Below are 57,671 nucleotides of genomic sequence, written 5' to 3' on the forward strand. Positions count from 1 at the left end.
TCCTTTAAAATCCCCTCTATTAGGCTCTCTTTGCGCTACGGCAAAAGAACCGTATAAACTATTATTCTTATCCATTTTATATGTTAAACCACCCTTGGGGTTAAAAAACGTATAATATTCATCTAAAACTAATGGTTTTCTTTTAGACGTTATTCCAGTTGTCTTATAATTTACAAATCGAGCTTGAATATCGCCATACGCGATTAATTTTGGGCTTATTTTATATGTTGCTTTTGTAAAGAAACTTGCATCTGTTTTCTTTCCTGTACCATCATAATAATGATCTCCTATAGAAGACCCTCCAGCATTCTGAGCCCAAATTACTTCTCCAAAATGATTTGAATCATATAGACTATATGACCCTCCAAAAATTAAATTTATCTTTTCTTCCTTAAAATTAGCATTCGCGTTTACAACATAAAAATCAGGAGTTAGCCAACGCCTTCTAACCAAATCTGTTGTTTTTATAGTATCCGTAGCAACAATGATTGGTTGAAAATCATAATCTTCAAAATCTTCTTCTTCTTTAAATTCCTCAAAATACCCTCTTCCCTTAGTGTAATTTAATCCTAAATTAGAAGACCATTTGGTATTATACTTTTGATTCCAATGAAATTGAAAATGGTCTTGTTTAAAATTATCAACCTGGTTTTCATAGGTATAAACATTTGCTGTTCTATCCGTTTTTAATGTTTCGGCATCTACACCATACCAAGATTGATATGTTATTTCATGGCCTCCAAAAGACAATGCCTTTATACGCGTATTTTCATCCACATAAGCCGCTTGTAAAAAATAAGATTTTAAATCAGAAGATGCCCTGTCGACATAACCATCCGAGGTTATTTTTGATAATCTACCAGATATTTCTATATGGTTATTTAACAATCCAGTGCTAAATTTAATACTATTTTTAAAAGTATTAAAGCTACCTACAGAAGACGAAATTTGCCCATAGGTATCTTCTGAAACAGCATCTGTTAAAATATTTAAACTAGCACCAAAAGCACCAGACCCATTCGTAGATGTACCCACTCCTCGCTGTAATTGTAAACTCTCGACTGATGATGCAAAATCTGGCATGTTTACCCAAAAAGTACCTTGAGATTCCGCATCATTATAGGGTATACCGTTTATAGTAACATTTACCCTAGTAGCATCACTACCCCTTACCCTAATCCCAGTATAACCAACACCAGCACCAGCATCTGATGTGGTTACTACAGATGGCAAAAAGTTCATTAAAATAGGAATATCTTGCCCTAAATTTCTAGACTTAAGGTCTTCTTTAGTTAAATTAGAAAAAGTTACAGGAGACTCTTTGGTTACCCTTACTGCGGATACAAAAACCTCATCGAGAATCACCTTTTTTCCTTCTAAAGAATCTGTTTGTTGTTCTTGGGCAGATATGCCCATAATTAGGCAAAAAACTGCCAATGTTGTGAAAATAGTTTTCATTCGTAATACATTAGTTACGAATAAAAGGGGCTATTATTCTAATTTTTAATTGATTTATTGGTACACTATGCACCTCTTGGATAAGTCCAAATAATATTCAACGCATCCCTTGGCAGCATTATCTGCCCAGGTTCATTGGGTATAATCTCAGCCTACTATTGTAAGCACCCCTTTGAGATGCCGCAAATGTAATACTGCAATTTAATTTATCATAGAAAAAATAGAAAAAATAACTTTTTCAAAAAACACATAAAAAAAGGCTGCCGAAGCAGCCCTTAACAACCAACCAAAAAAATAAATATCATACTCAATAACTAACTCAAACTCTATATGAAAGCTCTTTTGGTAAAAAATTAATAGTAGTAAAAAAAAAGGGGGAACTACCTCATTGTAACTTTATTAATTGGTTGTATCCTTATAGTCAATGGTTAGTGTTTCTAAAAAGGATTTTCTATTTTTTTATCGTTTTCTATAACCTTAAAATCTTTCTCTATATGTTTTGAAGTATTTAGTTCTATACTGGCTAGAATCCAAACCAATATTGTTAATACTCCCAAAACGACAGATTTACCAAACTCTTTCATTACTTATTTGTTTGTTCTTTATACAAATCTTCATCTCTCTCCCAATAAATTGCGGCTATTACGCAAAGGGAGGTAACAAACGTTACGGTTCCGACTATTGCAAATACTGTTGTAATCATTTTAGTTTGGCTTAAAAAAGTCTTGAATAACTTGCTCTACATATATTAAGACACTACCTTTTTTAAAAGGTCACTTTTTAAGCAAAAAAAAAGCTGCAAATGCAGCTTTTTCTTTTTTCTTATTTAATAATTTATACTTGATGTGATGGTTTAAGCAAATCATTTACCGTTTTCACAGGGTTAAAAGTTAGCAAAGGAACCTCAACGAATATAGTATTCCAATACGCCATCGCTCCATTCCATAGGCCTGGCAACTCTAATGCTTTTAGCTCTCTCCCTTCTTTTGTTTTTTCGGTAATAAATCCTTGTTTAGAATCTACATAATTTAATAGATTAAACTTTTCTCCTTTATAATTTTGCACCCCACACACTAAATCTACAGGATTAAAATGAGTTGCATTTTTTAAAATAGATGCTTGTTTCTCATTTTTCATATCTATTTGCGCAGATTCTACAATCTGTAATGAAGTTCTTCCAGATGTATCTCTAATCCAAAAAGGGCCACCTCCTGGTTCTCCCTCATTCTTAACCATTCCGCATATACGTATTGGTCTATTAATTTTATCTTCTAAAATTCTTGTTTTCTCCTTAATTGTATACGTATTAAAAGTATCAAGGAATCTTACATTTAACCTATCCTCCAAGAATTTTTTAATTTTCAATATATCTTCTTCGTTAGGAGAATTATTTTCTAAAAATTCTGCATATTTAAAAGCTTTCTGTTGCACCTGTAAAAGAACACCAGAAAGTATTTTTTTACTACTAGCCAGCTCTTCTACGTGTTTAGGAACAACAACATTATCAATATTTTTTACAAAAATAATATCTGCTTCTTGCTCATTAAGATTTTCAATTAAAGCTCCATGTCCTCCAGGTCTAAATAATAAGGAACCGTCCGAGTTTCTAAAAGGTTTGTTATCCATATCTACCGCTAAAGTATCTGTTGCAGATTTTTGATACGAGTAATCTATAGCATAGCTTATTTCTGTAGCTGTAGTAACACGGTCTTTTATGGCTTCATATTCCGACAAAAACATTTCTTTATGTTGTTCCGAAATTGTAAAATGCAATTTTGCCTTACCTTTCGTTTGTGCATACATAGCACTCTCTTTTAAATGCTCTTCGAAAGGGGTTGCTGCAAAATCTGCATAATCATGAAACGGAAGGAGTCCTTTTGGAAAGAATCCATAATTAAAGCCCTCTTCGGACAGTAATTGTTTTACAAAAAAATAAAGTTCTTCATTTTCATTATTTGTTTGGCCCTTTATTGCCTCCTTTACCTTTTCATAGAATGGAAAATTTGCTACACCATTAGCGAATATGAGCATATCTTTATCTCCAGTCCTCTTAACATAATCCTGAAAAGATTCTTTTTTAGGGTCATAAGAATCTAGAAAATTAAACAATACCTTAAACATTCTAGAAGCTGCTCCTGAAGCTGGAACAAATTTTAACACAGCCAATTCTTTAGGAAAAGAGTCGTAATATTTAATTAATGAATTTTCATCTTTTTCAGAAAATTTATAAATTCCATCCCCTACAATTGCGGCCTTTTCTAAATCTACAAATGGTATCCCTTCTTTAAAAGTTTCAATCTGATCTCTAACTTTCTCTTTTGAAATTCCTTTTTTTTCTAATTGAGTTATATCATTATCAGTTAATTGCATCATTTTTTTAATAATTTATCTATATGTTGTATTGCCGTTGAAAGACGCTCTTTTTTATCCCCCTTTAAAGTAATAAATTTTCGGTTATATTTTTCGAGAGTTTCTTTAAAATATAAAAACATTTTTTCTCTATCGTTTGGCTTATCTCTAAGGTCATCTTTTTCCCAAGGAATATCTATATACGTTAAAAAATAAATAGCATAGGTATTTTCTAGAGCATACTTTTCTAAAATAGAATCACAATACCCAATATAGTAGGCTTCAGAATAGACCTTAGTTTCTAATAAATCTGTATCGCATATTAAAACTTCTGAAGCCTTTTTAGTAAGGTTATTTTCTAGCCTCATTTGCCCTTCAGCAATGGGCAATAAATCAGAAGGCTCGCACGTTTTTCTCTCTTCATTCCATTTATTCTGCAAATATTCTCGAGCATACTCGGGTACCCAAACAGTATTATAATATCTTGCTAATTGTTCTGACAGCGTAGTTTTACCCGTAGACTCGGGACCAAATAAGACTATCTTTATAACGTCTGAAGGTTCTTGTTTAAACTTTTCTTCCATTCTATATAGCCTTGTATAGCTAAAATTGTAAATATTAAATATTGTAACGAGAACATACCCCAACCTCTATAAGCATAGAGAGGAACGGTTATTATGTCTGCAAAAATCCATAAAACCCAGTTTTCTATTTTCTTATTGGCCATATACCACATCGCTGTAAAAAAGACTCCAGACGTAAAAATATCTATATAATTAGATATTTCAATCGTTGCTCCAAAACCTTTATAAACCCCATAGGTTACAAGCATGGTTAAAAAGAACATTCCTAAGCCTATACTTTTTTCTTTACTAGTGTTAGTTGAAATTTGAACTATTTTTTCCTTACCTCCTTTTATACGCAACCAATTCCACCAACCGTATATACTCATTAAGGAAAAGTAAAAGTTCATCATCATATCTCCAAAAAGTCCATCTAAAAAGAAAATATAGGTTGTTAATACTGTTGCAACTAACCCCGTAGGGTATACCATAATATCCTCTCTTTTAGCATAAACCACACTGGCTATTCCAAAAAAGAAAGCTGCGGTTTCTAAAATAATTAAAGACAGAGCCCTACCCTCATAGGGTGCAATAAAAAAATCAAAAATTTGGTTCATACTCGCTTCGATCCGATTTTACTATTTTCATATGCAACAAACCTTTCTCCATCATTTCAAAAGCTTCTTTTATGTCTACAAATAACACCTTCATAACCGTATCATAACCCCCATATACTTGCGTACTCAACGGATTTTCTAATACCGTTAAACCAGAACTTCTTACTTTTTTTATGAAATTAATAATATGCAACTCATAATCATCCTGCAAAGGCGAAAACGTTAATTCTACAGAAATATTCATATTCCTTTTTTATCATAAAAATACCTATTCTCCTTTAATAACACTTCTATATAGAGAAAAAAATGTGTTATTCTTTTAATGCAAATACGCATGTGAATTCCTCGAATTCTAAAAACGTGATTTCATATTTTGTACGTACTCCAGAATACACTATTTCTCCTGTGGTTATACCTTCTATTAAATCGAAATCATTTATTATTATATGGTTTAAAAAACTTAACCCTTCTTGTGCATAAATTTTATACAAAGACTCCTTGCAACCCCAAACTACAGTAAGCTTACGAACTAAAGCCCCCGTATTGGCTATAGTTTTATATTCTTCTATTGGGGTAAATTTATATGCTATTCTTAAAATTTTATCTCTATGCTTTTCTATATCTATACCTACCTCAATATCTTTACTTACAATAATACCCGTAAAATGGTTAGAATGTGTTATCGATATTTTATTTCCATCCTTTAAATGAGGCTTCCCCATTACATCATAATACATGTCCGTATCTAAATAACCTGCCTCAGCCATTAAATGCCTAATACTTAGAAATCCCTTTCTATGTATTTCAGATTTCATTCCTTTAAGTCTACGAACACTATTTTCCGTAAGAACAATATTTCTAGACAGCTCATTCTCAGACTCCTGAATCTTCCAAACATAAACTACCGTCGATGAATTTACTTCTAATGTCTTATAAAGAGGCATCCTTTTATTTAAGTTATTTGTACATTTGCGTTTGATAAACGGCATATCCATGCCTAGTAACGAAAGTAAAAAATAAAAAGAATATGAGCACCAAAACTACTTCTTATGTGCCTTATAAGGTAAAAGATATTTCCCTAGCTGAATGGGGTAGAAAAGAAATCGAATTAGCGGAAGCAGAAATGCCAGGCTTAATGGCATTAAGAGAAGAGTACAAAAACCAACAGCCCCTTAAAGGAGCTAGAATTGCAGGTTGTTTGCATATGACAATACAAACTGCAGTACTTATTGAAACACTTGTATCCTTGGGTGCAGATGTAACCTGGAGCTCTTGTAATATATTTTCTACACAAGATCAAGCAGCAGCAGCAATTGCAGCAACAGGAGTTCCTGTTTATGCTTGGAAAGGTATGAATGAAGAAGAGTTTGAATGGTGTATTGAGCAAACTTTATTTTTTGGTGAAGACAAAAAACCTCTTAATCTTATTTTAGATGATGGCGGCGACTTAACCAATATGGTTTTAGATAAATACCCAGAACTAGCTGCTGGCATTAATGGTTTAAGTGAAGAAACAACTACTGGTGTTCACCGTTTATACGAAAGAATGAAAAATGGCACACTACCTATGCCTGCTATTAATATTAACGATTCTGTCACCAAATCTAAGTTCGACAACAAATATGGTTGTCGCGAAAGTGCTGTAGATGCAATAAGACGTGCTACAGACCTTATGTTAGCCGGTAAACGTGTGGTTGTTTGTGGTTATGGAGATGTTGGCAAAGGTTCTGCTGCTTCTTTTAAAGGCGCAGGTTCTATTGTTACGGTAACAGAGATTGACCCAATCTGCGCACTACAAGCTGCAATGGATGGTTTTGAGGTAAAACGCCTAGAAACTGTTGTTGCTAATGCAGATATCATAATTACTACTACAGGTAACAAAGACATTATTCAAGGGCAGCATTTTGAAGCTATGAAAGATAAAACCGTAGTTTGTAATATTGGTCATTTTGATAATGAAATTGACATGACTTGGTTAAACAAAAATCATGGAAGCTCTAAAGTAGAGATTAAACCACAAGTAGATAAATATACCATCGACGGAAAAGATATTATTCTTCTTGCTGAAGGACGTTTAGTAAACCTAGGTTGTGCAACAGGGCACCCTAGTTTTGTTATGAGTAACTCTTTTACCAACCAAACTCTAGCACAGTTAGAGTTATGGACCAATAGAGATGCCTATAAGAATGAAGTATACATGCTACCTAAACATTTAGATGAAAAGGTTGCTAAATTACACTTGGCTAAAATAGGCGTAGAACTTACGGAATTAAGAGAAGATCAAGCAGAGTATATCGGCGTTACCGTAAAAGGACCTTTTAAGCCCGAATATTACAGGTATTAATCCCTATATTTTACAATACTAAAAAAACCCTTGCAATATATTGCGAGGGTTTTGTTTTTTGGAGCAATTGCTAAAGTATCAGGCTTTCTGCTATATCTTTTTTATATACTAAAAAAGGATGAAAAGAATGCTGCTGTAATCCTTATTGCAACATGAATAGTACATTTTACAACCCTAGCTTTTCTAAATTGTAAAAATAAAAGTTCTTTTCATCATTCATAGCAACAAAAAGACCTTTAGAAAAAGTTGTATTTAATGGAACCGTTACTACCTCACAACCATCTGTTTCGAGAGTAGTTAAATTCACAGCCTTAATAAAAGAGTTATCCTTCCTAGAAAAAATATTAAACTCCCCTTGTTGCTGATTTGAAACTATTAAGTACCCCTTACCTCTTGGATAGGTTGCTATGGAAATTCCTTCTATATCTTCCATAAAGTATTCTCCTCCAAAACAAGAAATTTCCTTAGTATCCATACTAGGTTCTGCGTAATATTTCTTTATGCAAACACCTTCATCCGAATAGTAAACAAATCCTTTCTCATCATCAACAGCAATCGCCTCAATCTCTTTTTGACCACTAAACGATCCAAATTTTCGAACTAAAGTTGCTTTTACATTTATACTATCTGCCTTTAGCATATATTGGTATAGATATCCATCAGATGGTCCATTCTTACGCCCCACTATAGCATAGACTGTAGAGTCTATAGGCGATTTGTACAAACTTACTCCCATCGGAAGTCTATTAATTTGCAACTTTTCATCTTTAAAAACCGGAAAACCACCACCATCTAAAGGCTTCATGTCTGGCACTGAAAACATTCTAATTTGCTGTTTTTCTCGCTCCGTAAACACCAAAATATCTGTAACTGTTGAGTCATTTAATTTAAACCCATATTCTACGTCAACATTATTAGGACGTGCTATATTACGGATGGTCTTTTGTTCGATAATCTTGCCATCTAAATCAAAAGCATAAATAGATCCATTCGTTTCTTTATCTGTACCAAAAACAATGCTTTTAGATGGATCCATTGGGTTTACCCATATTGCTGGGTCATCGGTATCATTGACAGTAAATTCCGTAATAACATCTGGTTCAATCGCAGGTAATTTACTTTGGTTACAAGATATGGTTACCACAAGTATGCATATTAAGTATATTAGCTTTTTCATTTTTATATGTTTTAAATTAAACTGCCTTTCCAAAAAGAAAGGCAGTTTCGTAATAAACTTTTATTATTTCTTCTTAAACAGATCATACTTTAGACCAAAGGTCAAGCGCTTTTCATAAAACTCAATTTGTTGTGTACGCTCACTAACACCTTGGTAGTAACGCAAAGGCTGATTGGTTATATTGTTCAAATCTGCGTATATACGAAGGTTTTTATTTATAGTATAGGAAGCACTCAAATCAACAAATACCTGCTTATCGTAATATCTATCTTCAAAGGTACTACTCCCTAATTCATCAATATAAGCATCTGAATAGTTTGCAGATAAACGTAAGCTGAATTTCTTATCCGCATAGCCCAAAGAAGCGTTGAACATATTTGGCGCAGTACCTGGTAAATCAACATCATTCCTAACTTTATCTTCATTACGAATACCATTTGTTGAAGATGTAAGCCATGTATAGTTTAAATAAAGGCTTAAATTCCTCGCTAACCCAGGAAGGAAATCTAATTTTCTTTGGAATGCAAATTCAGCACCGAATATGGAAGCGTTATCCCCATTTAAAGGTTTTTTTAGATCATAACCAGTAGCTACATCTGTTGATAAAGAAGGGTAGATAAAGTCATTGATATTTTTATAAAAAAATCCTCCTGAAATAATACCCACAGATTTAAAATAATGCTCGGCGATAACATCAAAATTCATTGAAGTAGTTGGATCTAAATCAGGGCTTCCCGTCTCCACTTCTTCATCCTCATTTATTACATTCCTAAAAGGGACCAAATCTACATAGTTAGGTCTAGCAATAGTATTAGTCCAAGCAAAACGTAATACTGTATTTTTACTAGGGTTATATTTAAAATGCACTCCAGGCATCAAATTAATATATGAGCTCTCATCTTTGACTTTATTAAAACTATCAAAATCACCTTCATCATTAAACACAACCTCATTTCCCAAACTATTTACCTTAGTACTTTCAATTCTTAACCCAGCGAGCATAGAAAATTTTTCGGAAAGTTTTTGATCAAGCATAAAATAAGCAGCAAACACCTCTTCTTCAACATCATAGTTACCTGCCAAATACTCGTCTTCTACTGAGCTTTTATCAAAAGTGGTACTATTTAAAAAATTAAGCTCTCCCAAAAATTCTTTAGAAAGAAATTGCCCTGCTACATATTGATTACCAGCCAAAAAATTAGAATTGGTTAAATCTGCTGTCTCAACATCTGCCAAAGTATTAAAACCATTTCCTGTAGGTTCGTATTCGAAAAAGTCATTATTCCGAACTTTACTTTTAGACTTATATCTTCCTCCAAACTTTATAAATCCATCACCAGCACCAAAAATATTTGCAGGAAGTTTAAAATTCAAAAATGCATTTATATCTTCTTCATCCGTATATTTATTTTCTTCGGTAAACTCTTTCAGTTCAAAGTTTAACAATGTAGCATCAGAAATATTGACTGGTTTAAATGAAGGATACCTGGGATTAGATAAATTTGCCGAAATAGGAATGGCGTCCCCTAATTCGTATTCTGCATAGCGTTCATTCAAACGCTCTTCAGATGCTTTTGCGTAAGATGCCATCCAATCCATTTTTAAGCTCCCGAACAGATGATTACCACCAAAACTATAATTTTGCATACGCTGATCTTCTAATCTACGGTTTTTGTTTCGGTCATTATCTATACCACCTTTGGTTTGTCTGCGAATTTCACCTTGATAACCTATAACGTTCTCTGTACCATCTGCAAATAAAGGTTCCATTTTTCTATATCGCAGTCTAAACCTGTTTTCCCTATCATCCCTCCAATTATACATAGTCTTTAGGAATACCGTATTATTGGTGTTAAAAGCATAATCAAAGTTAGCAGAGAAGCTTCTTCGAATACGTTGAACATGATAGGTTCTTACATCAGATTCTTCCACAAAAGGACTCACCTCTATATCTTCTCCTGTCAACGGGCTCTCCCCCTTGTTTACCCACTCGGCCTCAACATTATCAGACCCAAAATCAACATTATTATAAGATGTACCTAACATCCAACCAAATTTTCTATTCTTGGAACGATCACCAACTAAAAAACCCATATTATAAGTAGGCTTGTCATTAATAAAGCTTAAACCTGATCCTAAAGTAGCAGAAATTCTAAAATTTTGAGGAGAGGAACGGGTTATTAAATTCACGGATCCGCCCAAGGCATCACCATCCATATCAGGGGTTACTGCCTTGCTCACTTCTATAGTTTGAATCATATCCGAAGGAATTAAATCCATTTGAACATTTCTATTATCACCTTCAGCAGAAGGAATACGACTGCCATTCAAGGTCACAGAGTTCAACTGAGGGGCAAGACCACGAACAATAATATTCCTTGCCTCTCCCTGATCAACCTGCATAGTAATACCTGGTATACGTTTTAATGCATCACCAACATTAGCATCTGGAAACTTACCAATTTGATCTGTAGATACTACATTGGTAATGTTCATATTTGAGCGTTGGGTATTCAATGCTTTAGACTGCCCACTAAGACCGTAAGCTGTTATTTGAACTTCATCTAGTTCTAAATTTTCCGGCACTACAAATAAAGAAATGAAGGTAGTCCTACCAGCAGTGACAATAGCTTCTTTTTCAATATCTGCATATCCTAAATAAGAAATTTTTAATGTATAGACTCCTTCGGGAATACCTACTAAGGTAAACCTCCCATCAAAATTAGATATTGCCCCCTTATTCAAGGAGGAAATCACAACATTTGCACCAGGAACGTAAATCCCATTTTCATCGGATATGGCGCCTTGTATATTACCGATTTGAGCCATTACAATGGAGTTACTTAGTAATCCAAATAGCGTAACAAATAATAGTTTCATTAGGTTGGTCGTTTTCATTTTATCAATAATTATATTTTTGACAAATCTATATATACCAATACATTAGAGCGTTAATCACAAGGCAACAAAGTGTAAATAGAATTACATTTTACAGAAACAAGAAGGCAACAATTACGATTTATTTACACTACCGTAACCCCAAAGAAGAGAATGATCCAAAGTAGACTATAAAGCAATCAAAAAAGTAATCAACTCCTCTTTTTGATTAAGATTTAATTTTTTCCTTAACCTATGTCTTGCAACTCGTATACTGTCTGGCGTAACCCTTAATATTGAAGCTATCTCCTTTGATGAAAGGTTGAGACGTAAAAGCATTCCCAACCGTAATTCTGCTGGAGATAAATTGTCTTTTGAAAGAGCCGATAGGTTTTTTATAAAGTTTGGGTGGATATCGCCAAAAAAGTAAATAAACTCATCCCACACTTTATCCTGTTTTAAATCAAAATTGATTTCTTTTACTAAACCTTTTAATTTTTCTGAAGTATTCATGTTTTTTCTATCTGCTAAATTCGTGAGGGTTGCAGACAAATCAGAAAGTATTTTGTTCTTTTGTGAAAGATGTAGGCTATATTTTGAAAGTGCAGCTGTTTTTAAATGTATTTCTTTTTGAAGGTTTTCCTCTTCAATCTCCTTTTTTTCCAATTCAGCCTTTAGTATAAGTTGGCGGTATTCTTGAATTTTCCTTTTCTTCCTTACAAAAACGAATACCCCTCCCAAAACTGCCAGCAATGAACAAACAATGACCAATAATAAATTCTGCCGAGCACTGCGAACTTTACTTTCCTGTTCTAACAACTTAATCGTTGCCTCTTTTTTATTAGTATTATACACCGTTTGAAGCACATTCAGCTGATTTGTATTTTGGGCGTAAAATATTTCCTCGTTGATTTTTTCCGATTCTTTCAAATGGGAAAATGCCTTTTTATAATCTCCTAGTAAAACATATGTTTTAGATAAATCTTTATAAGCACTTTCTACTTGATGGTTATCCTTTATTTTCTTAGCAATAGCCAAGGCCTTCTCTGTATAGAACAAACCATTTTCATAATCTCCCTTTTTCCGATGAACATCCCCTAGGTTATTTAAAATGTTAGCTTCATCTGCATTATTAGAATCTTTTACATAGTCATAGGCTACTATAAAATACTCTTTTGCCAAAGCATAGTTCTCCTGATCTTCATAAATACTTCCTATATTTTCATTAACCAAAGACAACCCTTCAATATCATGGATTAATTGAAACTGTTCTAAGCTCTCATTCTGATACTTTAAAGCCTCGGCATACTCCCCTTTTTTTTCAAAACAAGTACCTAAAAAACCTTTAGAAATAGCCTGTCCTCTTATATAGCCCATCTTCTTAGACTTCTTAATTGCCTCTACAAAATAAGACATGGCTTGGTTATAATTCTTTAGTGAAAGAGCAACCCTTCCCATTGAGTTTTTAACGGTTATTTGTAACGTATCTTTTGGAAACCTATCCAATAGAATCAAAGCTTTGTTAAAATGCCCCATAGCTTCTGAAAACACCCCTACGTTGAAATAAAACTTTCCTAGCACCCAATGTTTCCGAGCGATAATTATTGCCCTACTATCTATCTGGGCTAGTTTCAATTGCTTCTTGTAAAGAAAAAAAGTGGAGTCCAACTCTTTATTGGCAAATGCGGTACTCCTGTCTTGGTCTTGACCAAAAGTCTGTAAGAAGAAACCAATATTCAAGAAAATCAAAAAAAATCGAAAAGATAGACGCATAAAACAAATAAGACACAATATACTATTGGTATGTAAAATTGAGGTTAGCGCTGGTTTACCAAAAGTTTATTTTGTATAAATAATAAAGGCCCTGACGATATCGTCAGGGCCTTTATTATCCTAAATGCAATTACTAATTAAGCTTCAAAAGGCTCAATGGAAACGAATGATTTTCCACCTGCTTTTTTCTGAAACTTTACAAGACCATCTACACGTGCGTGTAATGTATGATCTTTTCCTAGGTAAACATTCTCACCTGGATTATGCACTGTTCCTCTTTGTCTTACGATAATGTTTCCGGCAATTGCTGCTTGCCCACCAAAAATCTTAACACCTAAACGTTTCGATTCTGATTCTCTACCGTTTTTAGAACTACCTACACCTTTTTTATGTGCCATTTTGTTACGGTTTTATATTGTTATACATAAGCAGTTTAGCAATTAAGCTTTACCACCGTCTAATTCGTCTTGCCATTTTTTTAACTCGTCCCATTTGCCTTCAGCTGCTAATTTAGCTTGAGCTGGCCAAGTTTCCGTCACGTGATTACCACGAACACCTGCTATAATTTCAGATATTTTTTCCGATTTCGCTTCTGCTAATTCAGCAAAAGTTGAAATACCTGCAGCTATTAAAGTTTCTGCAATTTTTGGTCCAATACCTTCAATCTTTTTTAAATCGTCTGCTTTTCCAGCAGCTTTCTTTGGAGCTGCTTTTTTAGCTTCTACTTTTGGAGCTGCTTCCTTTTTAGGAGCTGCTTTCTTAGAACCAGAAGCTACAATACTCTCAATAACGATTTCAGTTAAAGACTGGCGGTGACCATTCTTCTTTTTGTAACCTTTACGTCTTTTCTTGTGAAAAACGATTACTTTGTCACTTCTTAAGTGCTTAATGACTTTGGCCTCAACAGTGGCTCCGTCTATAGCTGGGGCGCCAATAGTTACATTCTTACCGTCATCTAGAAGAAGTACATTGTCAAAAGTTACCTTTTTTCCTTCTTCCGTTTGCAAACGGTGAACATACACTTTTTGGTCTTTCGCAACTTTAAATTGCTGCCCTGCCATCTCTACAATTGCGTACATAGCGTGTGTTAATTTATTATTAAAAACCTATCTATTTTTTAAATAGGCGGCTGCAAATATACTGTTAATCCGGTAATTTACAAGGAATTTCGAGTGAATTTGAGCGTAAAATGTATTAAATTTCATAAAAAAATAGAAGCCAATTATTCATTTACCTAAAAAACGGCTTCAAATATCATCTCAAAAAATTGTTTTCAACCCTTTAAATAGAATCAAAAACAAAAGAGAGAGGTCTAAAAAACCTCCCTCTTTTATATGTAAATATATAAGATAGTTACCCTACCTTTCTTATTTCGGCTTCCCCAATAACTATACCCTTCTCTACGGCAGCATCACCAGTATAATTAATTGTAGTTTCTCCATAACAAGTAACTTTTAATCGGCCTGATACGTTTACTCTAAAGTTACTTTCTCCATAGGCCGTTATTTTTGTGTACACGTTATTTAAACTCACCGTATTTACTTCACTTTCTCCATAAGCTCTATACACCTGTTTTTGGACTAAACCACCTTTAATCTCTAGATAACTTTCTCCATAAATACTAGCCGTAAGTTGGTCTACGGTTAAAGAATTAAAATAAACCTTGGACTCTCCATATATAGTAAGTTTTAAATCCTTTTGACTTATAGCACTCATAACATTAACCACTTCTTCTCCTCTAATAGATAGCGCTCGTAATTTTTTATAACTAATACGAACAGACACCATGGTACCTTCATACAAAGAACGGCTTACCTTTCTTCCATTTTCATATCTGTCCTCCGATTTAGTAATAGTTTTAGCTCCTTCTAGATAAACCCTTAAGGTCTTCCCCTCTACTTCGACATTAATTTTATGCTCTGGCAATTTGGCTTTTTCAATAAACACCTGCTCTTCATCTCCCTCCACTAAAGCAACTTCAATATGAGGGCTTACAATAACTTTATCAAAAGCCTTTACAGCTATAATTTTTCCCTGTGCGCTGCTATTCTGAAACACAAACAGACTTAGACACCAAAAGAGAACCGCACCTATTTTTGTTTTCATGCTACTATTATTTTTGATTGGTTAATACAGCATAAAGACAATCGGTATTTAAAAGTGTTACAGTTTTAGAATATTACTTAAAAAATATAATAGGACTATACTTTCTTCTTTTTATTTACCAGCCACACTCCAAATAGAATGATTAATCCTCCTATGATTTGATAAAAATTGATTTTTTCTCCATCCAAAACACCCCAGAAGATGGCAACAAGAGGAATTGTATACGTAACAGATGCAGCAAAAACCGGACTAGAAATATGTATCAATCTATTAAAAAATATATTAGCCATTGCAGTGCCCAACAATGCTAAAACAAGAGTATACCCTAGTGCCTTTTGAACTTCTGGCTGCTGAAAATCTACAGTAAAGATACCAGCATAACCCACCATTGCAATTGCAGGTAATACAACCACACCAAAACTCGCAGTAGTAACAGCCAAAGGAGATAAATGTGCTAAATGCTTTTTTATAATATTTATATTAAAAGCATAGCCTATGGCAGAAAGAATTATAAAAATAGAATAGCCATAATTTTGCTCTGGACTAAACTCCATACCCACAATAATTAGAGCCATTGTACCTAGTAAGCCAATAACAACTCCTAGTATCTGCCTTTTAGTAATAGCCAATCCAAAAAGCCAAATTCCTACCAGAGTAGTACCTAAAGGCGCAATAGAGTTTAATATAGAAGCAACACCGCTATCTATTTCTGTCTGGGCGATTGCAAAAAAGAAAGGAGGAAAAAAAGAGCTTAAAAACCCGGCTATTGTTACCCATTTCCAATCCCTAAAACTTAAAGTCTTTAAGCTTCGTAAACCAAACAGGAATAAAAAAAGAGATGCAAAAACAATACGCAACCCCCCCAATTGTATGGAACTAAACCCAACAAGCCCTTTCTTTATTAGGATAAATGAGGAACCCCAAATAAAAGAAAGTAAAACAAGGTAAAACCACTTCTTTTTATAATTATTCAAACAAGATTAATTTTATACAAATGTGACACATTATTTTCTAATAAAGTATACCCAAAATGTCATTTTTTTAATTTTTACTTCTTGTTTTCTAATCTTAAACTTAAAGTATTAAAAGATAATAATCAAGCTAATTTATCTTCATAAAAAAATTGCCAATGTGCAAATATATAGAAGTAACAAATGGTGGGTTTTTGATTTTCTCTGGATGCCTCATACAATGAGTTATCAAAATCAGAGACAATCTTAATAACCTTTTACTACGAACTTACCCCTTTCTTTTTGAATTTTCACAATTATCTCTGGTTTTAGTTTGTATTATTTAACACCTAAAAAAGGAAGAAAAAAACAGCAATTTTGTACCTTCATAAAAAAAATATGCGATTAAAAGCCTTTATGCTCCTTTGCTTTATTACAGTATATAGCTGTAACAGCTCCAAAAAAAGTTTGTCTTTCTCGGAACAATCTGCAGTAAAACCAGCCACCTCTCTTGCTACAATTACCATTAAAGGTATGGCATGCCAAGCTGGTTGTGCGGACGCCATACAGGAAAATCTATTAAAAATAGAAGGAGTAGAAAAGGCCGTTGTTAGTTATGAAGAAGCAAACGCCATCGTAACCTTTAACACTACCAAAACATCTACAACAGTAATAACAAAAACAATTACCGACACTAAAGTCAAAGATTATATTTATACTATAAAAAACATTGAAATTAAAAACTTATGAAAAAGTACACACCAATTCTAATTGCACTAATAGCTTTAATTTACACCTCTTGTAAAGAAGAAAAAAAAGTACCACAAGAACCAACACAAATGCAACAAGTAATGGCTATTCATGATGAAGTTATGCCTAAAATGGGCACAATAGGAAAATTGGTTAGCACTTTAAAACCTATGATAGATTCCACTGAAACAGGCGCACAATATGACATAGCAATGAAAGATTTGCAAAAAGCAAACAAATCTATGATGGAATGGATGCAAGATTTTGGTTCTAAATTTGATTCTGATGAAATTATTAACGGCAAAAAATTAACTCCAGAAAAACAAGTATTACTAGACATAGAAGAAGCAAAAGTTAAAGAAGTGGCTAACCTAATGAATACTAGCATTGCTAATGCTGAGGCTCTTTTAAAAGAGTAGTCTATTTAATTTTTCCATTTCAGGGTTTCCATTATTTTTCCGATATCTTCCTTTAAGTAGGATGCCGCCGGATAAATAGAATCGTAATTCGGCTTGGTATAAAAATAAAGAGAACCTGTTATAAAGTGCTGCGTGCTATCTGTTGCAAAAAATTGAGATTGTGAGGCTGCATTACCAACAACCTCGAACAAAACACCATGTACATTGCTATCTGGATTACTAAATACTTGCGGCTGAATTCTTTCTGCTTTTACAGCATGCTCGTAACTTAATCTTTCTGCATCTGTAACAAGCTTCTTTAAATTGTTGTTTACCTTTTTATAACTAATGAAAATTGCTCCTTTCATCTCTGGATAATTAATAACAAAGGAGCTTTCTTTCTTTTTTTCTATTTGAGCTTTATCGTTATAAGCAAATTCAAAATTTTTGGTTTCTACTTTCCTTACTCCCCCAAGAGCATATTCTAAACGTAATTTTGCTTTAGGCTTAGGCAATACTTCATCTTTGCAACTTGTTAAAAAAACAAATACAACTAGCAAACTATAAACAGACTTAAGCTTCATACGGAAGGGTTACTTTTATTTGTTTTAATCTCTTTTTATCTAAGCTTTCTACCACGAATTTATATTCTTTAAAAATAATTAATTCCCCCTTTTTGGGAAAGCTTCCTGCAATTTCTAACACAAAACCTGCTATGGTTTCTGATTCTCCTTTTTGATTTTCAAAATCGTCCTCATCTTCAATCTTAACTACTCTATAAAAATCCTTTAACGCGGTCTTACCTTCGAATACATAGTTAAAATCATCTAATTTAGAATAAATTAGATCCTCATCATCAAACTCATCACTTATATCCCCGACAATCTCTTCTATTATATCCTCTAACGTAACTATGCCCGATGTTCCTCCATACTCATCTACCACAACAGCCAGGTGGTTTTTCTTTTCCTGAAATTCTAACAACAAATCGTCTAGCTTTTTATTTTCAGGAACAAAATAAGGTTCGCGTATAAGCGATAACCAATTAAATATTTTAAGATCTAAATGAGGCAACAAATCCTTTACATATAAGACTCCCAATACATTATCCATGTTTTCGGAGAAGACAGGAATTCTAGAATATCCATTCTTTTTTATTTCTTCTAGAACCTCTAAGAATTTCATTTCTTCATTAAGAGCAAAAATATCTATCCTAGGACACATAACTTGCTTGGTATCTGTATTACCAAAGGAAACTATGCCTTCTAAAATTTTCTGTTCCTCTTTAGTAGTATCTCCATCCGAAGTAAGCTCCAAGGCTTGTGATAAATGATCTACACTTAAATTAGATTTTTCTTTTCCTAACTTGTTATGAAGAAAGATAGTCGCTGAACGCATGGGCAAACTAAGCGGTGAAAAGATAAAATCTAACACCTTTAAAGGGTATACCATAAATTGCGTAAAACTTATTCTGTTTCTATTAGCATATACTTTAGGAAGAATTTCTCCGAACATTAAAATAAGAAAAGTAGCAACTACCACTTCTAATAAAAAACGGACAGAAATAAAACCGAAAAGAATGGTTGTAATATGCGAAAATAAATTATCTCCTATAACATTAAACAATAAAACAATGCCAATATTAATGGCATTATTAGCAATTAGTATAGTAGCTAATAACTTTTTTGGTTTCTCTAACAAGGTAACTACAAGGCTTCCTTTTGCTGTTTTTTCTTCCTCTATCTCCTTAACATCTGTCTGGGAAAGACCAAAAAAAGCAACTTCGGCACCTGAGATAAGTGCAGAACAAATTAACAAAAATACTAGAGTACCAATTCTAAGCGCAAAAGCACTATCTAATACTACAAAATTTAGCAATAAACTAAGGGGGTCAGGGTCCAATAGTTATATTTTAGGGTTTAAAAAGGTAAATCGTCTTCTTGCTGTGGCTCATTAGTTTGAGCTGGTTGCTGAGCCATTGGTTTAGCACTACTTGTCGCAGCCTGTTGCTGTTGCTGAGGCTGGCTTTGTGCATTTGCCATACTTTCTTTCTTTGTAGATAAAAAAGTAAAATCTTGCACATGAACCTCCGTAGTATACCTAGTATTACCATCTTCTCCTTGCCATTGACGATTTTTTAAACGCCCCTCTACATATACTTTATCTCCTTTACTTAAGTACTTTTCACAGATTTCTGCGGCTTTATTACGTACCACAACGTTATGCCAATCTGTATTAGTAACTCTTTCTCCTGTTTGTTTATTAGTATACGTTTCATTAGTTGCAATAGGGAAACGACCAATACTGTTACCGCCTTCGAAATAGTGCATTTTTACTTCATCACCTAAATGCCCAATTAGCATTACTTTATTTAATGTTCCGCTCATAATTTTTATCTAATAATCAAAAGTACTAAAATTTAAATGTTTTAATAAAGTCTGCGATTAAAACTGGTACTGCATATTTTTCTAGATCACTTACTTTAACCCCTTTTTCTAACTTGCTTTGAGTTTCTATAATCCAAAATTTGGTATATAAATGCTGGTGAGAAAGTTTATGCACTACCGTATCTTTATATATACGTATTCTAAAGTCCGAATTTATATTCAAGAGATTTGGTATATCCTTTTCAATTTCACTTTCCACAACCTCTTTTTCTGTTTCTATAAGTGGAAACTCCCATAATTCTTGCCAAATTCCTTTTCCTATTCTTTGGTTTAGCACCGTATATCTTTCTTTTGTTTCTCCATCATTAATAGGCACTACATAATTAAAGTAGCGCTTCTTAACCTTAGTCTTATTTATTTTAACCGGTAAAAAAGGCACCCTATTGTCTTTTAAAGCTATACAACTATCTCGCAAAGGACAATCCATACACTTTGGTTTTTTAGGTGCACATTGTATAGCCCCAAATTCCATTATCCCTTGATTATAGTCTCTTATATCTTCTCTATCTATAAGTTGTTTTGCTAAATTCTTAAAGTACGCAACACCTTTAGTACTATTAATAGGGATATCTATGCCAAAATAACGAGAAAGCACCCTATAGACATTCCCATCTACTACAGCTTCTGGAGCATCAAAACAAATAGAAGCAATAGCACTTGCCGTATAGTCTCCAACACCTTTTAATTTTATCAACTCTTTATAGGTCTCTGGAAACTTGCCTTCATAATCTAAAACAACAGTTTTTGCAGCTTCATGTAGATTTCTTGCACGAGAATAATACCCTAATCCTTGCCAAAGCTTTAAAACTTTCTCTTGGGGGGCACTCGCCAAATCAAAAACTGTAGGAAAAGTGCTAACAAACTTAAGGTAATATGGTGTTCCTTGTGCAACTTTTGTCTGCTGTAACATAATCTCTGACAACCAAATTTTATAGGGATCTCGGCTTCCTCTCCATGGAAGAGTCCTTTTGTTTTGGGCATACCAAAGAAGAATTTTGTGGGAAAAGAGCATGATAATGAATAGTAAACTATAAAAGTACTAGTTTAAATACTTAAAATTAGTTCTTTAAGGTAAAATATTCAATTTAATGTATATATTTGCATCCCGAAAAAACATACAGAAAATCTAAAATTCAAGATGACGAAAGCGGAAATTGTATCGAAAATCTCAGATAAACTGGGAATTGAAAAAGGAGATGTACAGGCAACGGTAGAATCTTTCATGGAAGAAGTAAAGACTTCTTTAGAAAGTGGAGATAATGTTTACTTAAGAGGTTTTGGAAGTTTTATTATTAAAACAAGAGCCGAAAAAACTGGTAGAAATATATCTAAGAATACGACAATAAAAATACCAGCTCATAATATCCCAGCCTTTAAACCTGCAAAGGTTTTTGTTGAAGGTGTTAAGAGCAACGTACAAGTTAAATAAAAAAATAATCTTTAAATAAAATTTTATGCCGAGCGGTAAGAAAAGAAAAAGACATAAGGTAGCTACCCACAAACGCAAGAAGCGTAGAAGAGCTAACAGACACAAGAAAAAGTAGTTTTAAACTACTTTTTCTTTTTATTTGCGTTCATTGGCATAGAAGTTAACAATAACTTCGGCAGGTTATTTATGACCTGTTTATGGCATTATACAAACCATCTATCTGTTTTTAAAACAGACTGATATAAATAAATTCAGGTGAATAGAGAATTAATCGTAAGATCAAGCTCTGATTCCGTTGACTTTGCCTTATTAAAGGATGGAAAACTTACTGAATTACATAAAGAAGAAGAAAAGAACGATTTCTCTGTTGGCGATATATTTATTGCTAAAATAAGAAAACCCGTTACTGGCCTTAACGCTGCATTCGTAAATGTAGGCTATGAGAAAGATGCTTTTTTGCATTATCATGACCTTGGACCGCAGCTTTCTTCTATGTTAAAATTCACTAAACAAGTAAGCACAGGGAAACTTCAAGACTTTTCCCTAAAAAACTTTCCAACCGAAAAAGATATTGATAAACATGGCGTAATAACAGATGTTATAAAGGCCAATCAATCAATATTAGTGCAAATTGTAAAAGAACCCATATCCACTAAAGGACCAAGAATAAGCTCAGAATTATCAATTGCTGGGCGCTATCTAGTAATGGTTCCTTTCTCTGACCGTGTATCTGTTTCTCAGAAAATTGCGAGCTCAGAAGAAAAAGACAGACTTAAAAGGTTAGTACGCAGTATTAAACCTAAAGGATTTGGAGTTATCATTCGTACAGTTGCCGAAGGACAAAAAGTAGCAGAATTAGACAAAGATTTAGAAAACTTGCTGGGCAAATGGTCCACAATGTGTACAAAATTACATAAAGCACCAACACCATCTAAAGTTTTAGTAGAGCTCAACCGAGCTTCTTCTATTCTTAGAGATGTATTTAATGATTCTTTTACAGGAGTATTTGTAGATGATGAAACGCTTTATAATCAAATTAAAGATTACGTTCAAGAGATTGCACCTGCTAAAGAATCTATTGTTAAACAACATATTTCTCCTGTTCCTATTTTTGAGAAATTCGGAATTGAAAGACAAATAAAAACGTCTTTTGGCCGAACTGCTTCAATGAGCAAAGGAGCCTATTTAATTATAGAACATACAGAAGCATTACATGTTGTAGATGTTAATAGCGGTAATCGCTCTAACAAGGCCAAAAATCAAGAAGATACAGCCTTAGAAGTAAATCTTTTAGCAGCATCCGAAATTGCAAGACAATTACGTTTGCGAGATATGGGTGGTATTATAGTGGTCGATTTTATTGATATGGTAAAAGCACCGCATCGAAAAAAACTTTTTGATCATCTTAGAGATGAGATGAAAGACGACCGTGCTAAGCATAAAATTTTACCTCCTAGTAAATTTGGATTAATCCAAATTACAAGGCAAAGGGTACGACCAGAAATGAATATTAAAACTACTGAGGAAGACCCTAACCGTTCTGGAAAGGAAGTCGAAGCTCCTATAGTTTTAATAGACAAAATTAATTTTGCATTAGAGAAAGTCCTAAAGGGACCTGCAAAAGGAAATAGCATAACGCTAAACATTCATCCTTTTATAGCAGCATACCTTACCAAAGGCTTTCCTTCCATACGTTCTAAGTGGTTTTTAGAACACAAAAGATGGATTAAAATACAACCTCGAGATGCATATACGTATTTAGAGTACCGTTTTAAAAATAAAGACGGAAAAACCATATATTAAAAAAAGCGACTTCATAAACGGAGTCGCTTTTTTTTGTTTTATACATTTGTGCCATGGACAACAAAAAATTCTATTCTGTAACTGATGCTACCAAAAAATTGGAAAGTTACTGCGCCTACCAAGACCGTTGCCATAAAGAAGTAGAAACCAAATTACGGAATATGGGTATGATTCCAGAAGCCTCTAATCAAATCATAGGGCATCTTATTCAAGAAAATTATCTTAATGAAGAACGATTTTCAAAAAGCTTTGCCCGAGGTAAGTTTAGAATTAAAAAATGGGGGAAAAACCGCATTGTCAACGAACTTAAACAACGCCAAATAACTAAATACAACATTACTATTGCTTTAAGAGAAATAGAGGAAGATGCATACTTAGAAACCTTAGATTTTTTAGCTAAAAAAAGACTAACACAAATTAACGAAACCAACATTCAGAAAAAGAAAAAAAAGCTCGCAGACTATTTGCTTTACCGTGGATGGGAAAGTCATTTAGTCTACCAGAAATTACAAGAGCTTATTTAATTAAGCCTTAGCTTTTGCAGCTTCGTTTCTTTCAATTTTATAATCTGGTCTAGACCATTTTGGTTTTTCTCCTAAGGCTGCTATTTTTGAATCTTCTGCTTCTACCGTTTTCGGTTGTGAAGATTTAGTAAATGGTTTTTGTGGATTCAAGCCAAGAACTTCAAACATGGCCATATCCTCATTTACATCCGGATTTGGTGTTGTTAGTAACTTATCCCCAGCGAAAATAGAATTAGCACCTGCAAAGAAACAAAGTGCCTGGCCTTCTCTACTCATTTCTGTACGCCCAGCAGACAATCTTACTTGTGTTTCTGGCATAACAATTCTAGTAGCTGCTACCATACGTATCATTTCCCATATTTCTATTGGCGCAATATCCTCCATTGGAGTACCTTCTACAGGAACTAATGCATTAATGGGAGTAGATTCTGGTTGCGGATCTAGAGAAGAAAGTGCTACTAACATTCCAGCCCTATCTTCTAACTTTTCTCCCATACCAATAATACCACCACTACAAACAGTGATATTACTTTTTCTTACGTGGTCAATAGTTTCTAAGCGATCTTCAAAAGCACGCGTAGAAATTACATCTTTATAATAATCTTCAGAGGTATCTAAATTATGATTGTAAGCGTATAAGCCCGCTTCTGATAAACGTTTTGCCTGATTTTCTGTTACCATACCTAAAGTACAACAAACTTCCATATCTAACTTATTAATGGTGCGTACCATTTCTAACACTTGATCAAACTCTGGTCCATCTTTAACATTACGCCAAGCAGCACCCATACAAACCCTAGAACTACCAGAAGATTTTGCTCTTAAAGCTTGCGCCTTAACATGAGAAACTGACATTAAATCATTACCCTCAATATCTGTATTATAACGAGCGGCTTGTGGACAGTACCCACAATCTTCAGAACAACCGCCCGTTTTTATAGATAATAAGGCAGAAACCTGAACCTCATTAGGGTCATGATTTACACGATGTATAGTTGCCGCCTCATACAGCAACTCCATTAACGGTTTATTGTAAATCTCTAAAATTTCTTCTTTTGTCCAGTTATGTCTTATTTGATTCAAATTCTTCTAAAATTACAGATTTATGAATTGTGTTCTTCTCGTCTAAATGGGCTTCAAACTTCATTTTTTACAAAACTATTTTAGTTAGAAAGTTTTTTAGAAACCAAAACTGCTCACTAACAAAGTAAAAGTGAGCAGATAAATTTAAAGTAGGAAAGTAAGATTGTTATTTAAAACTATAACGCAATCCAAATAACACATTACTTGGTGGCATTGGTGTAAATCCAGACTCAATGTATTCGGCATCAAAAATATTACTTGCCGTTATGGATAATTCAACTTGTTTTAATTTCATTACAATAGAAGCATCCCAAACATTGTACGTTTGTCCTGTGGTACGTTCAGCGTATTTGTAAACAATATTCTGACTCACGTTTTTGAATAGTTTGGTACTCCATCGTGTTGTAAAATGATGTTTCAATGTGTTTAGAGAGTAACGCGATAATGCTTCGTTTTGGTCTAAAATATTATCATCTAAAAAAGCATAACCGATTGCTAAAGTTTGGTTGAAGTTATTCAGCTTAAAATTATAAGCAGCATCAAATTCAAACCCTTTGGTGTTCACTTCTGTAATGTTGGTTGCTGTAAAAACACCTTCGTCTATATTAGGTCTACTGTAATCTATTAGGTTATCGGCATCTCTATTAAAAACGGCTAAAGTTGCCGTGAATTTTGGTGTATTGTATTTAATTCCAATTTCTTGTGCAAAAGCTTCTTCTGGTTCTAAATCTGAATTCCCCTGAGTGCTTGGGTCACTGTAATACAAATCCGTGTAGGTAGGAATTCTATAGGTGTAACCAATATTTCCATAAGCTTTTAAGTTATCGCTGATATCAAAACCAACATCTAACCCAGGAAATGCATTAAATTTAAAATCTGAAAAATACGTCATAGCAACACCAGGTGTAATGTCTAATCGGTTATCAATTAACTGAAATCTGTGTTCTAAAAATAGCGTCGTCATAAAACGATTACGCTTGCCTAAATTATTACTTCGTAAATACGTTTTAGACATATCGATTCCAAAACCAGTCTCACCCAATTCTGACTTATAAGACGCATTGGCTTCAGCTCCAATTTTATTCGAAATATGAAAGTTTCTATAAAACCCAGGATCAGAACGTCTTAAAAGAAACATATCTTGATTACGTTTCCAGTAGATTCTTGGTTGAATTTTAAACTTTTCTGATTGAAATTTAGTCGTAAATGCTAATAAACTGTTTTGAGTTTCTTCGTATTCATTAAACGTAACATTGGTAGTGTAGAAATTTTCAGCACCAAATTTTTTATCGAAAAAAGTCGCTATCATTTCAATAGGTTGTGCTTTTTTGTTGAAAACACTTTTTAAGAAATAATTTGAATTATCATAATCTGAATTATTACGGTAACCATCAGAAGTCATTTTCCCAGCATGAAAAATATGTATTGAATTCTCTAATTCTGACCCAACGGTTACAGAACCATTAAGCTGACCAAAAGAACCAGCTTGAAGATTTGCAGTAACAGAATTATTTAAGTTAGATTTAGTGACAATATTAATGGCACCTGTAAAAGCGTTCTGCCCAAAAACTCTAGCCGCAGGTCCTTTTATAATTTCTATGCGCGCAATAACCTCTAGCGGTAAAGAAGCATTCATGGAATGATGACCTGTTTGTGCATCGTCCATTTTAATACCATCAATTAATAAGAGTGTTTGGTCAAAACCCCCACCTCTAATAAACAAATCAGCCTGACTCCCGCCAGTGCCACGTCTTCTAATGTCTACACCAGCAACTTGCTGTAATAAATCTGCAATGGTAACGGCTGAACTATTTTTAATATCCGTTGCTGTAATAATATTTATGGTTCTAGAATTTTCTTTGAAGGGTAAATCAATTCGAGTTGAAGTAACTACAACTTCACTTAAAGTATCGATTTTTATTATAGGTTGTTCTTGTTGCGCATGTAACTGAAATGCGCTAATTAGTAAAAATGTAAAAAGTAAGACTGTATTTTTCATCTATTTTAGTTTTGCAATAGTTGTTATTGCATCATTTAATTTTATTCTGTAAAAGTCGTAACTTTCCGGACGATTAAACTAGTCCAGTTTTAAAACAATGAATAGTCCGGTTAGCGATATATTAAAACAACTTGTCACATTCGACAAAACGATTGTACAACCTGTTTATATACAAGTAGCACAACAAATTATAAATGCGATACAACGTGGCTATTTAGAAAAAGGCGGTAAGCTACCTGGAACACGTATTTTAAGTCAGTTGTTAAACATTCATCGCAATACAGCTGTTGCTATTTACGAAGAATTGGCTTCACAAGGTTGGGTAGATATTATTGCTAATAAAGGGACTTTTGTTTTGGTTCCAGAGGAATCTACAGTGAAAATTAAAGCAACAGCTCAGCTTATTCATCAGGCTTATACGTATCCAAAAGTAGCTGGTTTTCCTTTTCAACAGTCCTTTCATTTGGCTTCAACAACAGAAGAAACTTCATCAAAATACACAATAAGCGATGGTAAACCAGATTTACGTTTACATCCCGTGTACCAGTTTTCTAGATGGTACAGTGCAGCAATGAAACGGAAACCATTAATTAATAAATGGAATAGAACAAGTGCTTTAACTCCTTCGGTTTTTAGCACACAACTTTGTAATTATTTAAACGCAACACGAGGATTTCATATAAAACCAAATAATTTAGTAAATACACGTAGCACAGAAATGAGCCTGTACATAGTTTCTCAATTATTAATTAAACACGATGATTTAGTGTTGGTTGGGCAATTGAGTAATTATGCAGCTAATATGATTTTTCAACAAGCTGGCGCAGCGATTAGAACAATTCCTGTAGATAGTGAAGGTCTAAATATAGAGTATATAAAAACGCATTTTGTAAAAGGAAGTATACGCTGTGTGTATGTTTGTGCCAATAGAGATTATCCTACAACTGTAACGTTGAGCGCAAAACGACGATTACAATTATTGCAATTAGCAAAAACGCATGGATTTGCCATTATAGAAGATGATTACGACTACGATTTTCAGTTTGACGGGTCTGCAATGTTACCAATGGCAAGTGCAGATGCCAACGGAATGGTTATTTATTTGGGCAAGCTAGGGCAGTCGTTATTTCCAAGTTTCCACACGGGCTTTGTAGTAGCGCCAGAAAACTTGATTTCTGAAGCTAAAAACTATTTGCAATTATTGGATAAACAAGGAGATTTAATACAAGAACAAATGCTTTCTGAACTTATTTCTGAAGGCGAAATATATAGACTTAAGAAAAAAAACATAGTCACTTACAAACAGCGTCGCGATAGTTTATGCCATTTTTTAAATTTTTATTTTGAAGGTATTACAACTTGGGAAATGCCCTTAGGTGGTTTGGCAATATGGTTGCAATTTGTAGAAACAATATCCTTAGTGAAACTTGCTGAGGAAGCCGAAAAATTAGATTTATTTCTACCAAAAACTATTTTATATCAAGATAAAAATACCTGTGCTATACGTTTTGGCTTTGGGCAATTAAATGAAGAAGAAATCGAAATTGTAATTAAGAAGTTGAAAAGTGCTTATAATAAGGTTATTAATCTTTAATAGGACTGTTTTTAGTCTCGCAATATATTTTGAACTCTTTAGTAATAGGAAGTGTAATTCTCGAACAATCAACCGCTAATAACTTAAAATCTTTCCATTGTTATTTAAAAGGTAAAATTACCATCATTTTATTTTCCTGACACCTCTCATAGTAGTAGTTTAATTTTTTTAGCGAATACCTTTATTCCATAATATAAACCTAGTTGCTTTTCACTGCAACTAGGTTTATATCTACTTTAAAAATTGTCTTCTAATTCTTTATCCAATCTTTCTCGGTTTTGGCATGGGTTGAGATTTCTCTTTTGGAACTAATTTCTTCCTCATAAGGCCTTTATCCTTAAAATGTCTAGATATTTCATAAGTCTTGTCTGTAAAATCATCCGAACCATCAGCCCTTTTATGATAAAAAATCTTAATAGATTTACAATTATCATGCTCGAATATTTCATTTAACATAGTCCTATCTGACAAACCACAAGAATGTCCAATAACAAATACCTGAAAATCATTTGATTCAATAAATCTTATCAAATCATGATAATTTTGAGTCTGAGAATACTTAAAAGATTTAATATGAGTAAAAAGACTATTGTTTTTCTTATTTTCAAACTTAAGATAGTTTTCATCTAACTCATCTCCAAATCCAAATATTATTGGATTCTCTTTAACCTCTAATTCGCCATGTATATAATTATGCTTTACAATATCTTGGTTTGAAATATTTTTTAAATAATTACCTACAGTATCAGTATAGTTAAAATTTAAAAAATAAATAGCTGCTGGATCCAAATCTTGATCCAAAGTATTAATTACAATATCGTCTCTAATTATCTTTTGCGAAAAAAGATTTGAATAAACTTTACCAAAAAAGTTAACTTCAGATATTTTAAGGCTAATTAAATATTCATTCAGTTTTATTCCAATAAAGGTAAACTGGGAATTTAACTTTTCAACTGCTTCCTTTTTTTCTTTTATAATAATTAAATATTGAAAATAACTAGCTTCAATATCTACCCAATTTAAATCAGTGAGTTTTGTATAAAGAAATTCAAAAAAAGGTGAATGAAATATAACATTCACCTTTACCATACTTGAAATTTTAGATGATTTGAGATTTTTAATGTGTTCTCTAATATCATCGAAATTATTAATTATTAATTCAAAATCAGAAGTAAACATATAGCTGCTTGCATATGACAACTCAAACAATTGATCTTCATAAGAGTCTTTCTCATGAAAAATAATAATTGCCTTTTTAAAATAATCAAAAATAAAATCCTTGTAGCTTGTTTTGAGACCGTGCGCCAAATCAAAACCGTTCCCTAATAATACAAGCCTATTCATTTGACCATTTTTAGCCATAATATTTTCAAAAATATTTAACTATTCTTCCGCATCGTCTTTTAATGCTTCTTTTTTGTTAGACCCATCTTCCACTGCAACAGCACCATCAACAATATCTTTTCCTTTTAAATATTCTGGTAATTGCATTCCAGCCATATTAAACATTTCCTGCAATGGAGGAACAGATTTATACATTCCAGAAATAAAGTTAGCTGTAGATCCCTTACCATCAGCAGTTTTTGCTCCAGAATCCCACACAGTAACCTTATCAATTTTAATATTCTTAATAGCTTCGGCCTGCGTTCTTACTAATTCTGGCAACTTGTCAGCAACTAACAATAGAACAGCATCTTTAGGACTATCCCCTGCTGCTTTTACAATCTGTTCTAAACCAGCAGCTTGCTTCGTTAACACCTCATACATACCTTTTGCTTCTGCTTGCGCTTTAAAAAGTATGGCATCCGCCTCTCCTTTTGCTATTCTACGAGTTCTTTCCGCATCCGCTTCTGCATCTATCTCTACTTTCTTTTTATCAATTTCTGCAGGAACAATAATATCTGCCATTTGAGAACTTCTTTCTCTTTCTGCTCTAGCAACTTCCGCATTTTGTTCTGCTGCGTAAGATTCTTCTAATGCTTTGGCAGATTGCACTTTTTCCGAAGCAATAGCCACTCTTTCTGCTTCTGCTTCTCTTTGCCTACGTAAGGAATCGGAGTTGGCTACATTAATTTTTGCAATATTTTCCCCTTCCACAGCCTGTGCGTTAGCAGCAGCTACTTGTGTTCTTTCATCTTGTACTGCATTAGCTTCTCCAATAGAACCATCTCTAGTCTTTTCTGCTACCGATTTACGCGCTGCATTTATTGCGTGTGCTGCGGCCTCTTTACCAAGCGCCTCAATATATCCAGATTCATCTACAATATCTGTAATATTTACGTTGATTAATTTAAGTCCCACTTTCTTAAGTTCTGACTCCACACTTTTAGAAATGTTAGTCAAAAATTTATCTCTATCCGAGTTAATTTCTTCAATATCCATAGAAGCTACAACCAAACGTAATTGACCAAAAATAATCTCTTGTGCTAAGTCTTGAATCTCATTTTGCCCCAAGCCTAACAAACGTTCTGCTGCGTTTTGCATAATACCTGGTTCTGTAGAAACACCAATAGTAAACCTAGAAGGTACATTTACTCTAATATTCTGCTTACTCAATGCATTTATTAAGTTTACTTCTATAGATATAGGCGTTAAATCTAAAAACTCATAATCTTGAATAACTGGCCAAATAAAAGCGGCTCCACCGTGTACACATTTTGCAGAATTGCCATCGCCAACTTTACCATAGACCACTAAAATACGATCCGATGGGCAACGCTTATACCTACGTATAAATGAAATAATAATGATAAAAAAGAAAAGAACAGCAAAGCCCAAAGTAAGCAATGTAGCACTTCCTCCTAATTGTAATGGTAATAATAGCATATAGTTATTTATTTAATAGTTCAACAATTAATATTCCGTTATTAGTAACCTCTTTTACTTTAACCACATCTCCTTGGACGAGGTCTCTTTTTTCTTCGGTTAAAGCATCTAATTCTCGCAAAGTACCCTGCACTGTAATACTCACTTTACCAATTTTAGACCTTTTATTCCCTATCGTTAAATACACTTCCCCGATTTGATTCAGTGCGTTGTTTAATTTTAAAGTTCCGCTACTTTGCAGTTTTCCCAAATAATAAAATATTGAAGCCATTGCTAGCATCATAAGCAATCCACAAACAATAGATATTATTACGGTTAGTGTTTTAGATAAACCCCCATCTAAACAAGAAATTCCAGACCATCCAAAAATAGTAAGGAAACCCATTAAATTTTTAAAACTTAAAAATTGAAAACCTATTCCAGCATCACCATCAATTTCCGCATCTACATCGCCATCCATTCCATCGGTATCACCACCTACCAATGTAAGTATCAATAATATGATAAAAATAACAGAGGAAACCCCAGCAATAGACCAATAAATCTTCTCAAAAAGTGATAACGCAGCAAACCATTCTTCCATAAATTATAATATTTAGGTTAGTAATTCTAAGATAGAGTATTTTTTGAAAAAGGATAAGAAAAATCTTTCTTATTTGGAAAGCAAAATAGAAACAGTATTACCGCCAAAACCAACAGCATTTACCATTATTTTATTCATTTTTGATTGGCGACTACTTTCTACAAATGGAACACCTATAAACTCTTAATGTATTAACATTAACACAGCAAATTTTAAACTTAATGAGCCCGATGCTCCGAAAGTATGCCCTAGTTTCCATTTATTAGTAGTTAAATGTGCTGCTTTGTTACAAAAAACTTTTCAATAGCCTCTCTAGAAGCCAACAATGCATATGGATCCGTAACTTAGGCTACGCTTATATTTCCTATTTCATCTGAACAAATAATAATTCAAATTTATTTCAGCCCTTTTGAAAATTATTTGGTATTATATCTATCTTGCAAAGATGGGAAATAATCGTATACTACTTGATGCTTAAAACAGTAATATCTACATTAACACCTAATTATTCACAATTAAAAAGCAGAAGTGTATTTTTATTACTTTCTGCTATTTCTTTTGTACTACGCTTTCCTTTTTTTTTCAGAGATTATATAGATAGAGACGAAAGTACTTTTATTCTTTTAGGTCAATCATGGGTGGAAGGCCATCTGCCATATACAGAGCTTTGGGATTTAAAACCTCCTATTACTTATATTTTCTTTGCTGGGATTATTGCTGCCTTTGGGAAAAGCTTTATTGCCATAAGAGCGGTTGGTGTTTTAATTGTTGCTATTACAGCTTTTTTTACCTTTAAAATTGCAATACAACTAACCACAAGAAAAACAGCTTTTTGGGCTTCTTTTCTATGTGTGTGTCTACTAAGTATGTTTGGTAGCCTACAAGGGGTAATGTCCGAACATATATGCATGTTCTTTTTTATGCCCGCCCTTTATATTGTACTTAGCTATAATCAATGGCAATGGCACGCCATTGCAGGTTTACTATTTGGATTATCTGTAATGACCAAACTAAATATGGCCTACCCTGTACTTATAATTGGTTTGTATACCTTATATATTGCAATAAAAAACAAAAACATTAGTAAAGGGCTTCTTCATTCTTTTGCCTTTGGCACGGGCATTATATTACTTATTTTTTTAACCATTATTCCATATTATATACATGGAAATACAGAAATATGGTGGAAATCTGTAATTCTGGCCCCATTAGAATACACTAACGCAAGGAGATATTCTATTTTTAAAATGGCTCCGATTTTTATTATCATAGGTACTTTTTTCTTTTTTTCTTGGAAAAATAAGTCTTTAAATTTTAGCAATAAAAAGCTTCAATTATTACTATTAGTTGTCTTTGGAATACTAGTTTCTTTTATAAAAGGAGGTAGAATTAATGGGCACTATTTAATACAATTACATCCCATCTTTATCATTTTAGTGGCAATTGTAGTTTCTAAGATTACTTTTTTTAAAAAATGGAATTACCAGACTTTGGTGTTCTTTTCATTAGTACTGCTTCCCATGGAGAGTTATTTAGAAATAGGAAACATCATAAAAAACAAAATACAAAGAGGAACTTTTTTCAATGGCGAGGGCATTTCTGTACCTAAATATATTTTAGATAATAATATTTCTACCGAAAACATTCTCTTTTTAGAATACCATATTGGTTACTGGCAATTAGGAAAACTGCCTCTAACCAAGGCAGCAACACACCCCAGTAATTTATGCAGAGATGAGCTTTTTTCTTTTTATGACAACCCTAGAAAGGACTCTACAGAAGAACTCCGACACATTATGGAAGTATTACAACCGCAAACTGTGGTAATACGAAAGGGTAAAAGGGTTTTTGATAAAAAAGAACTAGAAGAGAACGAATACATAGACACCTACCTTTCCGAACATTATACTTTAAAATCTACTGTAGAAAGAGCAGAAATATTACAACGCTTAGAGGGACATTAATTTATCTCTAAACAAATTGCATACTTCTAAATCACTTCTTTATTAAATTCCTTCTCTTCGTTGATTCGGCCTATAATAGTAGCTCTTATTTTCTTTATAATAATATTTTCTGTGGTAGGGTGCTCATCTTCACTAAATAGTTATGGCACATTAAAACTTTTTTCTTGCAGAGCAAAGACTGTCTATAAGGTAGGATTAATACTTCCCAGATAGCATCTAGAAACAACCACTACTTTATGTTCCTGTTTAATTATATCTAATACCGTATCTGTATCATTCAAAGGAACTAATAATCCGCCTGCTCCCTCAATAACCAAATGATTATCTGTTACTGAAGCTACAATATTTTCTAACTTTATTCCGGTTTAGTTATCATACCACATTGAAGGCATTTGTATTTTCTTTTTTCGAAAAAAGGAAATAGCTTGTGAAATATTCCTTTGCGAGAGTAATATACATCTGATTTTTCTGCCTTACAGTTTGGGCATTTTATTGGATCTCCGTCACAATCTATTGCATAAGCACGTATTTCATTATAAATTTTCAGAGCCCGTTCTTTATCCTTAGCGTATACTTGTAGTTTTACTCCACCAATAGCATTGCTAATTATCGGGTCCGAGTTTAACGTGTTTTCATCTCTTAAAAAAACAGGAATTCCTTCGGATTCTAATTTCCCTTTAATAATCTGCACATCAGCTGCAAACTCAAACGATCCTAAGATGTAAAATTTTTCTTCCATATTATTTTAAACAACCACTTAATATTTGCAACACTAAACCAATTTCCTCTTTAGAATTCTGAGCATGCAAACAAAAACGAAGCCTCTCTTCTCCTTCAGGGACTGTTGGTGATAAAATTGCTTTTACATTAAAACCCTTGTCTTGTAATTTAGCTGCTACCTTTTTTACATTTTCATTTCCAGGGATAAGACAACATTGAATTGCAGAATCGCTAGGCAAAAATATAGTCTGTAATTTTAAATCTTTTGCCTTGTTTTTAAAGTGCCTTATGTTCCCTAACAGAAGCTTTCTTGCTTCTATCCCCTGATTACTAGTAACAAATCTAAAGGCGGCCATAATAGTAGCTACAGAGTGAGGAGGCAAACCAGTGGTATAAATAAAACTATGCGAAAAATTTATTAAATATACCTTTAATCGCTCACTCCCTAAAACAGCTGCACCATGACAACCCATAGCCTTACCAAAAGTTACTATTCTAGCAAACACCTCTTTATATGCCTTGTTTTGTTGTACCAAACCTTCTCCCTGAGTGCCAAAAACACCTATAGCATGAGCTTCATCAACCACTAAATGACACCCTTTTTTCTTTGTGAATTTTAGTAATGCATCTATATCTGGAGAATCGCCATCCATAGAAAAAATAGATTCTGTTACGATATAAACCTCACCCGTAAATTCTTTAGAAATAGCTTGTGATAATTTTTCTTCTAAGTCCGCTAGACTATTATGTTTAAACTTATAATTTTTAGCATTACTTAATAAAATACCATCGCGAATGCTAGCATGTATAAGCTCATCAAACAAAATAATATCTCCTCTTTGCGGTACAGCACTAAAAAAGCCCAAATTAGCATCATAACCAGAGTTAAATACCAATGCACTATCGGACTTAAAAAAAGCAGGCAAATCTACCTCTAAATCTTTATACAAATTATGATTTCCAGAAATAAGCCTAGAACCTGTAGCTCCATTATGAGAAATACCTTTATTTAATAATAACTGGAAGGTATTGGCGTACAAAGTATCATTAGTAGCGAAACCTAAATAATCGTTCGAAGAAAAATCAACCAAATTACCATTAGTTGGTAGGCTTCTAAGAGCATCTTCTTGCTCTCTCTTTTTTAATTTGGCATCTAAATTAGAGGGGAAATTACGCATGCCCCAAATTTACTATCTTTTCTTGTTTTGTAACACTACTAAAACACACATATTACAAATATTTTTATTTAGATACTGTAAAATTTAAAAATAAAGGGTTGTTTTTAGTTATGGTATGGTTTATTCCAACTGTGGGTTTATCTGTGTTATAAACACTTGAAATATACATATAGTCAAAATCTAATTGATAATCTCCTTCTTCTATTAGAATAACCCCTATCCTTGATTCGTACATATCCGTGTCGTTATTTAAAATTGCAGCTGGCTGGCTATAATAACTAATCATCCCTTTTTCTGCAATTATATATTGCTCGTCTATATTTACACCCACGTAATCATCCGAAAAAGCAGAATATTTACGCACTTCAAAATTATAGGAGAACTCATCTACTCCAGATGTTTCGTATAAATCCAAAAGGCTAGAATACCCCTCTTCTGGTAAGTATCTACTAAAATTTAGTTCAAAAAATAGCGTATCACCCACCACATAGCTTACTTTGTTTTCTACTTTTATAGCGTCTTTTATATCTACCTCCACATTATTCCAATACACATCATCATCTGGTGGAGAGCACTGCATCCCCAAAACAGCTAAAAACAAAATTGAAATACTTACAATTACTTTTTTCATTATTTCTTTTTAAAATCTATACCCAACTTTTATACCCGTTCTAACCAAACCAACATCAAAAAGCAAAACATCTTCAAAATTTGTCCGTATACCAATTTGAGCTTCCATAGACATTCTTTTATGGAATGCTAAAAAACGATACCCATAACCAGCACCAAGGCCTACATTTTCAATATTTCGAGTACCATAATCATAAACGCCATATCCAGAAGCGTTATTACTTCTTTGAAGACCACTATCGGTTTCTGCCCTATTATAACTGCCAAAAATTTCGAAAAAATGACTCCTTTTTTGGGTTCCATTTACATACAAACGTGCATAAGGATTTATCTCATAATTTACTTTGTAATTGCTATATTCCTCTGCAGTTTTCAAATTGAGTTTCTGATGGGCATTACTATATATAACTCCTCCCACACCCACAGTAAAATACTTGTTTAGAGTTCTCTCATAATTAAGCTCTGGACTTCCTAGGAGCAAATAACTTAAATTACCCGAGAATTGATTTTTATAAATTTCCTCCTCTTCTTCTTGAGAAAACAGGCTAACAGAAAATAATAGCGCAAATACTATCCAAAAATTCTTCATTCTAAATTACTAATTTCATGTAAGATACTATATTTGGTAATGGTTGCTTTTTAAACCCTATCTTTAAATTGACAAGGATACAGACTGTTATATAACAGTAATGTTTTGATAAAATAATATTTTTATCCTAATGAAGATTACATACCACAAAGCGTCAGCTACAATCGAGTTACAACAAATAATTTCCTTGCAAAGGAAAAACTTATATGCCAACTTAACTAATGAAAACAGGCTACAACAGGGTTTTGTTTCGGCTTCCCACACCCTAAGTATTCTACAAGAAATGAATGTTGTATGCCCCCATATTATTGCTAAAGCAAATAATGCAGTAATTGGATATGCTTTAAGCATGCACCCAACCTTCAGTAACAAAATTCCTCTTTTAAAACCAATGTTTTTAGAAATAAATTCTTTAATTCCAAAACCAGAAAATTATATGGTAATGGGGCAAATTTGTATAGATAAAGATTTTCGTGGAAAAGGAGTATTTAGAAACTTATATACAACAATGAAAGTAGCTATACGGAATGAATACGCCTCCATTATTACAGAAGTAGATGCTAAAAATATCCGTTCCATAAATGCTCATCGAGCCGTTGGTTTTAAACATTTAAAAACATACCATTCTTTAGGACAAGATTGGGAGCTAATTATTTTAAAAAATAATTAAGCAATCCTTTGTTTAAAAAAAGCAAACTCAAAACACAATTTGCAATAGATACAAAAAAAGCCATACAATTATGTATGGCTTTTTTAACGTTTTATAGTAGCAATTTAGTCCGCTAATACAATAACTTTATTATCCTTCATTTCTATTGTGCCACTTATAATTGGCAAAATAGTTCTCCCTTTATCGTCTTTAGAGAATTTACTCTGGTACTCCTCTTCTATAGTTATATTACCATCTACCTTAACATTACCTCCTTGTAATAAAGAAACAATAGGTGCGTGATCATTTAACATTTCAAACTCTCCATTTATACCTGGAACCGTAACTGAAGTTACTTCTCCTGCAAATAAAGTTGCCTCTGGTGATACAATTTCTAAATACATTTCTTTTTAGTTATTGGTTGATGGCTGATGGCTGATGGTGTTTTTGGTAAACCGAAAACAAACTACTATCAACTGTCAACTTATTTATGCTTCCGCTAACATTTTCTCACCAGCTTCAATAGCTTCTTCAATAGTACCTTTAAGGTTAAATGCAGATTCTGGCAAGTGATCTAACTCACCATCCATAATCATATTAAATCCTTTAATAGTTTCTTTAATATCTACCAATACCCCTTTAAGACCAGTAAACTGCTCTGCTACGTGGAATGGTTGAGATAAGAAACGTTGTACACGTCTTGCTCTACCTACTGCTAATTTATCTTCTTCAGATAATTCTTCCATACCTAATATGGCAATAATATCTTGCAATTCTTTATAACGTTGCAATAATTCTTTTACTCTTTGAGCACAACCATAGTGATCTTTCCCTAAAATTTCTGCTGATAAAATTCTAGAAGTAGAATCTAATGGATCTACCGCTGGGTAAATACCTAACTCTGCAATTTTACGAGACAATACTGTTGTTGCATCTAAGTGAGCAAACGTAGTTGCTGGTGCTGGATCCGTTAAATCATCTGCAGGTACGTAAACCGCTTGTACAGATGTAATAGAACCTCTTTTAGTTGATGTAATACGTTCTTGCATTGCACCCATTTCTGTTGCCAATGTTGGTTGGTAACCTACCGCAGATGGCATACGACCTAATAATGCCGACACCTCTGAACCTGCTTGCGTAAAACGGAAGATATTATCTACAAAGAAAAGTACATCTTTCCCTTGTCCTTCTCCTGCTCCATCACGGAAATACTCTGCTATTGTTAATCCAGAAAGTGCAACACGTGCACGTGCTCCTGGTGGCTCATTCATTTGTCCGAAAACAAAAGTTGCCTTAGATTCTTTCATGATTTCTTTGTCTACTTTAGACAAATCCCATCCGCCTTCTTCCATAGAATGCATGAAATCATCACCATATTTTATAATACCAGACTCTAACATCTCACGTAATAAATCGTTTCCTTCACGAGTACGTTCTCCTACTCCTGCAAAAACAGATAAACCACCGTGTCCTTTTGCAATGTTGTTAATTAATTCTTGAATTAATACGGTTTTACCAACTCCGGCTCCACCAAATAAACCAATTTTACCTCCTTTTGCATAAGGCTCAATAAGGTCTATTACTTTAATTCCTGTAAACAACACTTCTGTTGTAGTAGTGAGGTCTTCAAATTTTGGCGCATCTCTGTGAATTGGAAGTCCATCTTTACCTGCTTTAGGCAAATCTCCTAATCCATCAATTGCATCACCAATTACATTAAATAAACGTCCGTAAACGTCATCTCCTATTGGCATTTGAATAGCACTACCCGTAGATAATACTTCTGTACCTCTACTAAGACCATCCGTAGAATCCATAGAAATGGTACGTACGGTGTTTTCACCAACATGAGACTGTACTTCTAAAACAAGTATAGAATTATCTTTATTAGTGATTTCCAATGAATCGTAAATTTTTGGAAGGTCTGCTCCGGATTGAAATTCTACATCAACCACTGGCCCAATTATTTGGGAAACTTTACCTGTAACTTTAGACATTATCTACGTGTTTATGTTTATTTAGACTTAACCTTATTGCATTAAATCCTTTGTTTTTCAGGCTGCAAAGATATGTTTTTCAATCTAAAATGAAAACTACTTTTTATTCTTTTTTAAACATAAAAAAGAGCGCCTATAAATAAGCGCTCTAAATACATTTAAAATCCCTACTATTAAAGGTTTATACCCCAAGAAATATAATAGATGGATCCAACAAATCCTGTACCTACTGCAGAAAAATATTCTTCTGCTAATATATTAGAGCCTCCAATTTTAAATACCGATTTAATACTTGGTACTGCATAATTCACTTGCGCATCTAACACATTAAAGGCAGGAACATCACCATCTGCAAAAGTATTTTCCCAGAAATAAGCATCGCTCCATCTATAATTTAAGTTAAAACCTAAATTCTTAACAATCTCCGTATTTCCAAAAGATACTTTTACTTTATGTTTAGGTGTGTTAAAATTTGTTCTAAAATCTGGATATTCCTTTTTATCAAACTCAAACTCCGAATATGTGTAACTAGTTCCAAGATCAAAGTTCCCAAACACTTTAGCATCAACGCCTATGGTTACGCCATAAGATTCTATATCCGCTTCTGAATTTGTGTATGTTTGGTATGCTTGGAAATCACCATTTTGTAAAGCTAATAGAGACAATGCATTATCGCCTGCCTGTCCATAAAATGGTACCACTACAGTTGTATTAGAGATAAAATCTTTATACTTATTATAGTACCCACTTAAATCTATGGCTACTTTTCCTATTTGTGCTCTGTATCCTAATTCATATGCTGTAATTTCTTCTGCCTTAACCAAATCGGTATTTACTGCGGTTGGCGCTCCTTCTTGTACAGAATTTAAAGAGAACGCATTTTCATAGGCAGCTCTCCCGACTATAGTAACTGTTTCTCCTCCTGCAAAAGCAACTCCATCTGCACTTACAGGATAATCACGAACATCTCTATCTAAGTTATCTGGAGCAGAACCCATTAATATAGCTCTACCTGCATTTAAGCCAATAAATAAATCTTGCGTAGAAGGATTTCTAAATCCTTGCTGTACAGAGGCTCTAAAATTTTGGTTTCTATTTTCCCCTGCTGTATAAACCACAGATAATCTTGGAGATAAAAATCCATCAAAAAATTCATTCTTATCATAACGAACAGAACCCGTAAGTTTTAAACGCTCTTCCATTAACTTTTTTTGAACCTGAAGATACGCTCCAAATTCGGTATAACTAATAGGACCATCTATATCGGTGAAAATTGTTCCATTAGATTTTAATATATATTCTCTAAAAGATCCTCCAACCTGAATCTCCGCTATATTTTTAGTCAAATGCGTAAAATTATAATTAGCATCTATATGGTTTAGCTCCGTATTATCAATAAACTTTGCTCCAGTAGTTAAATCGCCATCTACAATTACTTTATTAAATGCCGAATTAAATGCAGCTGTACCAGGAACCAATCTTCCTGTATCTGCCACTTGTCTTGCTGCGGCATGCGCTGTAGCATCATCTAATTGCTGACCAGTACCCACCCCTAGCTTTGCTCCAATATATGTACGGGCATACTGGGTAAACCAATCTGTATCTGATTTCCAAGATCTATTAATATTAATAGCTGCAAATCTAGAATCATAAGAATCTCCTGAATTTTCAGATGTATGGTATCCTCTTAGAAAAAAATTATCATTACGGATTTCTAATTTATGTTGTTGCATCACAAAATTCTTTATAGAATATCTGTTTGCTCCTTGGTAAATAGTGTTTCCTCTACCTACTCTTCCGTTATATATAATTTCAAAATCATTTGCAAAAGGTTTGTAATGAATGGATCCATCAAATTTTACACTTTGCGCATTATAGTCCATTAAATCTTCTTCCTCATACCCTGTTCTTGTAACAAATTCAGAGCCTACCGTACCAGAAGGCAATCCTGCTGCTGTATCGAAATTCAACAAAGTACCTACTTCGTCTCCATATATATTTAACCCATCAAAATCTACATCTGCCCTTGTCTTTCCTGGATTCAGTAAATCTTCGTAATTATTAGCATGCCAATCTTCTCCTTGTAATATAGATAGGTTAACCTTTACTGCTAATTTATCATTAAATGCATGTGCTGCACGGATACCAAAATCATAGTAATTATTATCTCCTGCGGCTTCTTGCGACGTTATACCTGTTTTAAAGTATGTACTTATTCCTTGATAATCAAAAGGGTTTTTACTACGCATAAACAATATACCATTGAATGCTCCTGCACCGTAAAGTGCCGAAGATGCTCCTGGAAGTATTTCTACACTTTGCACTTCTAATTCTGACATCCCAACTAAATTTCCTAAAACGAAATTTAATCCAGGAGCCGAGTTATCCATCCCATCTACCAACTGCATAAAACGATTATTAGCAAAAGAAGCAAATCCTCTAGTGTTTATAGATTGGAATGTTAAACTATTGGTATTAACATCTACCCCTTTTAAATTTTGAAGTCCCGCATAAAAAGATTCCGAAGTCGTATTTTTTATTTCTTTTAATCCGAATCTCTCCACAGAAACAGGAGATTCAAAAATACGTTCTGGCGTTCTAGATGCAGATAAAACAACTTCATCTAAAAATGTATGCGACTCATTAAGAGTTACTGCTATTGTCTGATTGTTTTTTGTAACACTTACAGAAGCTTCTGTGTATCCCAAACTAGTTATTTTTAATTCGAAGGGAGGATTCTCTGTGGTTTCCAAAACAAAATTACCGTCAAAATCTGCAACCGTACCAATAGATTTTCCTGTAATTACAATATTTGCTCCTGGAATAGGGCTAGCATTTTCATCTGACACTTTTCCTTTAATGACGGTCTGTGCATAACTACCCATTCCTATTAAAAGGAAGGATAAAAAAAGTATTTTTCTCATTCTGTTCTTATTAAGTTTATTGCCTAGTCAATGGCAATATACCGATTTTTTTAAATTGACAATAGAAAAATTCAAAAATTATGCATGCATAGTAAATTATTTTTAAAATATGAGGCTTTAAAATGCGTTATTCATAAAAAAAGGGTTTCAACTAAAGTTGAAACCCTTTTTACCTATTATATACTTTGCTTTATTCTACTGTTACAGACTTTGCCAAGTTTCGCGGCTGATCCACATTACAGTTTCTCATAACAGCGATATGATAAGACAACAACTGCAATGGAATAGTTGTTAACAAGGGAGTTAAACTCTCCAAGGTCTCGGGAATTTCTATTACGTGATCCGCAAGTTCTTTTACTTGTGTATCACCTTCTGTAACTATTGCTATAATTTTTCCTTTTCTAGATTTTATCTCTTGAATATTACTAACTACCTTTTCATAATGCCCTTTTTTAGTCGCAATTACAAATACGGGCATTTGCTCATCAATTAAAGCTATAGGTCCGTGCTTCATCTCTGCAGCTGGATAACCTTCTGCATGAATATAACTTATCTCTTTTAATTTTAATGCCCCCTCTAAGGCTACCGGAAAATTATACCCTCTACCTAAATATAAACAATTAGTAGAATCTTTATACACTTCAGCAACAGTCTCTACTAAATCATTAGAAAGTAATGCCTTTTCAACCTTAGATGGTATCGTCTCTAATTCAGACAAATACTCATGAAACTTAGATTGTGAAAATTCTCCTTTTTCCTTCGCTAATTTTAAAGCTATTAAAGTTAATACTGTTATTTGTGTTGTAAATGCCTTTGTTGATGCAACACCAATTTCTGGCCCTGCGTGTGTATAAGCTCCAGCATCTGACTCTCTAGCTATAGATGAACCAACAACATTACAAACACCAAATACAAATGCTCCTTTTTCTTTAGCTAACTTAATAGCCGCAAGAGTATCCGCTGTTTCTCCTGATTGAGAAATAGCTATTAATACATCTTTATCTGTTATTACTGGGTTTCTATATCTAAACTCTGATGCGTATTCTACTTCAACAGGAATTCTTGCTAAATCCTCGAATATATACTCTGCAACTAACCCTGCATGCCATGAAGTTCCACAAGCCACAATAATTATACGGTTAGCGTTTACAAATCTCTCGATATTTTGATCAATCCCTGCCATACGAATAATCCCTTGGTCAGCTAAAAGCCTGCCACGATAGGTATCCATAATAGCTCTTGGTTGCTCGTATATTTCCTTTAACATAAAGTGATCGTAACCTCCTTTTTCGATCTCCTCTAAGTTCATTTGTAACTCTAATATGTTTGGATAGGCTACTGCATCATTCTTTATTTTACGAAGCTTAATCTCTTTACCAAGTCTAATAATTGCCATTTCCTCATCCTCTAAGTATATTGCATTATTAGTAAACTCAATAAAAGGAGAAGCATCGGATGCGATAAAAAATTCATCCTCACCAACACCAATAGCCAATGGGCTCCCTAATTTTGCAACTACAATTTCATCTGGTTTCTTCTTATCGAAAACTGCAATTGCATATGCTCCGACCACTTGGTTTAAAGCAATTTGCACTGCTTTTCCCAATTTAACATCTTCTGTCTTTTGTACCTCTTCAATTAAATTAATCAATACTTCCGTATCCGTATCCGATTGAAAAGTATATCCTCTATTTTTTAAAGCCTGCTTAATAGATTCATAATTCTCAATAATTCCATTATGGATAATTACTAAATCTCCTGAATTAGAATAATGTGGGTGAGAATTAACATCATTAGGAATCCCATGTGTTGCCCAACGAGTATGGCCTATTCCCAATGTACCTGCTTGAGAGATTTCTTTGGCTTTATTTTTTAAATCTTCTACTTTTCCTTTGGTCTTTGAAAGGTTGATATCATTACCATCGAAAAGAGCAATCCCAGCACTATCATAACCTCTGTACTCTAAACGTTGTAATCCTTTTATAACAATTGGAAATGCTTCTCTATAACCAATATATCCTACTATTCCACACATATTTTAAAATTTATTGAAGGTGTTTCTTTTTTAATTTGCCGCAAACCTATAAAGTATCACATAAAAAGAAGGAATATAATAGATACATAACGTATTATTCCCACAAATTACACCACAAGAAGGTTTACTACATAGAAAAACGTCTGTTTATAATGCTTAGTATAAAAAAGAAAATATTTAGTTGGCCTTGCTGTAATGAATTTCCAATTTTAACCTTTTTTCGCCAGAAGAAGGGTCACCAGCATATAGAACCGTGCTTAACGGGCTTATTATTGACGCTACTGGAAGCTCTTGATCACCACTACTAATTTTTGCATTTAATGCCCCTGCAACTCTAATATTAGGAGTAGTCATTAACCCTAAGGTAACATTAGGATTATCAGACGACCTTAGCACCAAATTGTTTATATAATCGGTAATACGTATTCTATACTTATCACCGGATGTAGATTCTTCTAAAAAACCATCATAATTTAAAAAAGTTCCAAAAGTAGACTCTGCTATCGTATTTTCCGTAGCAGCATTATAAACCCCTGCATTCGTCTCCGTATTGAACAAATATAATCTTGGCGGTTTAATATTGCTTATATTTTGCGTTGCCGCATTATCTACATAAAAAACCAAATTTGCTTCATTTATAATCCAATTATTCGCCTTGATTTCTGCTATAATTGACGAACTAATAACCGCATCTGAACTAAATAAATCTATTGTAGCATATGCACCAGATCCACCTTTTAAATAAATTTTATCTGCTTCCTCTGAGGAATTAAGGGCATCGGCAATTTCGGTCGGATAAGCCTCATTCACAAACGTATTAACAGCATTCCCTGTGAAATTTGCACCTATGAAAGAAAAAGAAAAATCTTTTGTTTTAACATCTATTGTATCATCTGTTGTATCATCCTTAGTCTCATTAATATTATAAAAATTATAGGTATAAGTCATAACAATACTGGCCTTCGTTAAGTCTAAAAGAATCATTAATTCTTCGGCAGATGTTAAAGATAATTGTAAACCCCTAATATATTCTTTAAAATTAGCCTGATCTAATAACTCAGTACTTCCTTCTTTATTAATGATGTTATTTTGAAAGAAATCCACATCTAAAGGAATACGTATTCCAGGGCTTAGCTTTTTATAAGTCTTAGCTTCGTTTATGTCCTCTGTAGAAAGATCATCTTTCCCCTCGATTAATATCTCTTTATCCTTAATTGTCTCTTCTACATTTGCTAAAACTTCCCCTGTAAAAGAAGTATAATCATTATTAGAGTAATATTTCTCTGCTTCTGTAAAATTGGTTTGTGGATCAAAATCTCTTAAAAAAAAGGTAGATCTTTTTACCGTTAGCGTAAATGGTGTTTCTCTATTTCCGTAGATACTATCTAAATCTACTTGTTTAGCGAAATTATTTTTTATTATTGGCTCTTTAGGAGCCACATCATTTATACCATCTGAATCGGCATCAACACTAGCTACACTTAAAGGGTTTGTTCCTTGCTGGGTTTCTCTTAAATTACCAACACCATCTCCATCGGTATCATTATCAGGATTAGTTTTATCATCACCCGAAAGTTCTAAGTCATCAATAACTCCGTCATTATCACTATCCGATGTTAATGAATTGGTTAAATACGGTATATATAAATATACTTCCGTAACATCTTCTTCCTCCTTAATAGTAGCAACATTATCATCTGTATCGGCAGAATCTTCTATTGCCTGACTATATGCACCAAAAGAAGGGTTCGCTTGGGACAATTGTATCTGAGAAGTTATCTGTGCTTCTGTTTTACCGTAAATAGGATCATTAAAAGCTCCTAACTGATAAACCCCCAGCTTATTTGTTTGTACTGCTTCTATATTATTATTAAACGCAAATACATCATAAACCTCTGTTCCGGTAGTAAATGGTTGACCACCTATTACATCCTGACCTATTGTAGTTAAATCTTCCTCACAAGAGGAGAAAAAAATTAAAATAAACAAAGTACCCACCAAAGTAGGAGATTGTAATCTCTGTAATAAATTCATTTAGATTATTTTAAAACTTCTGTGTCATAAAAATTAGCATATGCTTCTTCAAACTCCTGAAGAGGAACAAATGGTAACACTGGTTTATCTAGGTTAGATATATGGTTTTGTAAATCTTCTGGAATTTCTTCCGCTGCTAAAATAACTGCATCAGAATAATCTACAGCAACCTTTAACAAATTATTATAACTAGGCTGTTTTAAAAAGCTAATATCCTCTTCTGCAACACCATCAAAAGCAATTTTAGATACCATCCCTTCATTTAACTCTCCTTCAAAGCCTTGCCCATAAACAGAAGTAACTATTTTACTATCTGCAAACAATGGCTCATCTGCATAATACTTTTTTAAATATAATGGCAATAAAGACGCCATCCATCCATGTACATGAATAATATCTGGAGTCCAGTTTAATTTTTTAACCGTTTCTACTACTCCTTTAGCAAAAAAAATAGCTCTTTGGTCATTATCCGGAAAAAGATTACCATCTGCATCCGCAAATGTCGCCTTTCTTTTAAAATACTCCTCGTTATCAATAAAATAGACTTGAATACGCTCTTTTGGAATAGAAGCGACCTTAATTATCAATGGCATATCCATGTCATTAATTACTAAATTCATTCCAGAAAGTCTAATTACCTCATGAAGCTGATGTCTTCTTTCGTTAATATTTCCATACCTAGGCATAAAAATTCTAATCTGCCCACCATTACTGTTAACCATTTTTGGTGTTTCATACGACATTAAAGAAACTTCATTCTGTGGGAGATAAGGAACTAACTCAGAAGAAACAAACAATACCTTTTTACCATTCATATAGTAAATATTTTATTTTTTTGTGAACGTAGGTGCAAAATTACAAAAATTATAGAGATTACAGGTATTTATAGTAAGTTTGCTGCCTATTAAATTAAACCTATGTTGGTAATTACAACCAATACCGAATTAAATACCTTTTTAAAAACAATAAAAAAGGATAATAACCTTGGGCTTGTTCCTACTATGGGTGCATTGCATAGTGGCCATCTATCTTTAGTGAAAAAAGCCATTAAAGAGAATGACCATGTTATTGTTAGCATCTTTGTAAACCCAACACAATTCAACAACAAAGAAGATTTAGAAAAATACCCTCAAACTCTAGATACCGATATAAAACTTTTGTCTATGGCTTCGGATCAAATTGTTGTTTACGTCCCTTCTGTTTCCGAAGTTTATAAAAAAGAGGTTACTCCCAAAAAATATAACTTTCAAGGTCTAGATCTTGTTATGGAAGGAGAATTTAGAGATGATCATTTTAATGGCGTAGGGACAATTGTAGAGATGCTTTTAAACCTCATAAAACCAAATAATGCTTATTTTGGAGAAAAAGATTTTCAACAATTACAAATCATTAAAAAGCTAACCGAAATAGAAAATATACCTGTTAACATTATTGGCTGCCCCATCGTAAGGGAGTCTCACGGATTAGCTATGAGCTCTAGAAATGAAAGGCTGCCATCGCAAATTAGACAAGAAGCTTCTATTATCTACAATACTTTAAAAGCTGCCAAAGAAAAATTTGGCACGAAAAGTGCAAAAGTAATTACAGATTGGGTTACCAAAGTTATTAATGACAACCCAAATTTTAAAATAGAATATATAGAAATTTCAGACGCGCAAACTTTAAAACCTATAAAGAGAAAGCAAAAAGGTAAAAAATACAGAGCTTTTATTGCTGTATATACTGCCAATGTTAGACTTATAGATAATATTGCCCTTAATTGATTAATTTTATCCCATGCAAATAGAAGTAGTAAAATCCAAAATTCACCGTGTTAAAGTAACTGGTGCTGATTTAAACTATATTGGTAGTATTACTATCGATGAAGATTTAATGGATGCCGCAAATATTATTAGAGGCGAAAAAGTACAAATTGTAAACAATAATAATGGAGAGCGTTTAGAAACATACGCTATTCCTGGGCCTAGAAAAAGTGGTGAAATCACTTTAAACGGAGCTGCATCTAGAAGAGTTGCCGTTGGCGATATTTTAATCTTAATAACCTACGGAAGAATGGATATTGAAGAAGCTAAAACATTTAACCCTTCTTTGGTTTTTCCTAATGAAGAAAACAATCTACTAGTTTAGTTTTGAACGGAAAATTAAAAAAAAACTTAAAAACGGTACTCCCAATCGCCTTGGGAGTATTTTTAATATGGTATTCTTACAACACTACCTCTCCAGAAGATAGAACGCAAATAATTAAATACATTAAAGATGCCGATCTTTTTTGGGTAGGTTTATCTGTAATCATTGGAATACTAAGTCATGTATCTAGAGCCATTCGTTGGAACTATTTACTAGAACCACTGGGTTACAAACCAAAATTAACAAATAACGTACTCATCATATTTTTATCTTATTTTGCCAACGCACTTATAATTAGATCCGGAGAAGTATTAAGACCTACAGCTTTGGCTACCTATGAAAATGTGCCATTTGAAAAAGGATTAGGAACCATCGTGACAGAACGTATTGTGGATGTGGTTATGCTACTTATTATTATTTTAACTGCCTTCTTACTCCAGACCAAAATAATTATTGAAATTTTAGAAGAAAATGGCATCGGTTTAATTGCCTCTATAAGCATTCTTTTTATTGCTATTTTAGGTCTTTTTGCTTCTATTAAAATTATTTCAAAATCTACCTCGAAAATAGCTTTAAAAATAAAAACCTTTTTAAAAGGCATACAAGATGGTGTCCTGAGTATTTTTAAAATGAAACATAAATGGTCTTTTATTTTCCACACCTTATTTATTTGGTTTGCCTATGTCGCTATGTTTTGGGTTATTAAATTCACGGTTCTAGAAACCATTGACCTTTCCGTTAGCCAGATTCTCGTTGCTTTTATTGCAGGTGCCTTTGCCATGTCAGCTACCAATGGTGGTCTTGGACTGTTTCCTATTGCAGTTAGTAAAGCTCTTGTTGTTTTTGGCATAAGCTCTGTCTCTGGAGATGCATACGGATGGATTATGTGGATAGCGCAAACATTAATGCTTGTTGTCTTTGGAACAATATCTTTTCTTGTATTACCGTTATTAAATCGAAAATAAATACTTTTTCACAGTACCAAAACCAATTTAATGAAACATTTTTTTACAATTTTTGCACTTCTGCTATGCATGGGTGTCAATGCTCAGGTAAAACAAGAAATTTTTGAGTCGTTTAAACTTCAAGAAAGACGCGATGTATATTATTATATTCCTGAAGATTACGATATTGAAAAAAAGTACCCCATCATAGTTGTCTTAGATGCAGAATATTTATTTGACCAAGTTGTCGCAAATTCAAAATTTTACAGTAGATTCCATGGAATGCCACAAAGTATCATTGTAGGCATAAACCAAAGTGAAAATAACGTAAGGTTTGATGATTGCGCCTTTGACAAAGAAAATGGTTTGCCGACAGAGAAAGGGAAAGAATTCTTTGAATTTATAGGAATGGAATTAATACCATACTTAGAAACCAGTTATTCTGTAGCTCCTTTTAAAATGATTCTTGGTTATGATATAACAGCTAATTTTCAAAATTTTTACTTATTTAAAGAAAAATCTTTATTCAATGCCTATGTTAGCATATCGCCAACTTTAGCACCAGAGATGGAAACTAGAATCCCAACTCGTTTAGCTGCTATAGATCAAAAAATATTTTATCAAATTATTGTAGAAGCAGATAAAAACAAAAACACCGCGAAGATTTCTACCTTAAACAAAGGCCTAAAAGCTATTGAAAAAGAGTCGCTTCATTATTTTTATGAAGAATATGAAAATGCCGATCATATTTCTATTGCAACATACGGAATAGGAAAAGCTTTTGATAATATTTTTGGAATGTTTAAGCCCATAAGTACCAAAGAATATAAATCTAAAATACTAACCTCAGAAGAACCAGTTTTTGATTACTTAAAAAACAAATATAAAGGAATTGAAGACCTATTTGGATTTAAGAAAACGGTAGATTTAAATGACATAATGGCCATTTATGCTGCAACACGCAAGAAAGAAGATTTTGAATCTTTAAAACCATTATCTGATTTATGCAAACGCGAATTTCCAAGTACTATGCTAGGTTTCTATTTTGAAGGAGAATATTACGAGCAAATGGGAGAACCTAAAAAAGCCTTGCGAACTTTTGAGAAATCATTTGGAATGGAAGAAATAGATTTCCTAACCAAAGAAATGGCACTAGAAAAAATTGACGCATTAAAAGCTGATTTTGGATACTAAAATAACAGAACTGAATATTTAAAAAATGCTGCTTTGAACCTAAAAATTCAAAGCAGCATTTTTTTTTAATTTAAACTTTAAACTACCTTTAGGCCAAACTCTAATTTACGTAATGGCTAAAACTAAGACTGCATATTTCTGTCAAAATTGTGGTACGCAATATGCAAAATGGGTAGGACAATGTTCTGCATGCAAGGAATGGAATACCGTTGTAGAGGAAATAATCCAAAAAGAAGATAAAAAAGATTGGAAAACTCCGACAAATACCTCTAAAAAAATTGCAAAACCTTTACGCGTAAATGAAATTAGCACAGAGAAAGAGATACGTTTAGACACCTACAATATAGAATTTAATAGAGTACTAGGCGGCGGACTTGTTCCTGGTTCATTAGTTTTAATTGGAGGAGAACCTGGTGTCGGAAAAAGCACCTTGCTTTTACAAATAGCATTAAAATTACCTTATAAAACATTATACGTATCTGGGGAAGAAAGTCAAAAACAAATTAAAATGCGTGCGGACCGGATTAACCCGGTAAGTGAAAATTGCCTTATACTGACAGAAACAAAAACACAAAATATATTTAAACAAATTGAGACTACAGAACCAGATATTGTAGTTATTGATTCTATACAAACCTTACATTCCGATTATATTGAGTCTGCAGCTGGTAGTATTTCTCAAATTAGAGAATGCACTACAGAGCTTATAAAGTTTGCAAAAGAAACAAATACCCCAGTTATTCTTATTGGACATATTACCAAAGATGGATCTATTGCGGGCCCTAAAATTTTAGAACATATGGTAGATACTGTACTTCAATTTGAAGGAGACAGAAACTATGTCTACCGTATTTTGCGGTCTTTAAAAAACCGTTTTGGGTCTACCGCAGAGTTAGGGATTTATGAAATGCAAGGCAGTGGATTAAGAGAGGTAAATAACCCATCAGAAATATTAATCTCTAAAAATGACGAAGGTCTAAGTGGTACAGCTATAGCTTCAACCGTTGAAGGTCTCCGTCCATTAATGATAGAAATTCAAGCCTTAGTAAGTACCGCGGTTTACGGAACTCCACAACGTTCTACAACGGGTTACAATGCCAAAAGACTAAACATGCTCCTAGCTGTTTTAGAAAAAAGAGCTGGCTTTAGATTAGGTGCTAAAGATGTTTTCTTAAATATTACTGGAGGTATCTCTGTAGATGACCCAGCTATTGATTTAGCAGTTATTGCGGCAATCCTTTCTAGTAATGAAGATATTCCTGTAGACAAAGGCATGTGTTTTGCCGCAGAAGTAGGTTTAGCAGGTGAAATAAGGCCTGTACAACGGGTAGACCAACGGATTTTAGAAGCCGAAAAACTAGGTTTTACCTCGATTTTTGTATCTAAAAACAATAAAATAACCGTCAAAAAAACGGGTATAAACATTATTTCAGTTGCAAAAATAGAAGATGTTGTTAACTATTTATTTGGGTAAACTAACGTTTATCCCTCATTATTCTAGCTAAAACCATAAAAATTACCACAACAACAAGTATTAATACCAATTGCCAAATTCCAACTTTTAATGCAAACATATATAGATTTTAAGGTGCTGGGTTAGGTATAACGTTATGTATTGCTTCAATTCCTTCTAAAACGGCATCGGTTAAAATGACATCTATACTTTCAATATTTTCTTTTAACTGCTTAAGGTTTGTTGCTCCGATAATACTACTAGTTAAAAAAGGCCGTGTATTTACAAAAGCCAATGCCATTTGAGCCAAAGACAAATTATTTTCTGAAGCTAAATCAAAATACTTTTCTGTTGCTACTGCTGTATTTCCTCCTATATATCTATTATATATAGGAAATAAAGATAAACGAGAGTCTTCTGGTAATTTTCCTCCAATATATTTTCCGCTTAAAGCTCCAAATGCCATAGGAGAATAAGCCAACAGACCTATTTTCTCCCTCATAGATATTTCAGACAATCCAATTTCAAACTGTCTATTTAACAAGTTATAAGGATTCTGAATTGTTATTGCTCTTGGTAAGTTATGTACTTTATGTTCTTCTAAAAAGCGCATGGTTCCCCAAGGTGTTTCATTAGAAATTCCTATCTGCCTTATTTTACCTTCTTTGACTAAACCTTGCAACGTTTGTAAAACTTGATGAAAATTATCTTGCCAATGGTCTTTAACATCTGGTCTAAATTCTCTTTGTCCAAAATAATTAGTAGATCTTTCTGGCCAGTGCAATTGGTATAAATCTAAATAATCCGTTTTTAAACGAGTTAAGCTTCCTTCAACAGCCTCTATAATTGCTTCTTTTACAAAACCTGTAGAGCGAATAAATTTGGTATAATCTCCGTTACCAGCAATTTTAGATGCTAAAACAACCTTTTCCCTATTCCCTGTTTCTTTAAACCAATTTCCTATTATTCTCTCTGTATGTGCATAACGGTCTTTATGCGCTGGCACAGGGTATAGTTCTGCCGTATCAAAAAAATTAACACCCTCTTCTAATGCATAATTCATTTGCTCAAAACCCTCTTGCTCCGAATTTTGATTACCCCATGTCATAGTTCCTAAACAAATTTTACTTACGACTATATCTGTATTTGGAAGTTTAGTATATTTCATAATTCTATTGTGCTCCTAAATTTTAAAGATTCAAATTTAGTAATTAAATAATAGCCCCCGTTTTTGGGTTCTATACTTTCTAAAAAAAGTCATTGAAACTACTCTGAAATAGCAGAGACATTCCTAGTTAAAACCCCCTGAACCCCTACAAAATTTATCCTCATCGACGAACAGATTACAATTTTTAAATACTAAAAACCAATAAGAAGCGTTATTTATAAGCTTATACCCTAAAGAACCTAGGTGTGTAAATAAACCAAACCACTAAATGCCTACTTATGAGTACGTTAAAGAGTTCCATACGCTATAAAAAAGCGTTAACACTAATCGTCCTAGGATTAGTTATGTCCTCTCTTTTTGCATACGTTTTACCCACCGTTTTTAACCCCGATGACAAAAAACATGCTGAAAAAGAAAGTGCAGAAATACTTGCAAATACGCATCCACTAATAGGTATTTCGGATAATGTTGTTTTTTGCTCTAATGACAATAGAGAATTACATGAAATTTATCTATGTGGTGCCTCAGACGAAAGGCTTTTAGACCTTAATATCTCAGATTTAAAACAAATAACTTGGGCTAAATTAGATAATACCAGTTGTAGTACCTCGCAAAACAATTGCCCCAATACTTCTCCTAGTTGTACTTGGAGCCAGCTAGCAACAAATACACAATACAATATAACCCAAGGTGGAGAATATAGAATTTTTATTCAATACACAGACAACACAACAGAACGTTTTTATTTTAATGTATATGCTAACGGACTTAATCCAAATGCCGTCGTTACAAATATAGATTGTGGTAACCCTGGTAATATTACAGTAAATAATGTTCCTGCTAGTTACGAATACAGTATTAACAATGGAGCTTCTTGGCAAGATTCTAACATTTTCCCAATTAGTACCGTTAGTACATACGCAATTCAAATACGTAATAAAAACTTATCCAATGGCTGTGTTTTTAATTTAGATGATATAGCTGTAAACAACAACAGTTTTAATGCAGCATCAACTATTCTACCAATTACGTGTAATACATCTAAAGGAGGAATTAAAATTGATTTAACAGATGCCTCATCTAGTTATATATATGAAATAAGCCAAGGAGGAAACCTTATAAGTTCTTCTGGACCAATTGCTAGTAACACTTACACTTTTAGTAATTTAGACTCTGGTAGTTATAATCTAAATGTAACATTATCTAGTGTATCTAATTGTTCTTGGGCAGCATCTTCTACCGTACCTGTTTTTACAACAATACAACCCAATGCTGTTGTTACTAAAAATATTGATTGTACGGATGGTATTATTACCGTGGCTCCAACAGGAGGTACAGCGCCTTATCAATATAGTTTAGATGGTGGTACAACTTACAACGCATTTACTTCTGGAAACCAAACTACTATACCTGCCCCTACTGCTGGATTATACACAGTAACGGTTAAAGATAGTAGCGGTTGTGAAATCGATGCTTCCCCAGTAAGCATAATCACAGAATCAGAAATAATATATACTATAATTCCAAAAGCCGTTACTTGTAATGGTACAGATGACGGCAGTGTAACTGTTGATATTACGAACCCTCAAGGATATTCTACCACATACAGTATAGATGGTAGCACCTTCCAAACATCTAATGTATTTAGTAATTTAGCTAGCGGTTCTTATACCGTAATAATTAAAAAAGAAAAAGCAGGGGGATCTTGTGATGTTACAACAACTTCTGTTGATGTAGACCCTAGTTCTGCATTCACAGCCTCTGCATCTGTAACGCAACAAATAGATTGCACTAATGGTTCTGCTACTATAGAAGCCGCTGTTACATCTGGTGGTAATGCTCCTTTTGAATATAGCTTAAATGGTATTGATTTTCAACTTAATACTGACTTTACTGGTTTAGGTTCAGGCACATTTACAATTACCACTAAAGATGCAAACGGATGTACAACAACTGTAAACCAAGTGGTTAATGCTGGTTCTAATCCTTCTAATATCATTTTTACTACAAGTGATATTGATTGTTCTACAGGAGCTACAGATGTGCAATTAACAATAGAAAATGGAAATGCTCCATTTACATATAGAACAACATCACCAACAATTATAAACGCTCCTGATAATACTTTTAATGGATTATTACCAAACACATATACTTTTGAGGTCACAGCTGATGATGGTTGCATAATTGTTAGGAACTTTACCGTTCCTAACCCTATTGGCTTTAGTGTTAATTCCTCTGTAAAGAAAAATGTAAGTTGTTTTGCTGCTGGTACTGCTGATGGTAGTATTGAGGTTAGCGTTAGTGATTACGACACTTCTTTCGATATAGTTGTAGAAGATAGTACAGGAACGCCTACAGGGTTAGGTGTATTAAACGCCACAACTTCCCCTATAACCATTTCTGGCTTAGCAGCGGATACGTATACATTACGAATTAATGACGCAGCAAGTGCTTGTCAAAAAGTAGAGACTCTAGAAATTAAGGCGCCTACTAGTGCTTTAGTAATTGATTCTTTTAGTGTTGCACATATGAACTGTGGAACAACAGGCGGAATAACAATTGAAGCCTCTGGCGGGTGGAATAATTATGCATATTATGTATTACAACCAGATAATACGCCTACAGCCCCACAAGCCAATAAAAACATTACAGGTTTAACACAAGCAGGAACGCATACTATAGTAGTGACAGATATAAATGGATGTGTATTAGATTCCGAAACATTTGTTTTAGAAGATCGTGGAGGGCCAACCTCAACAGTGGATATTGCTGCCTCTAACTACTGTTATAGCACAGCTACCAAAGGAGAATTAAAAATAGATATTACCAGCGGTGACGCTCCCTATTTTTATACTTTAAATAATGGAACTCCTATGCCGATAACTGGGGGAACTTTTACCCTGTCTAATCTAACACCAGACGATTATATTGTAAAAGTTATAGGTAACAACGGATGCGAAACTATAGTTGCCGACACCAAAATTAGCGGTCAGTTGTTTGCTTTAGCGCAAATAACAAAACCATTAGGGTGCGGTACTTCGCCTGACGCTGTTATACAAGTAAATGCACAAGAAGGTTACCCAGACTCAGATTATATATATGAAGCTAGTACAGATGGAGGCGCAACATATAGTAGTGTAACTATGCCTTACTCAACTTCTACAGCCGCAACCTATACTTTTAAAGTAACAGATAGTAAAGGCTGTGTTACCATAACAGACCCCGTTACAACCATAGTTGCTCCTACTTTAACCTCTAGCCATAATGTATCTGATACAGCTTGCGGAAAAGACGGAACTGGTTCTGTGGAACTAGTTGTTTCTGGAGGAACACCTCCATTTTTATATAGTTTTGATGGTAGTAGCTATACTACTCAAACTTTATATACTAATTTAGATGCTACTACCTATACTTATGGTATTAAAGATGCGCTTGGCTGCGAATTAATAGGAGAACAAGTTATTGTAGGTGCAGAGGCTTCAATAACCGCCGATGTTACTAAAACAGATATTACTTGTGCTGTTTCTGGTGGTACGCAATGGGGTAATACTAATGTAAACAATATTCAAAATGCTACTGGCTTAGTAACTATTAAACTAATAAGAGTTAATAGCCCTGCTGCACATGCCGCTGGTACTGCTAGATATTGGACTTATAGAGAATATAAAAATGTAGATATGTCTACACATCCAAGTGGTTATGATATTAGAATGTACTGGCCACATCATTTTTACGTAGAAGTTGAAGATGAAAAGGGCTGTGTCTATGAATCCGATTTATTTGAAATTGAGCAGCCTGCTTTACCATGGGTTCAAAAACCACAAGTAAGTTTAGAGCAATCATGTGCAAGTGGTGCTACATTCGAGGTTGAAGTTGGTGACCCAGTAGGATTAGTAGGCCCATTTAAATATCGTATATGGCCTTATGACGAAGACAATCCACCGTCTTGGAGAGAATTTAATGACGCTTCTAACCCTGTTTTAGGCCTAGATTCTGACCCCGTAGGTTTTGAAAGAGACCTAAGAGTTAGTGGGCTTCTTTTTGGTGTTAGTTATGCTATTGTACTGTACGACGAAAATACAGGATGCCAGCGCTGGCGAAGTTTAGGTGTAGTCCATAATCCAGAGCCACCAAATACTAATATAGATGTAATCTCAACTCCTCAAAGTTTATCTTGTTTTTCAGGATCCGATGGAAAAGTAAAATTCACCGTTGCTGGTGCAGGAGATAATGATTTAGATGGCGTACAAACAGTCAATTGGAGTATTAGACATACAAGTGATAGAGGACCCGTACATGACTCTCATTCCTGGATACCTTCTTTTAGAAGAAGTGGAACAGCAAATGATGGCGGATCTGGAGGAGATATTGAAATTGATTTAACTGGCTTAAAATTAGCATGGTATGTGGTT

Annotated in this window: 50 protein-coding genes, 1 pseudogene and 1 riboswitch (1 of these 52 running past the window's edge); of the genes and pseudogenes, 15 read left to right on the forward strand and 36 right to left on the reverse strand. The window is 33.6% G+C overall.

Features of this window, described 5'->3' with window-relative positions; translation table 11 throughout:
* From QZZ51_RS01490 to QZZ51_RS01520, 7 genes are all read right to left on the reverse strand, one after another.
* Positions 1-1,458 (reverse strand): TonB-dependent receptor (locus tag QZZ51_RS01490; protein ID WP_291864883.1); only part of this gene is annotated, 1,458 nt, incomplete at its 3' end.
* Positions 1,459-1,546: 88 nt separating this feature from the next.
* Positions 1,547-1,641: riboswitch (TPP riboswitch) on the reverse strand.
* A 254-nt stretch (positions 1,642-1,895) separates the two neighbouring features.
* Positions 1,896-2,042, reverse strand: coding sequence for a hypothetical protein (locus QZZ51_RS01495; protein ID WP_291864889.1), 147 nt, complete (start codon positions 2,040-2,042; stop codon positions 1,896-1,898).
* 250 nt (positions 2,043-2,292) lie between these two features.
* Positions 2,293-3,831 (reverse strand): DUF4301 family protein, encoded by a 1,539-nt coding sequence (locus tag QZZ51_RS01500; RefSeq protein ID WP_291864892.1) that lies wholly within the window; start codon positions 3,829-3,831, stop codon positions 2,293-2,295.
* Positions 3,828-4,391, reverse strand: a complete 564-nt coding sequence (locus QZZ51_RS01505; protein ID WP_291864894.1) for an ATP-binding protein — start codon at positions 4,389-4,391, stop codon at positions 3,828-3,830. The genes QZZ51_RS01500 and QZZ51_RS01505 overlap by 4 nt, the downstream gene beginning before the upstream one ends.
* Positions 4,352-4,987, reverse strand: coding sequence for a nicotinamide riboside transporter PnuC (pnuC, locus tag QZZ51_RS01510; protein ID WP_291864897.1), 636 nt, complete (start codon positions 4,985-4,987; stop codon positions 4,352-4,354). Before pnuC ends, QZZ51_RS01505 begins: the two co-directional genes overlap by 40 nt.
* On the reverse strand, positions 4,971-5,231 hold the full coding sequence (locus QZZ51_RS01515; RefSeq protein WP_291864899.1) for a hypothetical protein: 261 nt from the start codon (positions 5,229-5,231) through the stop codon (positions 4,971-4,973). The genes pnuC and QZZ51_RS01515 overlap by 17 nt, the downstream gene beginning before the upstream one ends.
* Positions 5,232-5,298: 67 nt before the next feature.
* Positions 5,299-5,931, reverse strand: coding sequence for a 4'-phosphopantetheinyl transferase family protein (locus tag QZZ51_RS01520; protein ID WP_291864900.1), 633 nt, complete (start codon positions 5,929-5,931; stop codon positions 5,299-5,301).
* Between the two features lie 83 nt (positions 5,932-6,014).
* On the opposite strand from QZZ51_RS01520, the gene ahcY reads away from it, so the two are divergent.
* Positions 6,015-7,331 (forward strand): adenosylhomocysteinase, encoded by a 1,317-nt coding sequence (gene ahcY / locus QZZ51_RS01525; protein ID WP_291864903.1) that lies wholly within the window; start codon positions 6,015-6,017, stop codon positions 7,329-7,331.
* Between the two features lie 166 nt (positions 7,332-7,497).
* Here ahcY and QZZ51_RS01530 read toward each other — a convergent pair whose 3' ends face one another.
* From QZZ51_RS01530 to QZZ51_RS01560, 7 genes are all read right to left on the reverse strand, one after another.
* Positions 7,498-8,508 (reverse strand): phytase, encoded by a 1,011-nt coding sequence (locus tag QZZ51_RS01530; protein WP_291864907.1) that lies wholly within the window; start codon positions 8,506-8,508, stop codon positions 7,498-7,500.
* Positions 8,509-8,571: 63 nt separating this feature from the next.
* Positions 8,572-11,388 carry a TonB-dependent receptor gene (locus QZZ51_RS01535; protein ID WP_291864909.1) on the reverse strand — a complete coding sequence of 939 codons (2,817 nt, stop codon included), beginning with the start codon at positions 11,386-11,388 and terminating at the stop codon, positions 8,572-8,574.
* Between the two features lie 186 nt (positions 11,389-11,574).
* A complete protein-coding gene (locus QZZ51_RS01540; protein WP_291864911.1) occupies positions 11,575-13,134 on the reverse strand; it encodes a tetratricopeptide repeat protein in 1,560 nt (519 codons plus the stop codon).
* A gap of 161 nt (positions 13,135-13,295) precedes the next feature.
* The gene (gene rpmA, locus QZZ51_RS01545; protein ID WP_291864913.1) at positions 13,296-13,556 is read right to left on the reverse strand and encodes a 50S ribosomal protein L27; all 261 of its coding nucleotides are present in this window, start codon (positions 13,554-13,556) and stop codon (positions 13,296-13,298) included.
* A 42-nt stretch (positions 13,557-13,598) separates the two neighbouring features.
* Entirely contained in the window at positions 13,599-14,237 is a 639-nt protein-coding gene (gene rplU / locus QZZ51_RS01550) for a 50S ribosomal protein L21 (RefSeq protein ID WP_291864916.1), read from the reverse strand.
* A gap of 274 nt (positions 14,238-14,511) precedes the next feature.
* Positions 14,512-15,264, reverse strand: coding sequence for a DUF2807 domain-containing protein (locus tag QZZ51_RS01555; RefSeq protein WP_291864919.1), 753 nt, complete (start codon positions 15,262-15,264; stop codon positions 14,512-14,514).
* A 95-nt stretch (positions 15,265-15,359) separates the two neighbouring features.
* Positions 15,360-16,238 carry a DMT family transporter gene (locus QZZ51_RS01560; protein WP_291864921.1) on the reverse strand — a complete coding sequence of 293 codons (879 nt, stop codon included), beginning with the start codon at positions 16,236-16,238 and terminating at the stop codon, positions 15,360-15,362.
* Positions 16,239-16,613: 375 nt separating this feature from the next.
* On the opposite strand from QZZ51_RS01560, the gene QZZ51_RS01565 reads away from it, so the two are divergent.
* Together QZZ51_RS01565 and QZZ51_RS01570 are read left to right on the forward strand one after the other, a co-directional pair.
* Positions 16,614-16,964: a heavy metal-associated domain-containing protein gene (locus QZZ51_RS01565; protein ID WP_291864924.1), complete on the forward strand. Its 351-nt coding sequence runs from the start codon at positions 16,614-16,616 to the stop codon at positions 16,962-16,964.
* The gene (locus tag QZZ51_RS01570) at positions 16,961-17,383 is read left to right on the forward strand and encodes a hypothetical protein (RefSeq protein WP_291864927.1); all 423 of its coding nucleotides are present in this window, start codon (positions 16,961-16,963) and stop codon (positions 17,381-17,383) included. Before QZZ51_RS01565 ends, QZZ51_RS01570 begins: the two co-directional genes overlap by 4 nt.
* 5 nt (positions 17,384-17,388) lie before the next feature.
* Here the strand turns inward: QZZ51_RS01570 and gldD are convergent, their stop codons facing one another.
* The 4 genes from gldD to mutY are packed head-to-tail and all read right to left on the reverse strand — an operon-like array spanning position 17,389 to position 20,821.
* Positions 17,389-17,946: a gliding motility lipoprotein GldD gene (gene gldD / locus QZZ51_RS01575; protein ID WP_291864930.1), complete on the reverse strand. Its 558-nt coding sequence runs from the start codon at positions 17,944-17,946 to the stop codon at positions 17,389-17,391.
* The gene (locus QZZ51_RS01580) at positions 17,936-19,264 is read right to left on the reverse strand and encodes a gliding motility-associated protein GldE (protein WP_291864933.1); all 1,329 of its coding nucleotides are present in this window, start codon (positions 19,262-19,264) and stop codon (positions 17,936-17,938) included. The genes gldD and QZZ51_RS01580 overlap by 11 nt, the downstream gene beginning before the upstream one ends.
* Positions 19,265-19,281: 17 nt before the next feature.
* On the reverse strand, positions 19,282-19,749 hold the full coding sequence (ssb, locus tag QZZ51_RS01585) for a single-stranded DNA-binding protein (RefSeq protein ID WP_291864936.1): 468 nt from the start codon (positions 19,747-19,749) through the stop codon (positions 19,282-19,284).
* Positions 19,750-19,774: 25 nt separating this feature from the next.
* A complete protein-coding gene (gene mutY / locus QZZ51_RS01590) occupies positions 19,775-20,821 on the reverse strand; it encodes an A/G-specific adenine glycosylase (RefSeq protein ID WP_291864939.1) in 1,047 nt (348 codons plus the stop codon).
* A 126-nt stretch (positions 20,822-20,947) separates the two neighbouring features.
* Between mutY and QZZ51_RS01595 the strand changes: the two genes are divergently transcribed.
* The 3 genes from QZZ51_RS01595 (at position 20,948) to QZZ51_RS01605 (ending at position 23,565) form a co-directional block, all read left to right on the forward strand.
* Positions 20,948-21,238 carry an HU family DNA-binding protein gene (locus tag QZZ51_RS01595; RefSeq protein WP_013306152.1) on the forward strand — a complete coding sequence of 97 codons (291 nt, stop codon included), beginning with the start codon at positions 20,948-20,950 and terminating at the stop codon, positions 21,236-21,238.
* 255 nt (positions 21,239-21,493) lie between these two features.
* Positions 21,494-23,041, forward strand: coding sequence for a ribonuclease E/G (locus tag QZZ51_RS01600; RefSeq protein WP_291864954.1), 1,548 nt, complete (start codon positions 21,494-21,496; stop codon positions 23,039-23,041).
* 53 nt (positions 23,042-23,094) lie between these two features.
* The gene (locus QZZ51_RS01605; protein WP_291864957.1) at positions 23,095-23,565 is read left to right on the forward strand and encodes a regulatory protein RecX; all 471 of its coding nucleotides are present in this window, start codon (positions 23,095-23,097) and stop codon (positions 23,563-23,565) included.
* Here the strand turns inward: QZZ51_RS01605 and bioB are convergent, their stop codons facing one another.
* Positions 23,566-24,648, reverse strand: coding sequence for a biotin synthase BioB (gene bioB / locus QZZ51_RS01610; RefSeq protein ID WP_291864959.1), 1,083 nt, complete (start codon positions 24,646-24,648; stop codon positions 23,566-23,568).
* A gap of 166 nt (positions 24,649-24,814) precedes the next feature.
* The gene (locus QZZ51_RS01615) at positions 24,815-26,647 is read right to left on the reverse strand and encodes a TonB-dependent receptor (RefSeq protein WP_291864961.1); all 1,833 of its coding nucleotides are present in this window, start codon (positions 26,645-26,647) and stop codon (positions 24,815-24,817) included.
* 97 nt (positions 26,648-26,744) lie between these two features.
* Between QZZ51_RS01615 and QZZ51_RS01620 the strand changes: the two genes are divergently transcribed.
* A complete protein-coding gene (locus QZZ51_RS01620; protein ID WP_291864963.1) occupies positions 26,745-28,241 on the forward strand; it encodes a PLP-dependent aminotransferase family protein in 1,497 nt (498 codons plus the stop codon).
* Positions 28,242-28,499: 258 nt separating this feature from the next.
* Here the strand turns inward: QZZ51_RS01620 and QZZ51_RS01625 are convergent, their stop codons facing one another.
* The 4 genes and pseudogenes from QZZ51_RS01625 to QZZ51_RS01640 form a co-directional block, all read right to left on the reverse strand.
* Positions 28,500-29,603 carry an AbiH family protein gene (locus QZZ51_RS01625; protein ID WP_291864966.1) on the reverse strand — a complete coding sequence of 368 codons (1,104 nt, stop codon included), beginning with the start codon at positions 29,601-29,603 and terminating at the stop codon, positions 28,500-28,502.
* A 21-nt stretch (positions 29,604-29,624) separates the two neighbouring features.
* Positions 29,625-31,067, reverse strand: coding sequence for a flotillin family protein (locus QZZ51_RS01630; protein WP_291864969.1), 1,443 nt, complete (start codon positions 31,065-31,067; stop codon positions 29,625-29,627).
* Positions 31,068-31,071: 4 nt separating this feature from the next.
* Positions 31,072-31,650: a hypothetical protein gene (locus QZZ51_RS01635; RefSeq protein WP_291864972.1), complete on the reverse strand. Its 579-nt coding sequence runs from the start codon at positions 31,648-31,650 to the stop codon at positions 31,072-31,074.
* Between the two features lie 69 nt (positions 31,651-31,719).
* Positions 31,720-31,950 (reverse strand): annotated as a pseudogene (locus QZZ51_RS01640) (beta-ketoacyl synthase); the annotation flags it as partial.
* Between the two features lie 170 nt (positions 31,951-32,120).
* Here QZZ51_RS01640 and QZZ51_RS01645 point away from each other — a divergent pair.
* Positions 32,121-33,614, forward strand: a complete 1,494-nt coding sequence (locus QZZ51_RS01645) for a glycosyltransferase family 39 protein (protein ID WP_291864974.1) — start codon at positions 32,121-32,123, stop codon at positions 33,612-33,614.
* Positions 33,615-33,796: 182 nt separating this feature from the next.
* Here QZZ51_RS01645 and QZZ51_RS01650 read toward each other — a convergent pair whose 3' ends face one another.
* From QZZ51_RS01650 to QZZ51_RS01670, 5 genes are all read right to left on the reverse strand, one after another.
* On the reverse strand, positions 33,797-33,931 hold the full coding sequence (locus QZZ51_RS01650; RefSeq protein WP_291864977.1) for an AAA family ATPase: 135 nt from the start codon (positions 33,929-33,931) through the stop codon (positions 33,797-33,799).
* Positions 33,932-33,969: 38 nt separating this feature from the next.
* Positions 33,970-34,353: a DUF2007 domain-containing protein gene (locus QZZ51_RS01655; RefSeq protein ID WP_291864980.1), complete on the reverse strand. Its 384-nt coding sequence runs from the start codon at positions 34,351-34,353 to the stop codon at positions 33,970-33,972.
* A gap of 1 nt (position 34,354) precedes the next feature.
* A complete protein-coding gene (locus tag QZZ51_RS01660) occupies positions 34,355-35,512 on the reverse strand; it encodes an 8-amino-7-oxononanoate synthase (RefSeq protein ID WP_291864982.1) in 1,158 nt (385 codons plus the stop codon).
* Between the two features lie 64 nt (positions 35,513-35,576).
* Entirely contained in the window at positions 35,577-36,143 is a 567-nt protein-coding gene (locus QZZ51_RS01665) for a hypothetical protein (protein WP_291864985.1), read from the reverse strand.
* A 9-nt stretch (positions 36,144-36,152) separates the two neighbouring features.
* Positions 36,153-36,731 (reverse strand): hypothetical protein, encoded by a 579-nt coding sequence (locus tag QZZ51_RS01670; RefSeq protein ID WP_291864987.1) that lies wholly within the window; start codon positions 36,729-36,731, stop codon positions 36,153-36,155.
* Between the two features lie 130 nt (positions 36,732-36,861).
* On the opposite strand from QZZ51_RS01670, the gene QZZ51_RS01675 reads away from it, so the two are divergent.
* Positions 36,862-37,401, forward strand: a complete 540-nt coding sequence (locus QZZ51_RS01675) for a GNAT family N-acetyltransferase (protein WP_291864988.1) — start codon at positions 36,862-36,864, stop codon at positions 37,399-37,401.
* Positions 37,402-37,505: 104 nt separating this feature from the next.
* Here QZZ51_RS01675 and QZZ51_RS01680 read toward each other — a convergent pair whose 3' ends face one another.
* The 6 genes from QZZ51_RS01680 to QZZ51_RS01705 all read right to left on the reverse strand — a co-directional run bounded on the left by QZZ51_RS01680 (position 37,506) and on the right by QZZ51_RS01705 (position 47,185).
* The gene (locus QZZ51_RS01680; RefSeq protein WP_291864991.1) at positions 37,506-37,784 is read right to left on the reverse strand and encodes a F0F1 ATP synthase subunit epsilon; all 279 of its coding nucleotides are present in this window, start codon (positions 37,782-37,784) and stop codon (positions 37,506-37,508) included.
* 84 nt (positions 37,785-37,868) lie between these two features.
* On the reverse strand, positions 37,869-39,377 hold the full coding sequence (atpD, locus tag QZZ51_RS01685) for a F0F1 ATP synthase subunit beta (protein ID WP_291864994.1): 1,509 nt from the start codon (positions 39,375-39,377) through the stop codon (positions 37,869-37,871).
* 173 nt (positions 39,378-39,550) lie between these two features.
* Complete coding sequence (locus QZZ51_RS01690; protein ID WP_291864997.1) at positions 39,551-42,301, reverse strand: TonB-dependent receptor; 2,751 nt, start codon at positions 42,299-42,301, stop codon at positions 39,551-39,553.
* A 190-nt stretch (positions 42,302-42,491) separates the two neighbouring features.
* The gene (glmS, locus tag QZZ51_RS01695; RefSeq protein WP_291865000.1) at positions 42,492-44,336 is read right to left on the reverse strand and encodes a glutamine--fructose-6-phosphate transaminase (isomerizing); all 1,845 of its coding nucleotides are present in this window, start codon (positions 44,334-44,336) and stop codon (positions 42,492-42,494) included.
* Between the two features lie 177 nt (positions 44,337-44,513).
* On the reverse strand, positions 44,514-46,370 hold the full coding sequence (locus tag QZZ51_RS01700; protein WP_291865003.1) for a DUF4270 family protein: 1,857 nt from the start codon (positions 46,368-46,370) through the stop codon (positions 44,514-44,516).
* A gap of 5 nt (positions 46,371-46,375) precedes the next feature.
* A complete protein-coding gene (locus QZZ51_RS01705) occupies positions 46,376-47,185 on the reverse strand; it encodes a glycogen/starch synthase (RefSeq protein WP_291865005.1) in 810 nt (269 codons plus the stop codon).
* Positions 47,186-47,287: 102 nt separating this feature from the next.
* On the opposite strand from QZZ51_RS01705, the gene panC reads away from it, so the two are divergent.
* The 5 genes from panC to radA all read left to right on the forward strand — a co-directional run bounded on the left by panC (position 47,288) and on the right by radA (position 52,109).
* Complete coding sequence (panC, locus tag QZZ51_RS01710; RefSeq protein ID WP_291865007.1) at positions 47,288-48,133, forward strand: pantoate--beta-alanine ligase; 846 nt, start codon at positions 47,288-47,290, stop codon at positions 48,131-48,133.
* Between the two features lie 13 nt (positions 48,134-48,146).
* Positions 48,147-48,497 carry an aspartate 1-decarboxylase gene (panD, locus tag QZZ51_RS01715; RefSeq protein ID WP_291865009.1) on the forward strand — a complete coding sequence of 117 codons (351 nt, stop codon included), beginning with the start codon at positions 48,147-48,149 and terminating at the stop codon, positions 48,495-48,497.
* A 2-nt stretch (positions 48,498-48,499) separates the two neighbouring features.
* Entirely contained in the window at positions 48,500-49,462 is a 963-nt protein-coding gene (locus QZZ51_RS01720; RefSeq protein ID WP_291865010.1) for a lysylphosphatidylglycerol synthase transmembrane domain-containing protein, read from the forward strand.
* 30 nt (positions 49,463-49,492) lie between these two features.
* Complete coding sequence (locus tag QZZ51_RS01725) at positions 49,493-50,635, forward strand: alpha/beta hydrolase-fold protein (RefSeq protein ID WP_291865013.1); 1,143 nt, start codon at positions 49,493-49,495, stop codon at positions 50,633-50,635.
* Positions 50,636-50,747: 112 nt separating this feature from the next.
* Positions 50,748-52,109 (forward strand): DNA repair protein RadA, encoded by a 1,362-nt coding sequence (gene radA / locus QZZ51_RS01730; protein WP_291865015.1) that lies wholly within the window; start codon positions 50,748-50,750, stop codon positions 52,107-52,109.
* A gap of 109 nt (positions 52,110-52,218) precedes the next feature.
* Here the strand turns inward: radA and QZZ51_RS01735 are convergent, their stop codons facing one another.
* Positions 52,219-53,256: an aldo/keto reductase gene (locus tag QZZ51_RS01735; RefSeq protein ID WP_291865018.1), complete on the reverse strand. Its 1,038-nt coding sequence runs from the start codon at positions 53,254-53,256 to the stop codon at positions 52,219-52,221.
* A gap of 278 nt (positions 53,257-53,534) precedes the next feature.
* On the opposite strand from QZZ51_RS01735, the gene QZZ51_RS01740 reads away from it, so the two are divergent.
* Positions 53,535-57,671: the 5' portion of a T9SS type B sorting domain-containing protein gene (locus tag QZZ51_RS01740; RefSeq protein WP_291865021.1), read on the forward strand. Its footprint extends 4,200 nt past the window's final position; the window shows 4,137 of its 8,337 coding nt (coding positions 1-4,137); it begins with the start codon at positions 53,535-53,537; the stop codon falls past the right edge of the window.

The organism is Maribacter sp. (assembly GCF_016744255.1).
Taxonomy (GTDB): Bacteria; Bacteroidota; Bacteroidia; order Flavobacteriales; family Flavobacteriaceae; genus Maribacter_B.

Excerpts from the sequence above, each read along its gene's own strand:
- QZZ51_RS01630 (WP_291864969.1), bottom strand. The coding sequence starts at position 31,067 with ATGCTATTATTACCATTACAATTAGGAGGAAGTGCTACATTGCTTACT.
- radA (WP_291865015.1), top strand. The coding sequence starts at position 50,748 with ATGGCTAAAACTAAGACTGCATATTTCTGTCAAAATTGTGGTACGCAA.
- pnuC (WP_291864897.1), bottom strand. The coding sequence starts at position 4,987 with ATGAACCAAATTTTTGATTTTTTTATTGCACCCTATGAGGGTAGGGCT.
- rpmA (WP_291864913.1), bottom strand. The coding sequence starts at position 13,556 with ATGGCACATAAAAAAGGTGTAGGTAGTTCTAAAAACGGTAGAGAATCA.
- QZZ51_RS01660 (WP_291864982.1), bottom strand. The coding sequence starts at position 35,512 with ATGCGTAATTTCCCCTCTAATTTAGATGCCAAATTAAAAAAGAGAGAG.
- QZZ51_RS01625 (WP_291864966.1), bottom strand. The coding sequence starts at position 29,603 with ATGGCTAAAAATGGTCAAATGAATAGGCTTGTATTATTAGGGAACGGT.
- QZZ51_RS01655 (WP_291864980.1), bottom strand. The coding sequence starts at position 34,353 with ATGGAAGAAAAATTTTACATCTTAGGATCGTTTGAGTTTGCAGCTGAT.
- QZZ51_RS01495 (WP_291864889.1), bottom strand. The coding sequence starts at position 2,042 with ATGAAAGAGTTTGGTAAATCTGTCGTTTTGGGAGTATTAACAATATTG.
- ssb (WP_291864936.1), bottom strand. The coding sequence starts at position 19,749 with ATGAGCGGAACATTAAATAAAGTAATGCTAATTGGGCATTTAGGTGAT.
- QZZ51_RS01555 (WP_291864919.1), bottom strand. The coding sequence starts at position 15,264 with ATGAAAACAAAAATAGGTGCGGTTCTCTTTTGGTGTCTAAGTCTGTTT.
- mutY (WP_291864939.1), bottom strand. The coding sequence starts at position 20,821 with ATGCTCTTTTCCCACAAAATTCTTCTTTGGTATGCCCAAAACAAAAGG.
- QZZ51_RS01635 (WP_291864972.1), bottom strand. The coding sequence starts at position 31,650 with ATGGAAGAATGGTTTGCTGCGTTATCACTTTTTGAGAAGATTTATTGG.
- QZZ51_RS01565 (WP_291864924.1), top strand. The coding sequence starts at position 16,614 with ATGCGATTAAAAGCCTTTATGCTCCTTTGCTTTATTACAGTATATAGC.
- QZZ51_RS01690 (WP_291864997.1), bottom strand. The coding sequence starts at position 42,301 with ATGAGAAAAATACTTTTTTTATCCTTCCTTTTAATAGGAATGGGTAGT.
- glmS (WP_291865000.1), bottom strand. The coding sequence starts at position 44,336 with ATGTGTGGAATAGTAGGATATATTGGTTATAGAGAAGCATTTCCAATT.
- panC (WP_291865007.1), top strand. The coding sequence starts at position 47,288 with ATGTTGGTAATTACAACCAATACCGAATTAAATACCTTTTTAAAAACA.
- QZZ51_RS01665 (WP_291864985.1), bottom strand. The coding sequence starts at position 36,143 with ATGAAAAAAGTAATTGTAAGTATTTCAATTTTGTTTTTAGCTGTTTTG.
- QZZ51_RS01615 (WP_291864961.1), bottom strand. The coding sequence starts at position 26,647 with ATGAAAAATACAGTCTTACTTTTTACATTTTTACTAATTAGCGCATTT.
- QZZ51_RS01570 (WP_291864927.1), top strand. The coding sequence starts at position 16,961 with ATGAAAAAGTACACACCAATTCTAATTGCACTAATAGCTTTAATTTAC.
- QZZ51_RS01500 (WP_291864892.1), bottom strand. The coding sequence starts at position 3,831 with ATGATGCAATTAACTGATAATGATATAACTCAATTAGAAAAAAAAGGA.
- QZZ51_RS01520 (WP_291864900.1), bottom strand. The coding sequence starts at position 5,931 with ATGCCTCTTTATAAGACATTAGAAGTAAATTCATCGACGGTAGTTTAT.
- QZZ51_RS01670 (WP_291864987.1), bottom strand. The coding sequence starts at position 36,731 with ATGAAGAATTTTTGGATAGTATTTGCGCTATTATTTTCTGTTAGCCTG.
- QZZ51_RS01605 (WP_291864957.1), top strand. The coding sequence starts at position 23,095 with ATGGACAACAAAAAATTCTATTCTGTAACTGATGCTACCAAAAAATTG.
- QZZ51_RS01735 (WP_291865018.1), bottom strand. The coding sequence starts at position 53,256 with ATGAAATATACTAAACTTCCAAATACAGATATAGTCGTAAGTAAAATT.
- QZZ51_RS01535 (WP_291864909.1), bottom strand. The coding sequence starts at position 11,388 with ATGAAACTATTATTTGTTACGCTATTTGGATTACTAAGTAACTCCATT.
- QZZ51_RS01515 (WP_291864899.1), bottom strand. The coding sequence starts at position 5,231 with ATGAATATTTCTGTAGAATTAACGTTTTCGCCTTTGCAGGATGATTAT.
- QZZ51_RS01700 (WP_291865003.1), bottom strand. The coding sequence starts at position 46,370 with ATGAATTTATTACAGAGATTACAATCTCCTACTTTGGTGGGTACTTTG.
- rplU (WP_291864916.1), bottom strand. The coding sequence starts at position 14,237 with ATGTACGCAATTGTAGAGATGGCAGGGCAGCAATTTAAAGTTGCGAAA.
- QZZ51_RS01645 (WP_291864974.1), top strand. The coding sequence starts at position 32,121 with ATGCTTAAAACAGTAATATCTACATTAACACCTAATTATTCACAATTA.
- panD (WP_291865009.1), top strand. The coding sequence starts at position 48,147 with ATGCAAATAGAAGTAGTAAAATCCAAAATTCACCGTGTTAAAGTAACT.
- QZZ51_RS01620 (WP_291864963.1), top strand. The coding sequence starts at position 26,745 with ATGAATAGTCCGGTTAGCGATATATTAAAACAACTTGTCACATTCGAC.
- atpD (WP_291864994.1), bottom strand. The coding sequence starts at position 39,377 with ATGTCTAAAGTTACAGGTAAAGTTTCCCAAATAATTGGGCCAGTGGTT.
- QZZ51_RS01505 (WP_291864894.1), bottom strand. The coding sequence starts at position 4,391 with ATGGAAGAAAAGTTTAAACAAGAACCTTCAGACGTTATAAAGATAGTC.
- QZZ51_RS01705 (WP_291865005.1), bottom strand. The coding sequence starts at position 47,185 with ATGAATGGTAAAAAGGTATTGTTTGTTTCTTCTGAGTTAGTTCCTTAT.
- QZZ51_RS01595 (WP_013306152.1), top strand. The coding sequence starts at position 20,948 with ATGACGAAAGCGGAAATTGTATCGAAAATCTCAGATAAACTGGGAATT.
- QZZ51_RS01680 (WP_291864991.1), bottom strand. The coding sequence starts at position 37,784 with ATGTATTTAGAAATTGTATCACCAGAGGCAACTTTATTTGCAGGAGAA.
- QZZ51_RS01530 (WP_291864907.1), bottom strand. The coding sequence starts at position 8,508 with ATGAAAAAGCTAATATACTTAATATGCATACTTGTGGTAACCATATCT.
- QZZ51_RS01725 (WP_291865013.1), top strand. The coding sequence starts at position 49,493 with ATGAAACATTTTTTTACAATTTTTGCACTTCTGCTATGCATGGGTGTC.
- ahcY (WP_291864903.1), top strand. The coding sequence starts at position 6,015 with ATGAGCACCAAAACTACTTCTTATGTGCCTTATAAGGTAAAAGATATT.
- QZZ51_RS01675 (WP_291864988.1), top strand. The coding sequence starts at position 36,862 with ATGAAGATTACATACCACAAAGCGTCAGCTACAATCGAGTTACAACAA.
- gldD (WP_291864930.1), bottom strand. The coding sequence starts at position 17,946 with ATGAAGCTTAAGTCTGTTTATAGTTTGCTAGTTGTATTTGTTTTTTTA.